Source organism: Mycobacterium syngnathidarum, assembly GCF_001942625.1.
GTDB classification, from domain to species: Bacteria; Actinomycetota; Actinomycetes; order Mycobacteriales; family Mycobacteriaceae; genus Mycobacterium; species Mycobacterium syngnathidarum.
This window is the reverse complement of record NZ_MLCL01000087.1, coordinates 1-41,573: the sequence shown is the minus strand read 5'-3', so window position 1 is coordinate 41,573 and position 41,573 is coordinate 1. Positions and strand designations below refer to the sequence as shown.

The 41,573-nt window shown below is 63.4% G+C and carries 45 protein-coding genes, 4 tRNA genes and 3 pseudogenes; 35 read left to right on the top strand and 17 right to left on the bottom strand.

The window, feature by feature from the left end; genetic code table 11:
- Positions 1-200 precede the first annotated feature (200 nt).
- The 6 genes from BKG60_RS25885 to lmeA form a co-directional block, all read right to left on the bottom strand.
- The gene (locus BKG60_RS25885) at positions 201-503 is read right to left on the bottom strand and encodes a DUF1416 domain-containing protein (RefSeq protein ID WP_029369850.1); all 303 of its coding nucleotides are present in this window, start codon (positions 501-503) and stop codon (positions 201-203) included.
- Position 504: 1 nt separating this feature from the next.
- The gene (locus BKG60_RS25880; RefSeq protein WP_070946897.1) at positions 505-1,341 is read right to left on the bottom strand and encodes a sulfurtransferase; all 837 of its coding nucleotides are present in this window, start codon (positions 1,339-1,341) and stop codon (positions 505-507) included.
- Positions 1,342-1,386: 45 nt separating this feature from the next.
- Positions 1,387-1,869, bottom strand: a complete 483-nt coding sequence (locus BKG60_RS25875; protein ID WP_070946898.1) for a DUF4395 domain-containing protein — start codon at positions 1,867-1,869, stop codon at positions 1,387-1,389.
- A gap of 90 nt (positions 1,870-1,959) precedes the next feature.
- Positions 1,960-2,049: an Ms5788A family Cys-rich leader peptide gene (locus BKG60_RS32865; RefSeq protein WP_350222965.1), complete on the bottom strand. Its 90-nt coding sequence runs from the start codon at positions 2,047-2,049 to the stop codon at positions 1,960-1,962.
- A gap of 29 nt (positions 2,050-2,078) precedes the next feature.
- Positions 2,079-2,501, bottom strand: coding sequence for a thioredoxin family protein (locus BKG60_RS25870; RefSeq protein ID WP_070946899.1), 423 nt, complete (start codon positions 2,499-2,501; stop codon positions 2,079-2,081).
- Complete coding sequence (gene lmeA / locus BKG60_RS25865; protein WP_070946900.1) at positions 2,498-3,313, bottom strand: mannan chain length control protein LmeA; 816 nt, start codon at positions 3,311-3,313, stop codon at positions 2,498-2,500. The genes BKG60_RS25870 and lmeA overlap by 4 nt, the downstream gene beginning before the upstream one ends.
- 160 nt (positions 3,314-3,473) lie before the next feature.
- On the opposite strand from lmeA, the gene BKG60_RS25860 reads away from it, so the two are divergent.
- The 6 genes from BKG60_RS25860 to pstB all read left to right on the top strand — a co-directional run bounded on the left by BKG60_RS25860 (position 3,474) and on the right by pstB (position 9,211).
- Positions 3,474-4,271, top strand: coding sequence for a winged helix-turn-helix transcriptional regulator (locus BKG60_RS25860; RefSeq protein ID WP_165617859.1), 798 nt, complete (start codon positions 3,474-3,476; stop codon positions 4,269-4,271).
- Positions 4,268-5,146 carry a mycothiol synthase gene (mshD, locus tag BKG60_RS25855; RefSeq protein WP_070946902.1) on the top strand — a complete coding sequence of 293 codons (879 nt, stop codon included), beginning with the start codon at positions 4,268-4,270 and terminating at the stop codon, positions 5,144-5,146. The genes BKG60_RS25860 and mshD overlap by 4 nt, the downstream gene beginning before the upstream one ends.
- A 121-nt stretch (positions 5,147-5,267) precedes the next feature.
- Entirely contained in the window at positions 5,268-6,404 is a 1,137-nt protein-coding gene (gene pstS / locus BKG60_RS25850) for a phosphate ABC transporter substrate-binding protein PstS (RefSeq protein WP_070946903.1), read from the top strand.
- A 54-nt stretch (positions 6,405-6,458) separates the two neighbouring features.
- Complete coding sequence (gene pstC, locus BKG60_RS25845; RefSeq protein ID WP_075910169.1) at positions 6,459-7,514, top strand: phosphate ABC transporter permease subunit PstC; 1,056 nt, start codon at positions 6,459-6,461, stop codon at positions 7,512-7,514.
- Entirely contained in the window at positions 7,511-8,425 is a 915-nt protein-coding gene (gene pstA, locus BKG60_RS25840; RefSeq protein ID WP_070946905.1) for a phosphate ABC transporter permease PstA, read from the top strand. Before pstC ends, pstA begins: the two co-directional genes overlap by 4 nt.
- Positions 8,426-8,434: 9 nt before the next feature.
- Positions 8,435-9,211, top strand: a complete 777-nt coding sequence (gene pstB, locus BKG60_RS25835; RefSeq protein WP_070946906.1) for a phosphate ABC transporter ATP-binding protein PstB — start codon at positions 8,435-8,437, stop codon at positions 9,209-9,211.
- A 16-nt stretch (positions 9,212-9,227) separates the two neighbouring features.
- Here the strand turns inward: pstB and BKG60_RS25830 are convergent, their stop codons facing one another.
- Positions 9,228-10,202 carry a quinone oxidoreductase family protein gene (locus BKG60_RS25830; protein WP_070946907.1) on the bottom strand — a complete coding sequence of 325 codons (975 nt, stop codon included), beginning with the start codon at positions 10,200-10,202 and terminating at the stop codon, positions 9,228-9,230.
- Positions 10,203-10,283: 81 nt separating this feature from the next.
- Between BKG60_RS25830 and BKG60_RS25825 the strand changes: the two genes are divergently transcribed.
- Positions 10,284-10,802 (top strand): MarR family winged helix-turn-helix transcriptional regulator, encoded by a 519-nt coding sequence (locus tag BKG60_RS25825; protein WP_070946930.1) that lies wholly within the window; start codon positions 10,284-10,286, stop codon positions 10,800-10,802.
- Position 10,803: 1 nt separating this feature from the next.
- On the opposite strand, the gene phoU is transcribed toward BKG60_RS25825, so the two are convergent.
- The 4 genes from phoU to BKG60_RS25805 form a co-directional block, all read right to left on the bottom strand.
- Positions 10,804-11,472, bottom strand: a complete 669-nt coding sequence (gene phoU / locus BKG60_RS25820) for a phosphate signaling complex protein PhoU (protein WP_070946908.1) — start codon at positions 11,470-11,472, stop codon at positions 10,804-10,806.
- Between the two features lie 84 nt (positions 11,473-11,556).
- The gene (locus BKG60_RS25815) at positions 11,557-13,953 is read right to left on the bottom strand and encodes an LCP family protein (RefSeq protein WP_075910168.1); all 2,397 of its coding nucleotides are present in this window, start codon (positions 13,951-13,953) and stop codon (positions 11,557-11,559) included.
- 236 nt (positions 13,954-14,189) lie between these two features.
- Positions 14,190-15,374 carry a tRNA dihydrouridine synthase DusB gene (gene dusB / locus BKG60_RS25810; protein ID WP_120765033.1) on the bottom strand — a complete coding sequence of 395 codons (1,185 nt, stop codon included), beginning with the start codon at positions 15,372-15,374 and terminating at the stop codon, positions 14,190-14,192.
- Positions 15,371-16,372, bottom strand: a complete 1,002-nt coding sequence (locus BKG60_RS25805) for an acyl-ACP desaturase (protein WP_070946910.1) — start codon at positions 16,370-16,372, stop codon at positions 15,371-15,373. Before BKG60_RS25805 ends, dusB begins: the two co-directional genes overlap by 4 nt.
- Positions 16,373-16,563: 191 nt before the next feature.
- Here BKG60_RS25805 and BKG60_RS25800 point away from each other — a divergent pair, with 191 nt between their 5' ends.
- The 3 genes from BKG60_RS25800 (at position 16,564) to BKG60_RS25790 (ending at position 18,173) form a co-directional block, all read left to right on the top strand.
- Entirely contained in the window at positions 16,564-17,016 is a 453-nt protein-coding gene (locus BKG60_RS25800; protein WP_070946911.1) for a hypothetical protein, read from the top strand.
- A 133-nt stretch (positions 17,017-17,149) separates the two neighbouring features.
- On the top strand, positions 17,150-17,578 hold the full coding sequence (locus tag BKG60_RS25795) for a hypothetical protein (protein WP_070946912.1): 429 nt from the start codon (positions 17,150-17,152) through the stop codon (positions 17,576-17,578).
- 154 nt (positions 17,579-17,732) lie between these two features.
- Positions 17,733-18,173 (top strand): hypothetical protein, encoded by a 441-nt coding sequence (locus tag BKG60_RS25790; RefSeq protein ID WP_070946913.1) that lies wholly within the window; start codon positions 17,733-17,735, stop codon positions 18,171-18,173.
- A gap of 9 nt (positions 18,174-18,182) precedes the next feature.
- On the opposite strand, the gene BKG60_RS25785 is transcribed toward BKG60_RS25790, so the two are convergent.
- Entirely contained in the window at positions 18,183-18,767 is a 585-nt protein-coding gene (locus BKG60_RS25785; RefSeq protein WP_070946914.1) for a TetR/AcrR family transcriptional regulator, read from the bottom strand.
- Positions 18,768-18,847: 80 nt separating this feature from the next.
- On the opposite strand from BKG60_RS25785, the gene BKG60_RS25780 reads away from it, so the two are divergent.
- The gene (locus BKG60_RS25780; RefSeq protein ID WP_070946915.1) at positions 18,848-19,855 is read left to right on the top strand and encodes an oxygenase MpaB family protein; all 1,008 of its coding nucleotides are present in this window, start codon (positions 18,848-18,850) and stop codon (positions 19,853-19,855) included.
- A gap of 31 nt (positions 19,856-19,886) precedes the next feature.
- Here BKG60_RS25780 and BKG60_RS25775 read toward each other — a convergent pair whose 3' ends face one another.
- On the bottom strand, positions 19,887-20,189 hold the full coding sequence (locus BKG60_RS25775) for a DUF732 domain-containing protein (RefSeq protein WP_239253208.1): 303 nt from the start codon (positions 20,187-20,189) through the stop codon (positions 19,887-19,889).
- Here BKG60_RS25775 and BKG60_RS32145 point away from each other — a divergent pair.
- Both BKG60_RS32145 and BKG60_RS25770 read left to right on the top strand, forming a co-directional pair.
- On the top strand, positions 20,188-20,358 hold the full coding sequence (locus BKG60_RS32145) for a hypothetical protein (RefSeq protein ID WP_165617854.1): 171 nt from the start codon (positions 20,188-20,190) through the stop codon (positions 20,356-20,358). The genes BKG60_RS25775 and BKG60_RS32145 overlap by 2 nt on opposite strands.
- Positions 20,359-20,473: 115 nt before the next feature.
- A complete protein-coding gene (locus BKG60_RS25770) occupies positions 20,474-20,839 on the top strand; it encodes a group I truncated hemoglobin (protein ID WP_070946916.1) in 366 nt (121 codons plus the stop codon).
- A 32-nt stretch (positions 20,840-20,871) separates the two neighbouring features.
- Here the strand turns inward: BKG60_RS25770 and BKG60_RS25765 are convergent.
- Positions 20,872-20,947 (bottom strand) — tRNA-Lys (locus BKG60_RS25765).
- Positions 20,948-21,082: 135 nt separating this feature from the next.
- On the opposite strand from BKG60_RS25765, the gene BKG60_RS25760 reads away from it, so the two are divergent.
- The 3 genes from BKG60_RS25760 (at position 21,083) to BKG60_RS25750 (ending at position 21,382) form a co-directional block, all read left to right on the top strand.
- A tRNA-Glu gene (locus tag BKG60_RS25760) sits at positions 21,083-21,155 on the top strand.
- A gap of 35 nt (positions 21,156-21,190) precedes the next feature.
- Positions 21,191-21,267, top strand: a tRNA-Asp gene (locus BKG60_RS25755).
- 41 nt (positions 21,268-21,308) lie between these two features.
- Positions 21,309-21,382 (top strand) — tRNA-Phe (locus tag BKG60_RS25750).
- A 145-nt stretch (positions 21,383-21,527) separates the two neighbouring features.
- Here BKG60_RS25750 and BKG60_RS25745 read toward each other — a convergent pair.
- A pseudogene (locus BKG60_RS25745) lies at positions 21,528-21,788 on the bottom strand (tyrosine-type recombinase/integrase); the annotation flags it as partial.
- 126 nt (positions 21,789-21,914) lie between these two features.
- The gene (locus BKG60_RS32140; protein WP_165617855.1) at positions 21,915-22,088 is read right to left on the bottom strand and encodes a hypothetical protein; all 174 of its coding nucleotides are present in this window, start codon (positions 22,086-22,088) and stop codon (positions 21,915-21,917) included.
- 196 nt (positions 22,089-22,284) lie between these two features.
- Between BKG60_RS32140 and BKG60_RS31215 the strand changes: the two genes are divergently transcribed.
- The 5 genes from BKG60_RS31215 to BKG60_RS25720 are packed head-to-tail and all read left to right on the top strand — an operon-like array spanning position 22,285 to position 24,407.
- Positions 22,285-22,641, top strand: a complete 357-nt coding sequence (locus tag BKG60_RS31215) for a hypothetical protein (protein ID WP_207549621.1) — start codon at positions 22,285-22,287, stop codon at positions 22,639-22,641.
- A 35-nt stretch (positions 22,642-22,676) separates the two neighbouring features.
- Positions 22,677-23,498 (top strand): hypothetical protein, encoded by an 822-nt coding sequence (locus BKG60_RS25735; protein ID WP_239253209.1) that lies wholly within the window; start codon positions 22,677-22,679, stop codon positions 23,496-23,498.
- A complete protein-coding gene (locus BKG60_RS25730; protein ID WP_070946919.1) occupies positions 23,498-23,824 on the top strand; it encodes a hypothetical protein in 327 nt (108 codons plus the stop codon). The genes BKG60_RS25735 and BKG60_RS25730 overlap by 1 nt, the downstream gene beginning before the upstream one ends.
- Positions 23,824-24,114 (top strand): hypothetical protein, encoded by a 291-nt coding sequence (locus BKG60_RS25725; RefSeq protein WP_070946920.1) that lies wholly within the window; start codon positions 23,824-23,826, stop codon positions 24,112-24,114. Before BKG60_RS25730 ends, BKG60_RS25725 begins: the two co-directional genes overlap by 1 nt.
- Positions 24,114-24,407: a hypothetical protein gene (locus BKG60_RS25720; RefSeq protein WP_070946921.1), complete on the top strand. Its 294-nt coding sequence runs from the start codon at positions 24,114-24,116 to the stop codon at positions 24,405-24,407. The genes BKG60_RS25725 and BKG60_RS25720 overlap by 1 nt, the downstream gene beginning before the upstream one ends.
- Positions 24,408-24,583: 176 nt before the next feature.
- On the opposite strand, the gene BKG60_RS25715 is transcribed toward BKG60_RS25720, so the two are convergent.
- A complete protein-coding gene (locus tag BKG60_RS25715) occupies positions 24,584-26,122 on the bottom strand; it encodes an acyl-CoA synthetase (RefSeq protein WP_070946934.1) in 1,539 nt (512 codons plus the stop codon).
- A gap of 319 nt (positions 26,123-26,441) precedes the next feature.
- Here BKG60_RS25715 and BKG60_RS25710 point away from each other — a divergent pair.
- From BKG60_RS25710 to BKG60_RS25640, 14 genes and pseudogenes are all read left to right on the top strand, one after another.
- Positions 26,442-28,058: pseudogene (locus BKG60_RS25710) on the top strand (acyclic terpene utilization AtuA family protein); the annotation flags it as partial.
- Positions 27,982-28,839 carry an IS3 family transposase gene (locus BKG60_RS25705; protein ID WP_165617856.1) on the top strand — a complete coding sequence of 286 codons (858 nt, stop codon included), beginning with the start codon at positions 27,982-27,984 and terminating at the stop codon, positions 28,837-28,839. The pseudogene BKG60_RS25710 and the gene BKG60_RS25705, both read left to right, overlap by 77 nt.
- A 303-nt stretch (positions 28,840-29,142) precedes the next feature.
- Entirely contained in the window at positions 29,143-30,009 is an 867-nt protein-coding gene (locus tag BKG60_RS25700) for an MlaE family ABC transporter permease (RefSeq protein ID WP_070946922.1), read from the top strand.
- A gap of 3 nt (positions 30,010-30,012) precedes the next feature.
- Positions 30,013-30,873 (top strand): ABC transporter permease, encoded by an 861-nt coding sequence (locus BKG60_RS25695; RefSeq protein ID WP_070946923.1) that lies wholly within the window; start codon positions 30,013-30,015, stop codon positions 30,871-30,873.
- Between the two features lie 145 nt (positions 30,874-31,018).
- Positions 31,019-32,413, top strand: a complete 1,395-nt coding sequence (locus BKG60_RS25690; protein ID WP_242671646.1) for an MlaD family protein — start codon at positions 31,019-31,021, stop codon at positions 32,411-32,413.
- A 4-nt stretch (positions 32,414-32,417) separates the two neighbouring features.
- Positions 32,418-33,461 (top strand): MCE family protein, encoded by a 1,044-nt coding sequence (locus BKG60_RS25685; RefSeq protein ID WP_070946924.1) that lies wholly within the window; start codon positions 32,418-32,420, stop codon positions 33,459-33,461.
- Positions 33,462-33,468: 7 nt separating this feature from the next.
- On the top strand, positions 33,469-34,515 hold the full coding sequence (locus BKG60_RS25680; RefSeq protein WP_070946925.1) for an MCE family protein: 1,047 nt from the start codon (positions 33,469-33,471) through the stop codon (positions 34,513-34,515).
- Positions 34,512-35,615 carry an MCE family protein gene (locus BKG60_RS25675; protein ID WP_070946926.1) on the top strand — a complete coding sequence of 368 codons (1,104 nt, stop codon included), beginning with the start codon at positions 34,512-34,514 and terminating at the stop codon, positions 35,613-35,615. The genes BKG60_RS25680 and BKG60_RS25675 overlap by 4 nt, the downstream gene beginning before the upstream one ends.
- Complete coding sequence (locus tag BKG60_RS25670) at positions 35,612-36,733, top strand: MCE family protein (protein ID WP_070946927.1); 1,122 nt, start codon at positions 35,612-35,614, stop codon at positions 36,731-36,733. Before BKG60_RS25675 ends, BKG60_RS25670 begins: the two co-directional genes overlap by 4 nt.
- The gene (locus tag BKG60_RS25665) at positions 36,730-38,004 is read left to right on the top strand and encodes an MlaD family protein (protein ID WP_083339421.1); all 1,275 of its coding nucleotides are present in this window, start codon (positions 36,730-36,732) and stop codon (positions 38,002-38,004) included. Before BKG60_RS25670 ends, BKG60_RS25665 begins: the two co-directional genes overlap by 4 nt.
- A gap of 17 nt (positions 38,005-38,021) precedes the next feature.
- Positions 38,022-38,720: a hypothetical protein gene (locus BKG60_RS32610; RefSeq protein ID WP_070946928.1), complete on the top strand. Its 699-nt coding sequence runs from the start codon at positions 38,022-38,024 to the stop codon at positions 38,718-38,720.
- Positions 38,721-38,724: 4 nt separating this feature from the next.
- Positions 38,725-39,519, top strand: coding sequence for an RsiV family protein (locus BKG60_RS31780; protein WP_070946929.1), 795 nt, complete (start codon positions 38,725-38,727; stop codon positions 39,517-39,519).
- Between the two features lie 59 nt (positions 39,520-39,578).
- Positions 39,579-40,164 (top strand): annotated as a pseudogene (locus BKG60_RS32605) (DDE-type integrase/transposase/recombinase); the annotation flags it as partial.
- 77 nt (positions 40,165-40,241) lie between these two features.
- Positions 40,242-41,386 (top strand): IS3 family transposase gene (locus BKG60_RS25640; protein WP_120765035.1). Its coding sequence is split into 2 segments (ribosomal slippage): positions 40,242-40,509 and positions 40,509-41,386, totalling 1,146 coding nucleotides; the frame shifts between segments, so codons are not numbered across the junction.
- The last annotated feature ends 187 nt before the right edge of the window (positions 41,387-41,573 follow it).

Below are 41,573 nucleotides of genomic sequence, written 5' to 3'. Positions count from 1 at the left end.
ACTGGAAGTGCCTTTCTTGTGCTGGTCGGATTGTTGCGTAGAGAACACCAATCTTTCCAGCTCAGAGGGCACTTTCCTCATTCCGACACCCCAACAACCAGCCCATTCATCGGTGGATCAAGGCTAATACACGCCGAACGTGAGCTTGTGTGTCAGATTCGTGCGAATCCTCGTACACAAGCTCACGTTCGGAAGCGAGATCAAGCAACCTTGACGTCGACCTCGTGGATACCCGCACCGGTCGGGGCCACGCTGGCGTCGCCGTTGCCCGCCGGGGACAGTGCGCGCAGGGTCCAGGTGCCCGGAGCGGCGAAGAAGCGGAAGTCACCGGTGGCCGAGGCCACGACCTCAGCGGTGAACTCGTCGCTGGAATCCAGCAGCCGCACGAAGGCGCCGCCGACCGCCTGGCCGGAGCCATCCACCACGCGGCCGGTGATCACGGTTTCCTTCTCCAGGTCGACGCCGGCCGGCAACGTCTGTCCTTGCTTGGGTGCAGAGCACATATCAATTTCCCAACTCGATCGGGGCGCCCACCAGGGAGCCGTATTCGGTCCAACTGCCGTCGTAGTTCTTCACGTTCTGGTGCCCCAGCAGCTCCTGCAGCACGAACCAGGTGTGCGAGGAACGCTCACCGATCCGGCAGTAGGCGATGGTCTCCTTCTCGCCGTCGAGGCCGGCCGCGGCGTACAGCTTGGCCAGCTCATCGTCGGACTTGAACGTGCCGTCCTCGTTGGCTGCCTTGCTCCACGGAACGTTGATGGCGCTCGGAATATGCCCGGGGCGCTGGCTCTGCTCCTGCGGCAGGTGCGCAGGCGCCAGGATCTTGCCGGAGAACTCGTCAGGTGAACGCACGTCGACCAGGTTCTTCGTACCGATCGCGGCGATGACCTCGTCGCGGTAGGCCCGGATGTTGTTGTCCAGGGGCTGGGCGGCGTAGGAGGTGGCGGCTCGGCTGACGGCGTCCTTGACCAGCGGACGTGCGTCGAGCTCCCAGCGCTTGCGGCCGCCGTCGAGCAGCTTGACGTCGGCGTGGCCGTACAGCTTGAAGTACCAGTAGGCGTAGGCAGCGAACCAGTTGTTGTTGCCGCCATACAGGACCACGGTGTCGTCGTTGCTGATGCCCTTGTCGGACAACAACTTCGAGAACTGCTGCTGATCGACGAAGTCACGCTTGACGGCGTCCTGCAGATCGTCTTTCCAGTCCAGTTTTACGGCGCCGGGGATGTGCCCCTCGTCGTCGTAGGCGCTGGTGTTCTCGTCGACCTCGACGAACACCACGCCAGGGGTATCGAGGTTGTTCCCGGCCCATTCGGTCGAGACCAGGACGTCGGAACGTGCCATGTACGAATTCCTTTCGGTTCCTTGCTGTTTCAGATGTATCGGTAATCATGCAGGACTTGGAAAGCGGCGCAACCGAGCCACCAGCGGGTAGACCTGGCAACCCAGGCAGATGCCGAAGGCGGCGTTGAGGAAGGCTGCCACCAACGCGAAGGCGGTGGCGGTCAGGCCGAGCACCGAGATGCCGAAGGCGAACCCCGCGGTGCCCACGGCCGCGAACACGAAGCCCACCAGTTGGGCGAATCTCAGCGGCGGCACCGGCTCGCGCTCGGTGGTGGGGCCGAGGCGCGGCGCGACGAGGCCGGCGAACAACCGACCGTAGGGATGGTTGCGGGGGCCGGCGAGGGCACCGATGGCAAACACCACGGCCTGAATACCCAACAGCACCCCAGCTGCCGGCGCACTCACGCCCGCGACCAGCAGCGTCGCGATCAGTGCCGCGGTGGTGACCCAGGCTGCGAACCGTGGCCCCCGCACGTCGACCTGGGTGGGCCGACCGTCAGCGATGGGCTGGGTAGATGTCGGTGACATGAAAACGCACTCCCGTTGTTGTAGAAGGTCTGATGGTGTGCAGGCCCAGGCCCAAGGCCTGAGCGGGCGCGCGAAAGCGCGCGGCTGCCCTCAACAGCAACAACAACAGCAGCAACCCGCGACGCGGCACAGATCCACTGCGCGGCGCTTGGTGAGCACGAGCTCAAGGCGGGCTGACACGAGCGACAGCTTACCCAATAACCGCGCGGTCAGGCCAACAGTGGTTCCAGCGCCGAGCGCAGGTCAGCGGCCTTGGGGACCCCGCTGGTGCGGTATCGGGGCCGCCCGTCGCGGTCGAAGATGATGGTCGTGGGCAACGACAGAACCGAAAGCCGCCTGGCGGCTTCGGGATTGGCGTCCATGTCGATCTCCACGTGAGCGACTTCGGGTAGTTCGTCACAGACCTGGTCGACCACGCGGCGCACTCCTGCGCAGGGGCCGCACCATTCGGCGGAGAAATGCAGGACCGTCGGGCCGGTGGGTGACAACCCGAGGCCACTGGTGTCGACGTTGGCGGCCTCCTCGCCCGCCCTGATCATGCCCGCGCGCAGCGTGATCAAACGGCCGATCACATAGGCGACGCCCAGCGCGGCGATCAGCACCACGATGACCAGCACCATCGAAGAGCTCATGATTGTCTGAACCCCGCCAGGTCGATCGTTACTCCCTCGGCGATGCCCTCGATGATCACGTCGGAGCCGCGGGCGCCCGCGGTGGTCGGGGCGATGCCGAACGGCAACTTCTGGCCGGTGATCGTGTCACTGAACTCCGACAGGACCGCGGGGGTCTTCTCCTCGGGCACCGGCTCGTCGGCGGTGCCCGGGCCGGTGAGGATGCCGGTCGCGGTCAGCACCAGGGTGGTGTCGTCGCCGTCGGCGAAGGACAGGTCGACCGCGACACTGACCCGTTTGTCCAGGCCGGATTCCTTGGGCGTGCCGGTGAAGACCAGCCCCTGACTGCTGGAAATCCCCGACTCCGTGGTGCCCCCGGTGGCGTCGTTGGTTTCCCGCGACGGAGCTTCCACCAGCAGGTCATCGATGCCCATGAACCTGCCGATGTGGGTGGAGTCGATGATGATGCGGCTCTCGGCCTTGTTGACCGGCAGTTTCGCGTCCGGGCGGATCAGCCATGACGAGTCGGTGAGGTCGATTCCGTGCAGTGTGGCCTCCAGCGAGGCCCTGCCCACCACCGGATGGTCGACGCCGGCCGCCCGAATCTCGATCTCCCGGTAGCGATGGTTGCGGACCTGGTTCAGGAACGGGAACCCCAGGATGGCCACCCACGGGTCCCACTGCAGGCCGGCCGCGGTACGTACGTTGCGGGCGAGGCGGTATTCGGCGTAGATCGCCGATCCGAAATCGGTGCCGACCACCCCGACGACGAGTGCGGTCACGGTCGCGGTGAGCCCGATCAGCAGTTTGCGCACCGGCACATTGTCGCCCACAGCGGTTGGATCGAAGCGCTCGGCGCGGCTGATCAGCAGGTGAGGCGTTATCGTTAGTTCACTAAAGGCCGGTAACGGCTACATGTCAGTCACGAATCCGACCGTGTGGACATCGGGGTCCGGGCGATCGTGGGAAGTGATTGCCGGCGCGCCGGAGGACCTGTTGGATCTGCTGCTACTGACCGTCGACCCGCATCCCGAGGCAGTCCTGCCCTCGTTGAGTCTGCTGGCCCACACCGTGCGTACGGCACCGACAGAAGTGTCCTCTCTGCTGGAAGCGGGCAGTGCCGACGTGGCGATCGTCGATGCCCGCACCGACCTGGCGGCCGCTCGTGGCCTGTGTCGTCTGCTGGGGACGACGGGTACCTCTGTCCCGGTTGTGGCAGTCGTCAACGAGGGTGGATTGGTCGCGGTCAACCACGAATGGGGTCTCGACGAGATCCTGCTGCCCGGTACCGGCCCGGCCGAGATCGACGCCCGGCTGCGCCTACTGGTCGGCCGGCGCGGAGGCGGCGCCAACCAAGAGAACGTCGGCAAGATCACACTCGGCGAACTCGCGATCGACGAAGGCACCTACACCGCCCGCCTGCGCGGACGCCCCCTCGACCTCACCTACAAGGAATTCGAGCTGCTCAAATACCTCGCCCAGCACGCCGGCCGGGTCTTCACCCGGGCACAGCTGCTGCAGGAGGTGTGGGGTTATGACTTCTTCGGCGGTACCCGCACGGTCGACGTGCACGTCCGTCGTCTGCGCGCCAAACTCGGCCCCGAATACGAATCGCTGATCGGCACCGTTCGCAACGTCGGATACAAGGCCGTGCGCCCCTCCCGTGGCCGCCCGCCGGCGGGCGACACGGCCACCGCCGAGGCGGCACCAGACGACGGTGACGACGACTACGACGAGCCGGCCACCGACGACGCAGACGGGCCGTTGGCGGGGCGGCTGTCCAGCCAGTGACCGAACTCGACTGGCGCACCGGGCTGTCAGACGCCGACCAGACCGCGATCCGCTCCCTCATCGCTGCCGCTGCCGCGGGCGACGGCGTCGCCCCGGTGGGTGATCAGGTTCTGCGCGAACTCGGCCACGACCGCACCCGACACCTCCTGGCCTTCAGCGACGCAGATCTCGTCGGGTACCTGAACCTGGCCCCGGCCGGCGACGAGGACCCGGCGATGGCCGAATTGGTCGTGCACCCGCAGGCCAGGCGGCGCGGTGTCGGCGCAGCGCTGGCTCGTGCCGGGCTGGCCGAGGGGTCGGAGGGCACGCGAATCTGGGCGCACGGCAACCTCGAGCCGGCCCGGGCGCTGGCGGCCGCACTCAAACTCAAGCCGGCCCGCGAGCTGCTGCAGATGCGCCGCCCGCTGGCCGATTTGCCGCCGCTGCGGACCGTGGACGGCGTGCGGATCGGCACCTACGCCGGCCCCGGCGACGATGCCGAGATCCTGCGGGTCAACAACGCCGCCTTCGCCTGGCACCCGGAACAGGGCGGCTGGACCGAACAGGACATCGAAGAGCGGCGTGGTGAGCCGTGGTTCGACCCCGAGGGGCTTTTCGAGGCATTCGACGAGCGCACCGGGGCGTTGCTGGGGTTTCACTGGACGAAAACCCACGAGGGCGGTCTCGGGGAGGTCTACGTCGTCGGTGTCGACCCGTCCGCACAGGGCCGCGGTCTGGGTTCGGTGCTCACGCTCGTGGGCCTGCACCACCTCGCCGAGCGGTTGCTACCGACCGTGCTGCTCTACGTCGAGGCCGATAACTCGGCGGCCGTGGCGACGTACCGAAACTTGGGTTTCGAGGTGTTCACCGTCGACGTGGCGTACGCCGCCGGTTAACCCGTTTAGCTGTGAACTTGCTGAACCTATTCACTGCTGATTTACCTGCTGTCCGCGCGCTGTCCACTGCGGCCTAATACGTTGCCGGAGAGTTCGAAGCCGTCAACCGAAAGTGGGACAAGTGAAGCTCATCAGCATTGGCAAGGGTGTAGGCAAGCCGTTCGGCGTCGCGCTGTCCGCGACCGCCATTGCGGCACTCACCCTGACTGCGTGCGGCAGCGACAACAACGCCGCCGGCACGAGCTCAGCCGCCGCGGGCGCGGGCTCAGCGTCGGCCGAGTGCGGTGGCAAGTCCTCGCTGACGGCCGAGGGCTCCACGGCGCAGCAGAACGCCATTGCCGAGTTCAACAAGGTGTGGGGCCAGGTGTGCCCCGGGAAGAACCTGTCCTACAACCCGACCGGTTCGGGCGCGGGCGTGGACCAGTTCATCGCCAAGCAGGTCGCCTTCGCCGGCTCCGACTCGGCGCTCAAGGAAGACCAGGTCGCCAAGGCCGCCGAGCGGTGTGGCGGCAATGAGGCGTGGAACCTGCCGCTGGTGTTCGGCCCCGTCGCGCTGGCCTACAACGTCGAGGGCGTCGACAAGCTCGTCGTCAGCCCGGATGTGCTCGCCAAGATCTTCCAGGGCCAGATCAACAAGTGGAACGATCCGGCCATCGCTGCGCTCAACGCCGGCACCGACCTGCCTGACGTGGACATCAAGCCGATCTACCGGTCGGATTCCTCGGGTACCACCGACAACTTCCAGAAGTACCTGGCCGCGGCCGCGCCGCAGACCTGGACCAAGGGTGCGGGCAAGGAGTTCAACGGTGGCGCCGGCGAGGGCGCGCAGAAGTCCTCCGGTGTGGTGCAGGCCGTGCAGGCCACCCCCGGCTCGATCGGCTACGTCGAGAAGAGCCCGGCCGCCGCGGCCGGCTTGCCCTACGCCCAGATCGACAGCGGAGCCGGCGCCGTCCCGCTCGACGACGCGTCCGCCACCAAGGCTGTCGGTGCCGCCAAGTTCGAGGGCGAGGGCAAGGACCTGGTCCTCGACCTGAACGCGCTGTACGCCACGAAGGAAGCCGGCGCATACCCGCTGGTGCTGGCCACCTACGAGATTGTTTGCTCGAAGGGGTACGACGCCGAAACCGCTGCGGCCGTCAAGTCCTTCCTGACCGTGGCCGCCAACGAGGGCCAGGCCAGTCTGTCGCAGGCCGGATACATCGCCCTGCCCGACGAGTTCAAGCAGCGCCTGCTGACCTCGGTCGAGGCCATCGCCTAGTAGCCGAACTGGCATCAGAGGACGGATTTGGGCGAGGATGGATTTACCGACCATATGACGACCAGGGGCCCCGACGGGACGACAGTGACAACGCCGAATCCAGCTGATTCGGGGTCGGGGGAGGCGCTCGCGTCCCCCCACCCCGAACCGGCACCCATTTCCACCGATCCGTCCAAGGGAGCCAAGGTCCGCCTCGGCGACCGAATCTTCCACGGGCTTGCCGAAGGCTCGGGCATCCTGATCGTCGCGCTCATAGCGGCGATCGGGGTGTTCCTGCTCTGGCGCGCAGTCCCGGCATTGACCCGCAACGAGGAGAACTTCTTCCTCTACGGCGGCAACTGGATCACCACCGACACCTCGGCGATGCACTTCGGCATCTTCGAGCTGCTTCAGGTGACCGTGTTCGTCTCCGTGTTCGCGCTCGTCCTGGCCATGCCGGTGGCGCTGGGCATCGCGATCTACCTCACGCAGTATTCATCGCGACGGTTGGCCGGTCCGCTGGCCTACCTGGTGGACCTGCTGGCAGCGGTGCCCTCGATCGTCTACGGCGTGTGGGGCCTGTATGTCCTGGCGCCGGCGATCAAACCCTTTGCGGTGTGGCTCAATACACACTTGGACTGGTTGTTCCTGTTCAAGACCGGCAACGCTTCGGTGGCCGGCGGCGGCACGATCTTCACCGCGGGCATCGTGCTGGCGGTGATGATCCTGCCGATCATCACCGCGGTCACCCGCGAGGTGTTCACCCAGACCCCGCGCGGCCAGATCGAGGCCGCGCTGGCGCTGGGCGCCACCCGCTGGGAAGTGGTGCGCACGACGGTGCTTCCGTTCGGATTGTCCGGATACATCAGCGGCGCCATGCTGGGACTCGGCCGCGCGCTCGGTGAGACCATTGCGCTGCTGATCATCCTGCGCGGCACCCAGACCGCGTTCGGTTGGACGCTGTTCGACGGCGGTTACACCTTCGCCAGCAAGATCGCCGCCACCGCAAGCGAATTCAACGACCAATACAAGGCGGGCGCCTACATTGCCGCCGGCCTGGTGCTGTTCATCCTCACCTTCGTGGTGAACTCGCTGGCTCGTGCCGCGGTGGCAGGAAGGGGACGGTCATGACTTCCACGCTTGAACGGCCGGTCAAGGCGCCCGCGTTTCAGGGCGTGAGCCTGCGCCGTAAGCTGACCAACCACTTCGCCACGGTGCTGGTGACCCTTTCGTTGTTGGTCGCTCTGATTCCGCTGGCGTGGGTGCTGTATTCGGTGATCACCCGGGGGTGGGCCGCATTGACCTCACCCACGTGGTTCACCAACTCTCAGGCCGGGATGACGACGTTTACCGCCGGCGGCGGCGCCTATCACGCGATCGTCGGCACCCTGCTGCAGGGCATCGTGTGCTCGCTGATCTCCATTCCGATCGGCGTGATGGTGGGCGTGTACCTGGTCGAGTACGGCAGCGGAACCCGATTGGGCAAGGTGACCACGTTCATGGTGGACATCCTCACCGGCGTGCCCTCGATCGTGGCGGCGCTTTTCATCTACGCGTTGTGGGTGGCCACGCTCGGGTTCGGCCGGTCCGGGTTCGCGGTGTCACTGTCGTTGGTGCTGTTGATGATTCCGGTGATCGTGCGGGCCACCGAGGAGATGCTGCGCATCGTGCCGATGGATCTGCGCGAAGCAAGTTACGCACTGGGCGTACCCAAATGGAAGACCATCGTCAGGATCGTGATCCCGACGGCGCTGTCGGGCATCGTCACCGGCATCATGCTGGCGCTGGCCCGCGTGATGGGTGAGACCGCACCGTTGCTGATCCTGGTCGGCTACGCCCAGGCGATGAACTTCGACATGTTCGGCGGTTTCATGGGATCTCTGCCGGGCATGATGTACGACCAGATCTCAGCAGGTGCAGGCGCCAACCCAGTGCCCACCGACCGGCTCTGGGGTGCGGCGCTGACGCTGATCCTGCTGGTCGCCCTGCTCAATGTCGGAGCGCGCACGGTCGCCAAATTCTTTTCCCCCAAGAAGGTGTAGGAGCTATCCATGGCCAAGCGGCTGGACCTCAAGGACGTCAACATCTATTACGGCGCATTCCACGCCGTCTCCGACGTTTCGCTGTCGGTGCACCCGCGCAGCGTGATGGCTTTCATCGGTCCGTCGGGCTGCGGTAAGTCGACCGTGCTGCGCACGCTCAACCGCATGCACGAGGTGATCCCCGGGGCCCGCGTGGAGGGCTCGGTGCTGCTCGACGGTGAGGACATCTACGGCGCCGGGGTGGATCCGGTGGGCGTGCGCAAGACCATCGGCATGGTGTTCCAGCGGCCGAATCCGTTCCCCACCATGTCGATTCGCGACAACGTGGTGGCCGGTCTGAAGCTGCAGGGCGTCCGCAACAAGAAGACCCTCGACGAGGTCGCGGAGCGTTCGCTGCGAGGCGCCAACCTCTGGAACGAGGTCAAGGATCGTCTGGACAAGCCCGGTGGTGGCCTGTCGGGTGGTCAGCAGCAACGCTTGTGTATCGCCCGCGCCATCGCCGTGCAGCCCGACGTGCTGTTGATGGATGAGCCCTGCTCGGCGCTCGACCCGATCTCGACGCTGGCCATCGAAGATCTGATCTCCACGCTCAAGCAGGATTTCACGATCGTCATCGTCACGCACAACATGCAGCAGGCCGCCCGGGTGAGCGATCAGACAGCGTTCTTCAATCTCGAGGCCACCGGTAAGCCCGGCAAGCTGATCGAGATCGATGACACCGAGAAGATTTTCTCCAACCCCACCCAGAAGGCGACCGAGGACTACATTTCGGGCCGCTTCGGCTGAGTTTCTCCTGCTCGCGCTATGGGGTGAGCACCACCCGGGTGCCAGAGGGTTCGCCGCCCGTCCATACCTCGGCGACATCGGCCAATGCCCTTGGCTGGGTGTGTAATTCGAGTTGGTCGGTGGCGACCATCTCGAACAACCTCGGCAATGCCTCGCTACGGGCGCGGCCCAGCACCTCGGGTGGAACGCTGCCGATGCCGACCCCGCGCAGCGTGATCCCGGTGCCGCGCAAGACTCCCGCATCCAGTGCCAGCGTCGGCCCGGCCATCGACCCGATCTGAACGAATCGGGTCGGGTGGTAGTGCGCGGCAGGGTGACTGGCGGCCAAGGCAGTGAGCACCTCGGCGGCCGGGTCGCCCCACAGGTAGTCGAGCACCGCGTCAAACGGTCGTTGGGCGTGCATCTCGGCGACCCGAGCGCCGAGATCCTGCTGCCCGAGGGGGATCGTGTCCTGAGTGCCGGCCGACCGTAACCACTCCAGCCGTTCGGTGTTGCGCCCGGCGGCCACCACCGTCTCGGCGCCGAACATGGTGCCGGCCAATTGCGCTGCCATGGAACCGGTTACGCCGGTGGCGCCCAAGATCAGCAAATGGTCGCCGGGCTTGACGGCCGCGGCGTGCGACAGCGCGGTCCAGGCCGAGATGCCGGGATTGGGCAGGGCGGCGGCGGTCACCGAGTCGACGTTCTCCGGGATCTCGACGACGCCGCGGGGCTCGACCAGGGCGCGTTCTGCCATCATGCCGGAGAATCCGAGGGCGCCGGTGTAGATGCGACGGCCGTCGGCGAGCCGTGCCACACCGTCGACGCCCGGAATGGCCGGCAGGGCAATCTCCTTGCTGGCGTAGTGCTTTCCGGACACCAGTGCCCGGGTGAGGTTGGTCAGCGCCGATGCTTCGACGGCGGCCACCTCGGCGCCGTCGCTCGGCTGGGGCTCGGGCACGTCGGTGTACACGGGGTTGTTGCCCCATGCGGTGACCAGTGCGGCCTTCATGGCTGCTCCTTTGGTTTCCAAGGATATGGTTTCTATGGAAACAATCTACTCAGGCGTTCCGCGGGTGGCAAGATGGTTTCCGTGAAAACCAAACTTGAGCTGATCGACGCCATCGCCGGGCTGTTGGCCGCGGTGGGGGACCGGCTCGGGAACGACGGCGAGGATGACGCGGAACGCGACTTCATGGCGGCCCGAATCCCGCCGCGATTACAACCGCTGGTGCGGACGCTACCGACCTCGTCGATGCACCTGCTGGCCGAGATCACCGAAGGCCCGGTCAGCGTGGTGGGGCTGGCGGCGCGCTCCGGCCGGCTCAAGGGCACGGTGTCCAAGCACGTGCAGCGGCTGGTCGAGGCCGGCCTCGTGGAGCGCACGCCGGTACCCGGCAACCGCAAGGAGATCGAGCTCGGCCTGACCGCGGACGGACAACTCGTCGCCGACGTGCACCGCACGATGCACGAGGAAATGGACCGTGGAACGCGTGACTTCCTGCTGCGCTACAGCGGGGCTGACCTACAGGTACTGGTCAAAGTACTTGGGGACCTGGCCGGGGCGCACAAGGACGGCGTCCGGCTGGTGCCGCCGGCCGACCGGCCCTGAATCACTGGTTGGAAGAAACCGATTCCCCGTCCGGGTAGGTGCCTGTGACCTGGAAGATGACCCGCCGTGCCACCTCGACGGCATGGTCGGCGAAGCGCTCGTAGAAGCGGCTCAGCAATGTCACGTCGACAGCAGCTGTCACCCCGTGCTTCCACTCCCGGTCCATCAGAACCGAGAACAGGTGACGATGCAGATCATCCATCGCATCGTCCTCCTCCTGGATCCTGGCGGCCTTCTCCGGATCCTGGGTCAGCAGCACCTCCCGCGCGGCATGGCCCAACTCGACGGCCACCCGCCCCATCTCGGCGAAATAGCCGTTCACTTCCTCGGGCAGAACGTGCTGGGGATGGCGCCGACGCGCGATCTTGGCCACATGCAGCGCCAGCGCACCCATGCGGTCCACATCGGCGACGATCTGGATCGAGCCCACCACAGCCCGCAGGTCACCGGCAACGGGCGCCTGCAGCGCGAGTAACACGAACGCAGACTCCTCGGCCTGGGTGCTCAGCGTGGTCATCTTGTCGTGGTCGCTGATCACCTGCTCGGCGAGCGCGAGATCGGCCTGCAAGAGGGCCTGGGTGGCCAGCTCCATTGCGGTACCCGCCAACTCACACATCTGCCCGAGTTGGTCCGTCAGCGAGTGCAGTTGCTCATGGTATTGGGTACGCATGCTTGCAAGATTATGCGGTCAGCAGGCCTGTAGTCACGATGCAACGATGAACGAACGGTGAATGCCGCGCGCCCGGTTCAGAAGCTATTCGCAGGTGGTGTCGGCCGCGTTGGTGACGTTCAGGTCCTCCGGGAGGTGCGTCGGGCTGCTGCTGGTGCCCTTCAGCACATGTACCTGCACCTCCGAACCGCTCGGTGACGGAGCATTCACCGTGTTGAAATCGGAGCCCAGAACCACCTGCACCACGTCGCCCATGCCTGACACCCGCTCGATGGTGGGGTTGGCGAAGGAACTGGCCACGGTCGCGGCCGCCTCCTCGTTACCGGGGGAGAAGAACACCGTCGTCGCCGGGAGCGTGCTCGGGTAGTCGTCAGGAGTGTTGACGTTGAAACCGTGTTCCTGCAGCTCGGTGGCCGCGGTCGAGGCCAGACCGCTCTGGCCGGTGGAGTTCGACACCTGCACCGTGACCTGCTGCGGTTCGGTGGTGACGGCATTGACCATCTCACCGCTGTCCGTCGTGTCCGGTGCGGGTGCCGGCGCGGTCGACTGAGGAGTCTCGGATGGAGCGGCCGCCTGCACCGTGGACGACTCCGGGGTGCCGGGCACCGGGGTGTTGTCCGGGTTCTTCTCCCCGGGCAGCGGATCGTCGTTGATGATCGCGTCGAAGAGTGCCCGCATGTCCTCGAGACGCGGGACCTCGTTACCGTACTCGTCGGCGTATCCGACGGTCGGCACGGTGACGAAGGTGATCCGTCCGGCGTTCACGCCTTGTACGGACTGCCCGAGGTCAACCAGGTCCTTGGTCCTGATGTTGTCGACGAAGCTGTCGCTGATGAACATGTTGACAACGTTGTTCAGCTTGTTCAGCGAGAAGAACGTGTCTCGAGAGATCAGCGCTCGCAGCAGCGAGGACAAGAACAGCTGCTGGCGTTTGATGCGCCCGTAGTCCCCGTTGTATTCGGTGGTCACCTGACGGGCCCGCACATAGTTCAAGGCGGTGTGCCCGTCGACCATCTGGCGTCCGGCGTGCGGTAGGACGGTGCCGAGCTCGTAGTCCTCGAGGGGGGTGGTGGTGCACACCTCGACCCCGCCCAGCGCGTCGACCATCTTGGAGAAACCGGAGAAGTCGACGGCCATGAACCGGTTGATGGACAACCCGGACAGCTTCTGGATCACCTTCACCAGGCACTTCGGGCCGCCGAAGGCAAAGGCCGAGTTCAGCTTGGTCTCGGTGTAGACCTCGTCCGGGCCGTAGGTCTCGGTCTCCGCGTCGTACAGCGGACCGTAGGCCGTCGTTTCCGGGTTCCATGGTTCGCACTTCATCGGATCGATCGACAGGTCACGCGGAAATGACACGGCGACAACACGTTCCCGGTTGGCCGGGATGTTGACCAGCATGATGGTGTCGGATCGCGCACCGCCGGCATCTTCGGTGTCGCCGGCGCCCATGCCCCCGTTCTCGCCGAACCGGCTGTCGGTTCCGATGATCAGAAAGTTCTCGTCGCCGAACTGGGCGTTCGGGTCGAGGATGTCGCGCGAGTTGAGATCCAGCGCGGCGACCTTGTTGAGGCTGGCGTTCTTCGAGGACTGCCACTGCCAGGCCCCACCGGTCAGCACCAGGGTCAGGACCGCGAGCATCGCGGCAGCGGCCCGTCCGGCCAGCATCACCCGGCGATTGATCGGCGGCCGCACCGCCTCGATCACAGTGGTTTCGTCGGGGTCGTGCTCGTCTGGCGGTATCGGGCGGACGCGCCACGGGGGGCGCTCCGCGGGAGCGTCATAGTCGTAGACCGCCAACGCCGGCAGGACGTCGGTGTTGGTGTTGTCGGTCTCCATCTCAGGGGCCGACGGGTCTTCGAGCGGTTCTTCGAACCGTGCCGGGAAATCCTCGGCGTCCTCCGATCCGTGGGGATCGTCGGCCTCCGGGTCGATTCGGACCGCGGCGATGACGTCGGTCGGATCGGGCACGTGCGGGCGGGCATAGGCCGGTGCATAGTCCGGCTCCAGCTCCAGTTCGGGCTCCGTTTCGGCCTCGGCTTCGGGCTCGAACTCTGGCTCGGGCTCCAGTTCGAACTCGGGTTCCCAGAAGTACGCGGGTCCAGCTTCCGGTTCGGGGTCGGGTTCCTGGAAGTAGGCCGGTTCGGGGTCGGGTTCCTGGAAGTAGGCCGGTTCCGGCTCGGGTTCAGGTTCAGCGTCGAGTTCTGGCTCTGCCTGATAGGCCTCGTCGGGCTCCAGCCGGTGGCGGCTCGGGGTGAAACCGGTACCGGCGACCTTGGCGATCAGATCGGCGACAGTTACCCCGTCGGCGTGGCTGCCGGTGGGCTCGTCGACGGATAAATCTTCGGGTGACGAGGCATCCTGGCGTTCCCACGGCGCGGCGCCTGGCAAAGGCTGCCGGGATCGGGTAATCCATTGGTTGTCCGACGAATCCTCCGGCGAGCGGTGCCGACGGCCGGGAGTGGCGTTATGAGCGTCACTCATGTCCTTACCGGCCTCCGACTCTTCGAACTCGCGCGTGCGCGTCGGTGCGCATCGTTCCCGCAGTGTGATCTGGGTGCTGCTGAGGTTTTCTCCTCATCTCTTCTAGCAGCACAGTGCCGGACTGGCTACCTGAGCCGGCCGCGACAGGGTTTTCATCGTACTGACGCATCCTGAGACTGAGCTAGACCCAACCCGGTGACAGAGCTGTCTCGATGTCATCTCGGCGCGAGCGCAGGTCAGCCTCCGGAATGCATCACATCGGCTCCGGCCGGGACCGCGCAGTCGTCGGGGTCGTCGAGCCACCCCTCGGGCAGGGACACCGAGGCGGCCGACCCCTGCCTGCCGCGGGGGCCGGTGGCCGCGGGCGGGAACGGTGCGTCCGCGTCCAGTTGGTCGAGCAGGCCGTCGAGCTCGGCGCGGGTCTTTACCAAGGCCAGCCCGCGGCGCAGATCAGCGCCGGCCGGGAACCCGTGCAGGTACCAGGCCACGTGCTTGCGGATGTCGCGCATGCCCTTGTCTTCGCCGAAATGCTGGCTGAGCAGCTCGCCGTGGCGGCGCACGATGTCGGCCACTTCGCCCAGGGTCGGCGGAGTGGCGGGCCGCCGGCCGGTGAAGGCCGCGGACAGCTCGGCGAACAGCCATGGCCGGCCCAGGCAGCCGCGGCCGATCACCACGCCGTCGCATCCTGTCGCGGCCATCATCGCCAGCGCGTCCTCGGCCTCGAAGATGTCGCCGTTGCCAAGCACCGGGATGGTGGTGACATGGGCTTTGAGCGCCGCGATCTGATCCCAGTCGGCGGTGCCCGAGTAGCGCTGAGCCGCGGTGCGGGCATGCAGGGCCACGGCTGCCGCGCCCTCCTCAGCGGCAATCCGTCCGGCGTCCAGGTGTGTGTGATGCGCGTCGTCGATGCCGATCCGGAATTTCACCGTCACCGGAATGTCGGTGCCCTCGACACCGCGCACCGCGGCGGCCACGATCTGGCCGAACAAGCGCCGCTTATAGGGCAGTGCCGATCCGCCGCCACGCTTGGTGACCTTGGGCACCGGGCAGCCGAAGTTCATGTCGATGTGGTCGGCCATGCCCTCGTCGGCGATCATCTTCGCCGCCAGGTAGGTGGTATGCGGGTCGACGGTGTAGAGCTGCAGCGACCGCGGCGATTCGTCCGGGCCGAAGGTCGTCATGTGCATAGTGACGGGATGGCGCTCGACCAGGGCCCGCGCGGTGACCATTTCACACACATAGAGGCCGCTGACGGTGCCGGCGCGGGCGATTTCGAGCTCGCGACACAGCGTCCGGAAAGCCACGTTGGTCACCCCGGCCATCGGGGCGAGGACGACGGGACTGGGCAACGCGAACGGCCCGATCCGCAGTTGGGATCGGGCCGACGCTGTCGTCGCAGGCGGCGATGCGGTCAGGGTCATGAAGACGAGGACGACACCAGCAGGTTCTTCATCGCCTTCTTCTCGGCCACCTTGCGCTCGCGCTCCATGCGGCGCTCCTTGGCGACCTCGAACTTGTCGCAGGCGTCTTCGAGTTCTTCGACGATGCGGCCGAGGTCGTCGCGCAGTCGTGCGCCCTCACCCGTGAAGTCCTCACGCTCGAAGATGCGCCACTTGCGCAGGACCGGCATCACCACGTCGTCCAGGTGGATGCGCGGGTCGTAGACACCGCCGACGGCGATGACGACAGCCTTGCGGCGGAAGTCGGGCACGGTGTATCCGGGCATCTTGAAGTTGTCGAGTACGCGGTGCAGCGACGCCATGCCCTGGTTGGGGGCGATGTCGAGGCCGGCTGCCGAAACATCCCGGTAGAAGATCATGTGCAGGTTCTCGTCGGCGGAGATGCGCTGCAACAGCTGGTCTGCGATCGGGTCGTCACAGGCCTTGCCGGTGTTGCGGTGGCTGACGCGGGTGGCGAGTTCCTGGAACGACACGTACATGACGGAGTCGAACAGGCTCTCGGCAAACAGGTCGCCCTGCTGGTTCTGGCCGGGGGAGAAGCCGCGGGTGACCTGCTCGACGCGCAGCTCTTCGAGCTCGACCGGGTCGACGGCGCGGGTCACCACGAGGTAGTCGCGCAGGGCGATGCCGTGGCGGTTCTCCTCGGCGGTCCAGCGGTTGACCCACTGGCCCCAGGCGCCGTCCATGCCCATGTTCATCGCGATCTCGCGGTGGTAGGAGGGCAGGTTGTCCTCGGTGAGCAGGTTCTGCACCATCGCGGTCTTGGCGACCTCGGACAGCTTGGACTGCTCGGGGTCCCAATCCTGGCCGCCGAGCGCGTAGTAGTTCTTGCCGTCCGACCACGGGATGAAGTCGTGCGGATTCCAGTCCTTACGCATCCGCATGTGGCGGTTGATGCTGGTTTCAACGACAGGCTCGAGTTCGTGTAGGAGCTGCAGGTCGGTGTATTCCTGCGACATATGCCCTCACCCTCTCGCGTCCGGAGACGCTTCAGTTATCTGTACCTGTTGGTTGCAGTCAATATATCTGTGTAACCCGGTGACATCAAGTTGCCCCGCGGGCGCGTTCATGAGTCCTGCGGAGCAACCGCGCCGACGGTAGGATCCGCACGAACACCTGTCGGATACCCACGCTCGGAGGTTGGGCACACGTGAAAAAGCTTGTCGTTGGTGCCGGAGCCGTGGTTGGCGCAGGTGCGGCCGTGTCCCTGCTGTTCGGCGCAGGAGTCGCGGCTGCCGCCCCTGACGTGGTCGGCCAAACCTACTCGGATGCTTCGAGCGCGATCGAGAATACCGGTGCCAGCGCCAAGGTGGCGGTCACCGTCGGCAGCAAGCTGTCCCAGGGCGATTGCATCGTCACCAATGCATGGGATGCGCCCTTCGTGCGGGACGGCAATCACGCCTCCGGCGAGGTGATGGTGGCCCTGAACTGTGAGGGCGGTCATGCCACCGCCAACCACCCGGGCGCCTCGGTGGCCAGCCCGGCCGGCCGTGAGGCCAAGGCTGCTGAGGACCTGGAAGAGGCACGGCAGGCGTACGCCGAACAGCAGGCTCAACTTGCTCAGCAGGCCGAGCTTGCCGAGGTCAGCACCCCCGACGAGTAGGCTCATGCGTTCGGCTGCGTGACGCATAGCGTTCACTCGCAATTCGCTTCTGCGCCATCGGTTTTCGCAATTCTCTCGGTAACTTCCCGGCTGAAATCTGCAGTCGGGGTTGCCGTGAGGAGTCGGGCCAGTGATGAAGAGAATTGCCGTTTCCGCAGCTGGGGTAGCGATCGGGGTAGGTGCCTGCGGCCTGTTCGGGGGCGCAGTGGCGGCTGCCGCGCCCGACGTGGTCGGTGAGACGTACGAGGATGCCGCGTCGGCGATAGAGGACGGCGGCGGCAAGGCCAAGGTGGCGGTCACCGTCGGCAGCAAGCTGTCCAAGGACGACTGCGTGGTAACCCAGGTCTGGGACGCCCCGTTCGTGCGCGACGCCGGCGACGAGTACACCCATGCCGAGGACGAGGTGATGGTCTCCCTCAACTGCGACGGCGGGTATGCCTCCTCGACGCACTCGGGTGCGTCGGTGGCCAGCCCGGCCGGGCGCGAGGCGAAGAAGGCCGCTGATGAGGCTGCCGCTGCTGAGCAGGAAGAACTCGCCGAGGCCAGCACGCCGGACGAGTAAAAAGTTACGGTCGGCCGACCTTTCCGAGGCTAGAATTTCAATTAGCTCCCAGAACTCGTGACGTGTCGCGAGCTGTGGGGCGTCACACGGCACTACACAAAGCGCTGCCGCCCCACCTCCGGGAGAGATCACCGGACGGGGAAGGTCGGCCTAGATGAAGATCGCGATCGGGTTCGGAAGTGTCATCGGTGTGTCCGCTGCGGGTTTTGCGCTGGCCGTGGCGGGCGCGGGGGCGGCTCAGGCCGCACCGGATGTGGTTGGGCAGACATACAGCGACGCGGCCAGTGCCATCGAGGACAGCGGCGGCAGCGTGCACGTTGCCGTCACCGTGGGTAGCCGGTTGTCGCGCGACGAGTGCATCGTCACCAGCGCCTGGACGGTCCGGCAGTTGGTGCCGCAGACATCCGACACCTACTACGAATACAAGGAAGACGTCACCCAGGTGGCGCTCAACTGCGATGGCGACCACGCCACCGAGACGCATCCGGGCGCGTCGGTCGGCAGCCCAGCGGGCCGTGAGGCCAAGGCTGCCGAAGACGAGGCTGCCGCGGCCGAACAAGAACCGATCGCCGAGGCGAGCACCCCGGACGAGTAGGTCCCTCGCTCAGAAACTGCCGACCCGTCCCAGCAGCAGGTCGACGCAGTAGTCGATGAATTGTTCGCGGCTGGCAGGCAGTCGCTCGTCGAGATATGCCGTGAACAATGCGGTCAGGGCGCCGATCAGGCTGGTGGCGGCCATGGCTTGACGTACCGGGTCGGCAATGCGGGTGAGTTTGCGCTGCAACAGGCCGATGAAGTCTGGCATCCACTCGGCGCCCGAGCGGGTCAACACCGGCTCCGACTCCGGGGCGAGTAGCAGCACTCGACCCCGGGTGGGGTCGTCGACCATGAGCGCGACGAATTGTTCGACGGCCTCGCGGGGTGTGACAGCAGTCGTCAGGGCAGACATGGCCCGGGCGCAGACATCGTCGTAAACCGCCCGGACGAACGTGTCGCGGTCGTCGAAGCTTTCGTAGAAGTACCGCTCGGTGAGCTGGGCTGCTCGGCACACGGCCCGAACAGTCAGTGCCGGACCGTCGGCTTTGCCCAGCAAGGTGACGCCTGCGGCGATCAGGTCGTCGCGTCGACGTGCCGCGCGTTCCTGGAGCGGAACGCCCGACCATCGGCCGCGTCGTTGACCGGATGGCACATCTACTCCTAAGCTCCGATGACAACATGTGTAGTCACATTTGAAAACAGGACACCGTCTTGCCGGCAGAAAGCGCACCTGTGACACAAGATACTTCTGAGACATGCCCCGTGACCAGCGGATCCGCTGCGGCGGCCGGTTGCCCGGCCGCCCCGGGCGGATACGAGGCGCCGCCGATCCCACTCGGACCGGATTCGCTGACGTGGAAGTACTTCGGCGATTGGCGGGGGATGCTCCAGGGACCGTGGGCCGGGTCGATGCAGAACATGCATCCGCAACTCGGCGCAGCGGTGATGGAGCACTCGATCTTCTTCCAGGAACGCTGGCCCCGCCTGTTGCGCTCGCTGTACCCCATCGGTGGCGTGGTGTTCGACGGCCCCCGCGCACCGCAGACCGGTGCCGAGGTGCGCGACTACCACGTCGACATCAAAGGGGTCGACGCGCAGGGGCGTCGTTATCACGCGTTGAACCCGGAAGTCTTCTACTGGGCGCACTCGACGTTCTTCGTCGGCACGATCATCGTGGCCGACCGGCTCGCGGGCGGGATCTCCGAAGCCGACAAGCGGCAGCTCTTCGAAGAACACAAGCAGTGGTACTCGATGTACGGGATGAGTATGCGTCCGGTGCCCGAAACCTGGGAAGACTTCCAGGTCTATTGGGAACACATGTGCCGCAACGTGTTGGAGAACAACCAGGCTGCCCGCGACGTATTGGATCTTAGTGAGCTGCCGAAGCCGCCGTTTGCCTCGAAGTTGCCCGATTGGATGTGGGCATTGCAGCGCAAGCATCTGGTGCATCCGCTGTTCGTATGGTTCACCGTCGGGCTGTACCACCCGGCGGTGCGCGAGCTGATGGGATACACCTGGTCGGACCGTGATGAGAAGCGGCATCGCCTGCTGGGCAAGGTGATTGGCCACATTTTCAAGCTGGTACCCCGACGCCGCCGCATGCATCCGCGGGCGCGCACTGCGTGGGACCGGGCCACGGGGCGGCTTCCGGCCGATGCGCCACTGGTGCACACCCCGGCCCGCAACCTGCCTCCGGTCGGGCACCGCGACAACGGGATGCATTACTGCCCAAAGGTGTAGCGGCTTGAGTGAAGGCCCCGATTGCGGGGCCTCAGCGCCCGACGAACGGGGCGTTTTGCGGGCAGTAGACCTTGACTGCCCCCCGGACCAGGTTCGCCGCCTGGTGCTTGTCGATGCCGGCCTGGCTCATCAACTGACTGATGACTCCCCGGACGGTACGAGCGGGTTCGATCTTGCCCTTCGTGAGGGCATCACAGACGCCGCGGCCAACCTGGCCGGCCTCCTCGGCCGAGTTGGTCGGGATGTTCAGCTCTTTGACGAAGGTGAAGAACTGGTCGTCCTGGGTGTCCGCGTGGGCCGGTGCGGCCCCGAATGCGACGCTGGCAGTCAGCATGGCAGCACCTACCGCGGTGGCCATGGCTCGAGTGCGCGGACGCCGGGAGAACATTCTGCTGACTCCTTCATTCGATCTGTCGATCCCGAACGTGAACATGATGGCGAGTTTTCTGGAGATTCTCGCGATCTTCTTCACGTTCGGTGTCACTTCCGACCCCCGGGCATAACGATAAACGGGACCGGCCGCCGGTGCGTACCGGTGTCCACACCTGTGAGGCGGCTGTAGCGGTCCGGCTACGCGGGCGAAATTGGGCGGCAACGACGTCGGGCGAGGCTGGCGTCATGACGACCATCTATGACCAGATCGGCGGGGCCGAGGCGCTTGAGGCCGTCGTCGAGGACTTCTACCGGCGGGTGCTCGCCGACGACGAGCTGGCCGGCTTCTTCAGCGGAACCAACATGGCCAGGCTCAAGGGCAGGCAGGCCGAGTTCTTCGCCGCGGCGCTGGGTGGGCCAGTCGAGTACAGCGGTGCACCCATGCGGCAGGTCCATCAAGGCCGCGGCATCACCATGCACCACTTCAACCTGGTGGCCGGCCACCTTTCGGACAGCCTGGCCGGTGCCGGTGTGCCGGAGCCGATCCTCGGACAGATCATCGCCGCGATCGCTCCGCTGGCCGACGAGATCGCGACCGCGCGGAGCGCGTGAACCGCACCATGACCCGCCTTGCGGCGGGCGTGTGGTGCCCCCACCAGGGCTCGAACCTGGGACCTGCGGATTAAAAGTCCGTAGCTCTACCAACTGAGCTATAGGGGCGCGAGAAGACAGGGTACAAGATGACGCAAATTGGTGTTGCGACCACACGGTTTGAGGATTTGGGCATCTGTACCCTAAGCTATCGAAGCTCCCAACGAACGAAGTTGATGAGTACCCCGGAGAGATTCGGATCAGGCCCCCATCGTCTAGTGGCCTAGGACGCCGCCCTTTCACGGCGGTAGCACGGGTTCGAATCCCGTTGGGGGTACGCACCACGGAAACGTGGAGCATGCTGGAAAGTAAGGCCCTGTGGCGCAGTTGGTTAGCGCGCCGCCCTGTCACGGCGGAGGTCGCGGGTTCGAGTCCCGTCAGGGTCGCCATCACGGCGAGGCAGTTCGGTTTGCAAGAGCCGGTGCCTTCCGGCCAGGTAGCTCAGTTGGTACGAGCGTCCGCCTGAAAAGCGGAAGGTCGCCGGTTCGATCCCGGCCCTGGCCACTGAGAGAACCCACTGGTGACGGTGGGTTTTTCTGTATCTGGGGCACGTTGCTCGGAAGCCCGAATCTGACACATGTGACACATCGGCTTCCTTATTCCTCCGCGTCGGCCTACGAGGTGACACGAGATGTGTCATGTCTCCGGCCTACTGTGCGTCCATCTTCTTCCCGGTGGTGATCGAGCCGAGCATCGCCGCCGCGTCGGCGAGCGCATCGTGATTCGAGTGCGCGTACGTGCGCAACGTGAAGCCCGGATCCTGGTGCCCCAACCACGCGGCGATCACCACGGTGGGCACCCCGTTCAGATGCATCAGGGTCGCGCATGAGTGCCGCGCATCATGCAGCCGGACATGGGGGAGACCGGCGTTGGCGAGCGCCTTACGCCACGCCGCTGTGAGCGTATCCGGGGTGCGGGTCGGGGCAGGCGCAACGTTCGGTACGGGCGACCTCAAACATGCGGGGGAGCGTACGCCGGGACACTGACACGCACGAACGAGTTTCAGGGGCACGACCACCTTCGCCGTCGCAACCGATCACGCTGCCGCGACGATCATCACGAGGTGGTGTCCGGCCGGCGCCGGTACCACGTCGCGCGCGGAAGCAATCGTCAGCGGAGCGTCGAAGAGGGCGGACAGGAACTCGGCGAGTCGGGCTATGTCCGTGGTGCTGGCGCGGATCACAGGACGGGTTGCGGCGGTGTTGCTCATCCAACGAAGACTGCCACGGCGATGTGGCAGAGGTTATCTGGAACATCAAGGAGTGCAGACTAGTTCGGTGATCCTGCATCGCGCCTAGACGCCGTTGCAGGTCTTGGCTGTGTTGCTGGTTCCGCTGCACCTGCACCGGTTCCTGCATCGAGGAAATCGGTCGCGACGTGTCGGCCCGGCCGGTCAGACTGGCTCCATGCCCACCGCTGAATCCCGTGACGGCCGCGCCGCAGACCTCCGCGGGCGTGCCGCTCTCGTTCGCACGAACGGCTGGGAGCCGTACGAGAACGTGTGGAGCTCCGGAGAGGTCGCCGGAGTCCGTGCGGTGCTCGGCGAACCCGGCGCACTCGACGCCGCCGTCGAGGCGTGGGCTCCAACACTGTGGGGCGCCGCCGCGTCCGAGGCCGACGCACGCACCGGCTACTCGTCGACGCGGAGATGGTTCCTCACACTGCAGGGCGTCGCCGCTCTCGACGTGCTCCACGCCGCGGCGGGGAAGGTGGCCTCCTGCAGCAGGTTCCACAGTCTGGACGAGGCGCGACCGCAGCCGTAGAGCGCGACCGCAGCCGTAGAGAAGGGGTGGAGTAGGTGAACGACGACGACTTGGAGATGACGCCCGAGGAGAAGGCATCGCTCGCGGCCTCGCGCGCGGCGGTCGACGACCTGGCGACGGCGATCGTCCAGGGCGCTGACCCGGAGGAGGCCGCGGCTGCACTCGCCGCGGCGAGGCAGGCGACCGCGCGGATGGATCGGGAGGCTTTACTCAACAAGATCCACATGCCCGACACCGCAGCGGGATTCGAGGACGACTTGCGTCGGATCATGATGCGCATCCCGCCGAACTGGGGTCGTTGGATCGGTTGCAGCCGCGGCTGGTACCCGATCATCATCGAGCTCGACCAGGCGCTTGCCGCGCTCGACCCGGGGTACGAACTGCACCAGTGCAAGGAGAAGTTGGGGGCACTCCGCTACTACTTCGGCACCTCCGAGTCGATCGCAGAGGCGGATCGGCAGCGGATGGATGAGCTCGTAGACGAGGCCGAGGTGCGTTGCGAGGCCACGTGCGAGCTCTGCGGTGAGCCCGGCGTGCGGCACGTGACGCCGCACGGCTGGTACCGCACGCTGTGCGAGGCGTGCGCGACCGCGGAGCAGAATGGCTACGAACCCGTCGGCGAGCTGGTCAACGTCCTCACCGCCGACATGGACGGGTTATGGCGCGTCGGATGCTACGGCGATGCCCCCGAGAGCTTCTGGGATCTGAACCGGGGCGAGGTCACCGTGAACGGTGTCCGGTACAGCGACTACGAGGTGCTGGCGATGCCCGGAGTGCTGAGGACGTGGCGGCTGCGGCCCGCCGACGGAACCGTGGTCGAGTCTGGAGTCGTCGCAGCGATCGAGAGGGTGCGCTGATGATCGCCGAGATCCGGCTGCTCACGAACTCCATCGAGATCAGCGAGCGCTTCTGGCGCGCGATCTACCCCACGGCCGACGCGGAGCGCGGTGCAGATCGCTGGGGTCGGCAGTCGGTACGGATCACCCCGCAGACCGGTCCGGACCTGCTGATCGGTGAGGCAGCAGCATGGAACTTGATCACGACGGTGGACATGGTCGTACAGACCGATGCCGGTGCAGCGCAACGGCTTCGGGACGCGGGGTTCGAGGTCGCGCATGACGGGACGCAGGCGGTCGATGTCAACGCAACCGATGCGACGGTCTTCTTGGTGGCGCAGCCGTGATGACAGTCGGCGAACTGATGGGGAAGCTCGCCGCGCTGCCGCCTGACACCCCTGTCCTCGTCACAGGTTATGAAGCGGGCTTCGCGCCGTGCACTCTGTCGGTGGAGCAGGTGCAGGAACTGGATCGAACGTCCGACGGCGAGTATCTCGGCCGGTACGTCATGCCCGCCGAGGCCGCAGAGGAGCTCGACGGGTGCGGTTCGGACTGGCTGTACATGGTCGGGCGCGAGCTGCCTAGGCGCGTCGGTGAGCCGTTCCGGGCTGTGCTGCTGAGACGGGAGGGACGCTGATGACCAGGGACAATGCGTACTGGGAGGGGACGAGCCGCGTGGTCGAAGCGGGCGAGTACCAGGTGGTCGGGCCCCTCGAACTGGGCCCGGCGGCAGCAGCCTGGCTGCGGCTGTCCAGGATCACGCTCTACACGCCGGCGCAGGTCATGCAGCATGTCGCTGCGGCCTACGCGGCGGTGCTGAACGCCGGACCCGTGGTGAGGATGAGCGGGATGCGCTCCTGCCAACCCCGGGACCGCAACCGCCGCGCTACGAAGTTTGCCGGCGAGCAGGGAGTGGCGGCGGGCGAGTAGCCCAAGCGCGACGGAGCCCCGGCCGACGAATCGGCCGAGGCTTCGTTTGTGCGGGGCGTCAGCAGACGGTGGGCTGCCTGCGAGTCTCGGGGTTCAGGCATGTCGGGATCAAAGCCCAGAATTTGGAGTCGTTCCCGCCCGTTGCCCAGCCAACGTAGGCAAATCCGTACGATAATTCAGCGTATAACAGCGGTTTCAGAGACGCCAAACATCTTCCGTAGCTCACGTTTGAGAATCTTCCCGGTCGCGTTTCTTGGCAGCTCGATGACCGATTCGACCCGGCGGGGACATTTGTAGCCGGCGATACGTTCGCGACAAAATTGGATTACCTCTTGTTCAGTGATATTTGTTTGCCCTACTGGCACGACAACCGCCAGCACGGTTTCACCCCACCGATCGTGCGGTATACCTATCACTGCAACATCCGAAATAAACGGATGCTGATTGAGGATCTGTTCCACCTCAATTGGGTACACATTCTCGCCACCTGAAATAATCATGTCATGCTTGCGGTCGACAAGTGTGATGAATCCGTCGTCGCCTTCGAAGGCGAGATCGCCACTGTGAAACCAACCGCCGCATATCACTTCTGCTGTAGCGTCCGGGAGACCCCAGTATCCGGCGCATACATTGGGTCCGCGAAAAATGAGCTCGCCCACGTCACCTTGACGCACGTCACGGTCGAAGTCGTCGACGATTCGAGTCTCTACGTGGAGGAACGGGCGTCCCACGGAGCCGGCCTTGGTCAAGACGAATTCTTCCTCCAATATCAGGGCGGCCGGAGACAATTCGGTCATACCGTAGCCCTCCGACAACAGCAGACCTTTCGCTCCATAAGTTTCGATCAGCGGAAGCGGGCAGGGCGCGCCCCCGCTGAGGAGCCAACGGAGGTTTTCAAGGTTATGTGATCCGAAGTCGGGCAGCGCCGCCAGATCCGCCCACATTGTCGGAACCATGAACTGTACGGTGACGCCTTTTTGTGCCAAAAGTTCTAGGACTCGTGGGGCGTCGAACTGCTCCTCCACGATCACCGTTCCACCCGCGTACAGAAGCGGAAGAGTGAATAGCCCCAACGCGCCTATATGAAACAGCGGGGCAACGGTTACCGTGACGTCGGTACCGGTTATGCCTTTGCCCGCGGTTAGCATATTCACCGCATTCCATTCTAAGTTGCCGTGAGTGAGCATGGCACCCTTGGGCCTGCCCGTCGTGCCCGAGGTGTACATGATTACAGCAAGATCATGCGGATTCGCAGGCTCACTACCCCCAGAACAACTGGCGTCAACCGATACGTCAACTCGTAGGGAGATTTCACTGGCATCGACTATTGTCGGAGCCGATGTCTGCATCTCCGCGGCCGCCTCGCGGGCCAGGCGTTCTCGCAAAGAGTCATGGAAGAGAATCGACGCCTGGGAATTATCAAGGATGTACGCGACCTCACCCTCCGACAAACGGAAGTTGATGGGAACGGTCACGGCGCCAAGCTTCGCCGCGGCAAAAAGCAGCTCAAGAAACGTTGTCGAGTTGCCCATCAGGAGCGCTACTCGATCACCTCGCCGAACCCCCGAGGCACGGAGCATCTCGGCCAGGATCCCCGAACGCCGGTCGAGGTCTGCGTATGTGAACTCGGTTCCCTCCCTTCCATCGACGAGGGCGATCCGATTAGGCGTGCGCGATGCACGTCTCGTTATCCACTCACCGATCCCGAGCGCCATGCCAACTCCTTCATCCATGCCTTGAGTTATCGATACTAACCGTTTGTACGGTCATGATGCGCAGTACGAGCGTCCGCAGCTCTGCGCACATCATCACCCCGCAGCACCGACTGGTTAACGTCTGAGGTATCGATGCTGACGATGTCCTCAAATCTCCTTGCCCTACGGGGTCATTCGCCACAGCCAGAATAGGGTCAGGCGCGGGCCGATCGAGATGAATCACCGATCAGCGCCGAGATGCAGATGGAGCGCTATTGACCGTACGCGCGGTCAGTGTAATACTCGGACACCGTTGAATCCCCGTTGAGGAGTTGATTGGATGGCGAATCGGCCGGTGCATCAGAAAGACGACGCCCTGCCCCGATTGCGAGCCCCCGGTGTGGTTCGAATCGGCAACTGCTCGGGCTTCTACGGTGATCGACTGTCCGCGATGCGCGAGATGCTCACCGGCGGTGAGCTCGACTACCTCACCGGGGACTACCTCGCCGAACTGACCATGCTCATTCTAGCTCGCGACCGGGCGCGAAACCCCGGCGGCGGTTATGCGAAGACTTTTCTGCGGCAAATGGAAGACTGCCTAGGGCTGGCTCAAGACAACAACGTCCGTATCGTCACAAACGCTGGCGGACTCAATCCCGCGGGTCTAGCCACCGCAATACGCACGCTCAGCGATGATCTCGGCATTCCGGTGGCAGTCGCGCACGTAGAGGGTGACGATCTACTGCCACGCGCAGCCGAGCTCGGGTTGGGTTCTCCACTCGCGGCCAATGCCTACCTTGGCGCTTGGGGCATCGTAGAGTGCTTGAACTCCGGAGCAGACATCGTGGTAACGGGGCGAGTTACCGACGCCTCACTCACGGTGGGGCCTGCTGCCGCGCACTTTGACTGGGGTAAAACGGATTACGACAAACTTGCTGGGGCAGTCGTTGCCGGGCACGTCATCGAATGTGGTGCACAAGCAACCGGCGGCAACTACGCATTCTTCGGCAGTATCGACGACATGGGGCACCCCGGCTTTCCCATAGCGGAGATTCATGACGACGGCTCCTCGGTGATCACGAAACATCCTGGCACGGGAGGTGAGGTCAGTGTCGGAACGGTGACGAGCCAGCTGGTTTACGAGATCACCGGCGGCCGTTACGCCAATCCCGACGCGACCGCGCGAATAGACAGTGTGACTCTCGCTCCAGACGGTCCAGACCGGGTGGCGATCTCGGCAGCGAAAGGGGAACCGCCGCCGCCGACATTGAAGGTGTCTGTCAATGACATCGCCGGATACCGCAATGCGGTGACGTTCGTGCTCACCGGACTGAACATCGAGGCAAAGGGCCAATTGGTCCGTCGGCAACTTGAAGCTGCGCTTCCGATCAAACCAGCAGAACTCGAGTGGACGTTAGCCCGAACCGACCATCTGAACGCGGACACCGAGGAGACAGCGAGCGCCCTGCTGCACTGCATTGTTCGAGATTCCGATCCTGCCAACGTGGGACGCGCATTCACAGGCACCGCAATAGAACTCGGTCTCGCGAGCTACCCAGGGTTTCATGTCACCGCACCCCCAAGCGACAGCCAAGCATACGGTAGGTTCACCGCCGCCTCCGTGAAGGCGAGTTTGGTCCGACATTCCGCCGTGCACGCCAACGGGAACCGCGTTGATATCGCCCCTGCTAGTCACACTCGCGAGCTTATTGCGACCGAACAGCCACCGCTTCCAGACCGATTGGTGCACGGGCCGACATTGCGCCTCCCACTCGGCACCATCGCCGGTGCCCGTAGTGGAGACAAGGGCCACAGCGCCAACGTCGGCGTATGGGTCCGTACAGATGAACAATGGCGCTGGTTAGTCCACACCATATCTGTTGCAATGCTCAAAGAACTACTGCCGGAGACCGCCGACCTCCCAGTCCACCGACACCTGCTACCCAACCTACGCGCAGCTGGCCCGTTCCACCTGCCGCCGGCTGCCGCTGGCCCAGACGCCACAGGATCCCGACGCTGAAATGAGGGCCTGGCTGCGCGCCTATGCCACGAAACACCCGTGTCATGGGTTTCGGCGTGCCTGGGCGGCGTTGCGCTACGACGAGCACCGTGAGGTCAACAAGAAGAAGGTCCACCGGCTGTGGCGCGAGGAGGGCTTGCAGGTGCGGGTGCACAGCCCGCGCAAGCGGGCCGGGGTGTCGTCGATCCCGGCGATCGTCGCCGATGCGCCGAATGTGGTGTGGGCGATTGATTTCCAGTACGACTCGACCGTCGACGGCAAGGCGATCAAGATCGCGTCGATGATCGACGAGCACACCCGGGTTTCGCTGCTGAACCTGGTGGAGCGCTCGATCACCGCCGACCGGCTCGTCGATGAGCTCCAAGCCGTGTTCGCCGCGACCGGTGGCCCGCCGAGAGTGCTGCGGATGGACAATGGGCCGGAGTTTATTTCCCAAGCGCTGCAACAGTTCTGTGAGAACAAGGTGGGCATGGTCTATATCCCGCCCGGCACTCCGTGGAACAACGGATACATCGAATCGTTCAATAACCGACTGCGAAAGGAGTGCCTGAACCGCAACCACTGGAACACCCTGCTCGAAGCCCGGGTGGTCATCGGCGACTTCAAGCACGACCACAACCACCGCCACCGGCACTCAGCCCTGGGCTACCGAACCCCGGCCGAGTACGCTGCGGCATGCAGGCACACCCACACCCCGATGGCCTGCCAGATCAACTGAATCCGGATCAAACAAACCCGACTCTAGAACCGGGTGGACTCAGTAACGGGGACTCGCCAAGAGGTCGACAGCATTCACCCCCGCCGAGGCGGATCAAAGTCGCGGCGGTTCCAGCATGTAGATATTTGCCGTAACGCTTGCATGCCCAACAGCACCTGTGCATACTAACCGTACGCACGGTCGGTACTCGGGCAATTGGTCTCGCGGACGTCCCCGACGCGCAGGCATTGATGCCCCGCGTAGCAATCAGGAGGATCCAACAATGTTCACTTCCACCCCGTTTGGTCTACGCTGCGGCTTCCGATGACAATCTCCGAATCCGGCTCCGCGACAACGGGAACCCGCGATGCCATAGGCGAGGTTGCGGATGGGGCGCGCAGGTACATTGCGTCCCACCCGTTGATGTCGCTGGGGACATTGGGCGGACAGGCCGTACTAGCGGTGCGCACTGTTCAGTGCTTGTTCACCGATGCACTCGCTCGCCGCTTCCAGTTCCGAGAGTTCATACAGCAGGCCGCATTCATGGCCTCAACAGCCTTTGTCCCAACAATATTCGTGACGATTCCGATCGGTGTAACACTGGCGATCCAGTTCAGCTTGTTGGCAGGACAAGTGGGCGCAACGTCGCTGGCGGGAGCTGCCACAGGGCTCGCAGTCATCCGCCAAGGTGCGCCACTCGTTGCAGCTGTCTTGTTGGCAGCCGCGGTAGGTTCGGCAGTCTGCGCAGACCTGGGATCCCGAACGATGCGTGAAGAGATCGACGCGATGACGGTGATGGGAGTTTCGCCGATCCACCGCCTGGTAGTTCCGCGTTTTGCGGCTGTGATCATTGTGGGAATAGCACTGACTGGCTTAACCAGCTTTGTAGGCTTCCTCGCCGGCTACACATTCAACGTCTACATGCAAAACGGCACGCCGGGATCTTTTGTCGCGACGTTCTCCTCGTTCGCAACGATCGGCGACCTGCTGTTGGCGCTCGCCAAGGCCGTGGTCTTCGGCGCCATTGTGGCGATCGTGAGTTGCCACAAAGGCTTGAGCACTCGCGGTGGGCCCGCCGGAGTCGCCAACTCGGTGAACGCAGCAGTCGTCGAGTCGATACTGCTACTGATGACTGTCAACGTGGTCATGACCCAGCTGTATATCATCGTTTTCCCCAAAGCGAGTTTCTAGCCCATGACGGCACCCACCCGGTTCCGCCCGCCAGGGACGCAGATGGTGGCAAGCTCCGCGCTCGTCGCAGGACTGGTCGTGGCAAAAGCTGGCCACATCAGCTACTTCTTCCGCAACATCCTGTTATCGATCCCCCTTGTCGTGCGCCGCTATCGAAAAGAGTTCACGCGGGTACTGGTCGATATCAGCTGGGGCAACGGCTCGATTGTGGTCGGTGGCGGGACCATAGGCGTTGCGATCGTGTTGGGCGCCACAGCGGGCGCGCTGATCAGCGTAGAGGGATTCAACGCCTTGAATCTGCTTGGGCTGGGCCCAGCCACCGGGCTGATTTCCTCGTTTGTCGGTACCCGAGAGCTGGCGCCTGTGATGATCGCGTTGGCATTCGCGACCCAGGCAGGCTGTCGATTTACCGCACAATTAGGCGCAATGCGCATCAACGAGGAGATCGATGCCCTTGACACCCTTGGCATCAACTCAGTTGCATACCTGGTAACAACCCGAGTGGCCGCGGCTGTCACAGCCGCCGTTCCGCTATTTCTCGTATGTCTTGCGGCGGCTTACCTTTCGGCTGAAATGGTTGCGGCGGCGGTAAGCGACCACTCTGTCGGTACCTATATGCACTACTTCAATCTGGTTGCAAGCGGACGCGACGTCTTCTTTGCCGTGATCAAGGCCGTGGTGTTTGTCTTCGCAGCATCCACGATGCAGTGCTACTACGGCTACTACGCGAGCGGTGGCCCAGCCGGCGTCGGTGTCGCCGCCGGGAGGGCGATGCGCGCCAGCATCACTGTCGTGATCATCGTGAACATGCTTCTCACTATGGCGCTTTGGAGCGTCGACTCTGGCGCCAGGTTCGGAGGGTAGCGTGACAAACTCCTTCGACACTGACTCCCGCGGCCCATCCAATCGGCGTCTGTTCGTCGCGGGAGTTTGCTTTCTCACCGTCATCACTAGCGTCATCGCGTTGTGTCTCATGAAGTCTCAAGGCAGGCTTGACAACATAGTTCGTGTGACCGCTGAGCTGATGAACGTGGGCGACGGTCTTCCTGCGAAGTCAGATGTCAAGTTTCGAGGCGTACTTGTAGGCGAAGTTAGCGACGTCGAGCTTTCCGGCGTAGGACGACCGTACATTGTTCGAATCAACCTCAAACCCAATCATGCATCCAGCATCCCCGACACGGTCACGGCGCGAGTTGTTCCGTCCAACGTCTTCGCGGTTTCGTCGGTGCAATTGGTCTCGAACGGGCTGGACCTGTCTCCGCTGCGCTCTGGCTCAGTGATACGCGAGGATCACACCCTACCCACGGTTTTGTTCCAGTCTTTGTTAACCAAAGTTCGCGAATTACTCAAGTCAGTGAGCCGAGATGACAACGACAACACCATCGGTGTGCTCGCAGCTCTCAGCGGCGCGGCCGAAAGCCGCGGCAGTAGCATCCGTGCGGCGGGCAGCGACCTCCACCACATTGTTACGCAGCTGAATAATGTTGTCGGCGATAACAATGACCCCACCACCATATCGGCACTCGCGACTGCGGCCAATGCGCTACGACAAGCTGAGCCAGTTCTGAGCGACGCTCTCGACGAGGCGATCGCACCCATGCGTGCACTGACCGAAACGCGATCTCAGCTGACTAACTTGATCTCGGCAGGCACCAATACGACTACAACACTTGGTGAGGCGTTCGATAACCACACCGACCGCCTTATTGCCATTACCACCCAGTTGACCCCTGTTATCGGCACGCTCGCCGACAACTCCGATGAATTCACACCGATCGCAACCAGGATGACGAGAATGGCCGAACGCGTCGAGGCCAATTACGACACCGAAAGACACAACTACGTCATCAAGGTAATCGTCAGTCTGGCGCCTTTCCGACAATACGTCCGCGCTGATTGCCCCCGTTACGGAGAACTCGAGGGGCCAAGTTGTCAAACAGCGCCAGAGGTACCGACTGCGCCCGATCTGTTGCCGGCATTAGGATCAATGGGAATCCCACCACCGAATGGGATCACGGAGAATCGACCGAATCTTGCTCCACCGCGTGATTCGGTTCGGCACGCCGGCGACGTACCTGGCGGGATTCCTCCGAGCGCTCACCCCACCCCTGGCCCGCCAATCTCAGATCCCGGCAGTTCGCTCGCGCCCACGGAAGCATCGGCCCCAGAAACAGTGATTACGACTCCTTCTGATAAGCCCGAGGAGGCCTCGTCCGAAACGTTCGGGCTGCCACAGAATTACGAACAGGAGTACGGAGGGAGTGTCGGCCCGGTCGGCAGCGTCGCCGAGAACTCCCAGTTGAGCCAAGTAGTAGGCCGCGAGGCCGATTCGGCAGTTCAACTTCTACTCGGACCGGTGTTGCGGGGCGCGGCGGTACACATCACTCCGGACACAGGAAGGTAGAAGATTGAGCATCCGAAAGTCATCGATCGGTCTTGTCATCTTTCTGGTTTTGTGCATATCGGCCACGTGGCTCGTATCTGTGACGTTGCTGCGCCAGGTCAGCGGGCCAGTCGCTACCTATTCGGCGATATTCACGAATGTCGCAGGCCTACATCCTGGAGATGACGTTCGAGTCGCGGGTGTACGCGTCGGCCGTGTAGATGAAATCTCACTGGAGGAAGATGCCCTGGCAAAAGTAACGTTCCGCGTCCAGCGGGAGCAAACCCTTTACACCGACACCGTTGCATCCGTCACCTACCAAAATATCGTCGGACAGCGTTATATGGGCCTGTCTCCTGGCCAGGACAATAGTCGGCGCATCCTCGGTAATCATGGTCAGATACCCGTCGAGAAAACCGAGCCATCATTTGACATTACTCACCTATTGCGTGGATTTGAACCGCTCTTCGCACTGCTCGATCCGAGTCAAGTAGAAAATCTCACCAACGGAATTATTCAAGCTTTGCAAGGGGATAGTGGCTCGGTCCTTACATTGATCACGCAGACATCCGCTCTGGCTGAGCTGTTCGCTGGCCCCGATCAGCTCCTGGGCGAGGTCATCGCCAATCTGAATAACACGATGACCATGCTGGCGAACCAAAACGCCAATCTTCAATCGATCATCACCCATACCCGCGAGTTGATGGTAGGGCTGGGGAACCGGCGCGCAGATTTGGCTGCAGCGGTCGGTTCTATCGCCACAACTGTGAACAGACTTGGGGCGATATCGGCCAGCATACAGCCAGACCTCAGCGCAATGATGGCACGAGAGCCCGGCCTCTCCGCACACCTCACCGCCGACGCTCGTGAGCGGTTCTCATACTTCGGCGCAAATTTGCCAGCCATGCTGAAAGGTGTCGCTCGCTCTATGCAATCCGGTGCCTACGCCGACGTGTATGCGTGCGACATAAATATAACGATCTTCGATTTCCTCGGTCGGCTCGTCCCTCGAATCGTGCGAGCTGCGACCCCCGGCAACACCATCAAGAACACCCCGATCTGCAGGTAGGTCCAGAATGATCATCAGACGAGCACTCGGGCGCCTAAGCCTCACGCGCCCCATTGAGGACTACAACAAGATTGCCATCGGCACGGTCGCACTGGTCGTCATGGTTGCGGTAGTGGGCGCAGTTGCCTTAACGGGCGCACTGAATCTCGGCAAGACGATATATCGTGCCGAATTCGCTCAAGCAGCCTCTGTACGCGAGGACGACCAGGTAACCATCGCCGGTATCTCCGTCGGCCATGTCGATGCCCTCACGTTGGCCGGCGATCGGGTTGAGATGAGATTGTCGATCGACAAGGGCGTCTACCTGGGCAGCGATACGAAGGCGGCTATCAAACTCACTACCCTACTGGGGTCCCGCTACATCGAGTTGACTCCCGGACGTTCGGGCAGCCTCCAAGGCCACACGATCCCTCTCTCCAATACGTCGGCGCCTTATGACCTACAGACTGCCTTAGCTGATGCCACAACGACTTTCGATCAGGTTGATGCCGATCAAATCGCCAACTCAATGACCACTGTGTCGCGCAGCCTTGACGGTCTTCCTCAAGCGTTGCCTGACGCACTGCGGAATCTAAAGTCGCTATCCCGCATCATCTCCGATCGGCGGGGTCAGATTGGCACACTACTCTCCAGCACCGACAAGCTCGCCGCAACAATCAGGGACCAGAAGGCCAATCTGGGGATGCTCGTCCTGCAAGGTCGAGACCTGATCGGCGAGATCACGACTCGTCGCGCGGCCATTGAACGACTGTTCGAAGGCACGACTGCCTTGGCGCACACGTTATCTCGAATCCTGACGGACGAGCACGCTCTCAACGAAATGCTAGACAGTGTGCGCGACTTCACGCGAATGATCGCCGAGCATGACGCGCTGTTCCGCAATACACTGCAGGCCCTCCCGATCGCCATGCGTAACATCGCCAACGCTACGGGCAGTGGCACCGGAATCGATGGAACATTTTCATCCGGCCCACTCATCGACTCATGGATGTGCGCAATCAGCGGCCGTGCCGAGCAATTCGGATTGGTCGAGTATTTCGAGGATTGCGCATGAGTAGAAGGACATTGGTCTGGCTCACTGCCGTGATTGCCGCCGCCCTCGCCGTTGCTACGACTTTGATAACCAACCGCGCTGGCACCCAACCAATCACGGTGACCGCTCATTTCGAGGACGCGATCGGGCTTTACGAAGGCAACACCGTTGCTGTGCTAGGTATGCAGGTCGGACATGTTGACCGCATCACGACGAAGGGTGATTCCGTCGAAGTCACGCTCGTGCTCGACGACGGGATCGACATACCCGCTGATGTTCAGGCAGTCACTGTGTCCACGTCGATTCTCACAGACCGACATGTTGAACTTACGCCCCCCTATCGCGGAGGTCCGAAGCTAGGCGACGGAGACGTCATCGGCCTCGGGCGTACCCGTACTCCCGTGGAATTCGACAGGACACTTGCCATGATCGACCGGCTAGCAGTCGCCCTCCGCGGAAACGGCGAGGGCTCTGGGCCGTTGGCCGATCTGGTGAATGTCGGCGCGCAGATCGCGACGGACAACGGTGAGGATCTCAAGAGCACGCTGAGCGAACTGTCATCAGCCCTACGGCTCGAGACCGATCACGGGGCCCGCACCAAAGAGAACATTAATACGATTGCCACCAGCCTCGACATGCTCACGCAATCCGCCGTAGAGAACGAGCAGACGATCCGAGAGTTCGGATCAAACGTGCACCAGCTCAGCGACATACTGGCCGACGAAAGCCTAGGCACTGGCACGACGGGCTCCAAGATCAACCAAATTCTGATGCAAGTTGCATCGGTACTGGAATCCAGACGTGACGGACTGAAGACGACTGCCGCCGACTCAAGGGCCATCACCCAAGCACTGGTCGACTACCAACGTGAGGTCGCAGAGTTCTTCAACCTCGCGCCAATGACACTCGACAACGTCTGGAATGCCATCGACGCCGACAATGGCGCCGTCCGACTGCACGCCCTCGCCGACAAGATTCTCTTTGACAGCCAGCTCAGCAAAGAAATGTGTAATCTCATCGGCCTCAAACAGCTCGGCTGCGCCACAGGCACACTCCGCGACTACGGACCGGATTTCGGCCTCACCGGAATGCTGGAACTCATGGCGGGAGTGGAGAAATGACGTCTCTGCTGGGCACCCACGTAACTCGCCGCTATCGCAACGTACTGTCTATCGGGGTGATCGCGGTCTTGTCCGGTTGTTCGTCCGGACTAGAAAGCCTCCCGCTGAGTTCTCCTTCAGTAGGTGGCGAGACCTACACGTTGACTGCGGTTTTCACTAATGCACTAAACTTGCCGGCTCATGCGAAGGTGAAGGTCGGTGGCGCTGACATCGGCGAGGTTGAGAAGATTCAAGCCAAGGAGTTCACCGCGCAGGTAACTATGCGCATACGTGAGGACGTCTCGATCTACGACGGCGCAACCGTTGAGCTTAGGTCGGCCACGCCCCTCGGCGATCTCTTCGTCGCAGTCCAGCCTCATCCGGACCAACGGTCGGCTAGCACACCGTTGGCCGACGGAGACATCATTCCCTTGGCTGCAACATCGGCTGGTGCCACCGTCGAGGAGTTGCTCAGTTCAGCTGCTGTGCTTGTCAATGGCGGGGTGATCCGCAGCTTAACCCACATCCTCAACGGCGCCGGCTCGGCCGTCGGAGACAGTGGCACGAAGATCGCCGACCTGCTCCATCAGTCGAACAGATTGATTGCACAACTCAACGCACGCTCAGATGAGATCACAGAGGCCCTGCACCGCACATCCGAACTGGCGTCTAGCTTGTCCGCACGTCAGCACACGATCAATGCTGCGCTCGCAGCTGCAGATCCAGCGATCGCAGTCATCGCCGATAACCGCGATCAGATCGTGACTTTGATCGGTTCTGTCGCCCGCACTACGCGGCAACTATCGCGATTTCCGGCGTTACAAGGCACTGATTCCCGCAGCCTCATTGCCGACTTGAATAGGCTGAGTGACGCATTCAACGACGCAAGCATCGACCCCAACACGTCGCTGACGACCTTCAATCGAATCGTCCCAAGGCTTCTCAAGCTGACCTCCGGCGCCAACCTCCATGCCGCAGGGGACGTAGAACAGATCGCACTTGGCGCTCTACCAGATATGAACTATCCAGGCGATCCGATGACGCACGGTCCGGACGGCACCGACTGGCACGCGATGATCGGTAGTTTGCGGTATCAATGGAATCTCTTGCTGAATAGAATTTACGGGCCTCAGCGATGAGCGTGCCCAATATCTTCCAGCGATGCGCCGGTGCCGCCGTCGACTCAGTGCAAGCCATACGCGCCCGCCGTACAGCGGTCGCTCTTGCGGGCCTGTTCCTCACTCTCACTGCTGCTTTCGGCTACATATCGTTGGGTACGTTCGGATACAATCCGGTCCGCGCGACAGTTGGTCTCCGCATTCAGCTGTCAGAGTCAGGCGGGCTCCTCGCCAGTCAAGATGTGACACTGCGGGGCGTCCAGATTGGCAAAGTCCTTGCTGTACAAGTCGATGGCGATGGAGTGGTAGCCGAGATCGAGATCGACCCAGACCTCCAGATTCCCAAGGACGCGGCATTCCGGGTCTCCGGCCTTTCTCCCGCCGGCGAGCAGTACCTAGACATCCGGCCCGCAAACGGTACCGGGCCGTTCCTTCGTGACGGCGACACGGTCAGCGCAACTCAGACTGACATCCCCGTGCAGTTTCATCGTCTGGTGACAGACGCTGAAGGCCTTCTTGCACAGCTTGATCCAGCGAAGCTCTCAGCAATGACGAAGGAGATGGGCGTAGGGGCGGCAGGACCGGAGAAGCTTTCGGCCATCTTCGATGGCGGAATTTTCCTCATTTCGACACTGGATTCTGTCCTCCCAGAAACCATTCGGGTCATTCGCAATAGCCGTACGATTTTCACGATGGTGACCGACGCCGATTCCGAGCTGCTCGAAACGGCGACGGACGTCCGTGAAATCGTAGCGGGAGCCAACCGGATGGAGGGGGGCTACCGTCAATTGGTCGATACGGGAAGTCGGCCACTCACCGCGCTGGACGCTGTCATTGCGGACAACTCCGAAACCATGGTCCAGTTGCTCGGCAACCTGACCACCGTCGCGCAGTTGTCCTATGTGAGGGTACCTGCGCTCAAAGCTCTGTTCCCGCCACTGGAGCAACGGGGTTCGGTGATCGATGCGGTAGCGTCGACTTTCCGCGATGGAGGAGTCTGGGAGATCGTCGACCCCTACCCACGCTATTCCTGCGACTACAACCTGCCGCGACGTCCCCCATCACAGGCGGACTTTCCCGAGCCGTACAGGTATACGTACTGCAATAATCCTGATCCCGCGGTACTTATTCGGGGCGCGCGCAATGCGCCGCGGCCTCCCGGCGACGACACTGATCGGCCACCGCCAGGCCACGATCCCCTCGCAACCACCGACCCAGCACCCGTGGGGCCCAACACTATCCCGACACCCTATGGTGGGCCGCCCAAGAACCTGGCGCCACCGCCGAAGTAAGACGCATAGGAGGCACGATGTTCAGCCGGACCAGAACCAAGGATGTGTTCGATCAGATCAACGGGAGCAACGACTGTGAGGAGAATGAGCATAGTTCCGGCGACAAGGACGTCGATCAATCACCCGAGAACCACGATGCAGATGAGGTGACAGGCGTTGATCCCACGGACGATCCCGACGATCAACACCAATCTGTCGACCTAGACGACCCTGCTACCGAGAGTCGGCTTGGTCGGGGTTCCCGGACGACCCTCATCGGCGCCGTGTTGCTAGTGGCGCTGCTCCTCGCAGTGGGCACGGCGGCTTTCTTTGGGTGGCAGGTCAAACGCCAACACGATCTAGTCGCGACGGGTCGTGAAGCACTCGCAGTTGCCAATGATTATGGGGTTACCCTGACGAGTATCGACAGCGCCAAGGTCGATGAGAACTACGCGAAGGTACTCCAGGGTGCAACTGGCGAGTTCAAGGATCTTTACACCCAGTCGGCTGCCCAACTTCGGCAGTTGCTTATCGACAACAAAGCTGTAAGCCACGGCGTGGTCGTGGATTCAGCGGTCAAGTCAGTCACCCCTGACAAGGTGGAAGTGCTCCTCTTCATAGATCAATCAATAAGCAATGCAGTCAACCCAGAGCCGCGGATCGACCGCAGCCGGGTTACGATCGTTCTCGAACGCATCGATAACCGCTGGCTCGCAAGCAAAGTGGATATCAAGTAGCGCAATGGGTACAACTGGCTTACGGATCGCGCTCGCTATTGCATGCGTCACTGCGCTTGCCGGCGCATCATCAGCTCACGCCGACACCCTGTGCAACGCGGTGTTCGGAGGCCAATGGGAAGCGCAGGACGACAACTGTACGACCTTCATTCGTTCGCAACGGGAAGCTGTCCTCGCTCTGAAAGTTGTGGTTCCACAAGACCTGGTCGGCCATCCGCACATGGGGCCACCAATCGTAGCGTATTTGCGTGATCGCGTCTTGTCCTGGCGCACAGCGGGTTCGAGCATGGTTCGTGCTAGCGATGTCTCAATAGACTACAGCGCGCACTCCCATCGAGCTCTGCGGTCCGTCGTATTTCGCGAGACTCAGCAGACCGTAGGCAACAACGCAAACAATGCTGTCAGGAGTTTCGTTTTTGACCTCGGCGCCGGCAATCAACTATCGCTTGCCGACCTGTTCAAGCCCGGAATCGACCCGCTCACGGCCTTACCGCCCCTGGCCCGGCCGTTTCTCGAAGAATCGCTCGCCACGGCACGGCCGCCACACGTTGTCGGCGCATACCCTTTCATCGTCGACCGGTTCGAACCGCAGGTTGATGGCTCAGGCTACTCAGAGAATTACCGAGCATTTGCGTTGACATCGAGTGAACTGATTCTTTTCATGCCTGATCGACCGATGTCGCGCGAGAACCCGATGCCACACAACCAGTTGGTGTGGTCGATGGACGGCGGGGCCGTTCAAACCCATATCCCTCTCGAGGCACTCTCGTCGATCCTCCGCCAAGATTTGACGATCTGAATCTCGACGGAGGAAGTTTCGGCAGCGTGGTGTGGAGTTTTTCCCAGAGGCCTTCATCCCGCTGGGTGGCCCAGTACGGCGGCATGAAGGCCAACGAGCGCAGCGCCGTGACGGTGTTGTGTGAGCGATTCGGGATCTCGGAGCGTCGAGCCTGTGCGGTGGTGGGCCTGCATCGGTCCACGATGCGCCTCGCGCCGCCGCCGACCACTGATGAGGAAGCCCGGCTGTGGGCCTGGCTGCGGAAATCCTCCACCGATCGGCCCCGCTGGGGCTATGGCGACGAGCAGCGATTGCAGCGCGCGTCCGCCAGCTGTGGCGCGACGAGGGCCTGCGGGTCCCGCAGCGCCGCAAGAAGGAACGCCTGACCGGACCGTGGTCGGGGCGATGTCCCCGAACCGTCCGAATCTGATCCGGGCGATGGACTTCCGGTTCGGCACCACCGCCGGCGGGCGCACCATCACGATGCTCAACGTCATCGACGGGTTCGCCCGCGAAGCCCTGGCGATCCACGTCGACCGCGCCATCAACGCCGACGGAGTCGTCGACATCCTCGACCAATTGGTCGAAACACATGGGGCGCCGTACGTGCGCATCGACAACGGGCCTGCGTTAGTCGCCCACGCGGACAACGACTGGTGCCGGTGGCGTGTTCCCACTGAGTGAGTCCAGCTTGTTTTAGAGTCCTGTGGCCCGAGGTCGGGCCGGAAAGGACGATGAAACACATGGCTGGTCGCAAGCGGCATTCCGCGGAGGACATCGTGCGCAAGTTGCGCCGCGCGGATGAGCTGGCTGCCGAGGGCAAGACCGGTGAGCAGATCGCCGCCGAGCTGGAGGTGTCGCCGGCCACGCTGTACAACTGGCGGCGCACCTACGGCGGGATGGACACCGACGCCGCCAAGGAGCTCAAGGAGCTGCGCGAGCAAAACGCCAGGCTCAAGAAGCTGCTGGCCGATGCCGAACTGGAAAAGGACGCGCTGCGGGAGGTCGCGAAGGGAAAATTCTGAGCCCAGCTGCCAAGCGCCGCGCCGTGGACATGCTCAAGGACGTGTTGGGTATGTCGGAGCGGTTGGCGTGCAAGGCCGTTGGGCTGGCCCGTTCCACCTGCCGCCGGCTGCCGCTGGCCCAGACGCCACAGGATCCCGACGCTGAAATGAGGGCCTGGCTGCGCGCCTATGCCACGAAACACCCGTGTCATGGGTTTCGGCGTGCCTGGGCGGCGTTGCGCTACGACGAGCACCGTGAGGTCAACAAGAAGAAGGTCCACCGGCTGTGGCGCGAGGAGGGCTTGCAGGTGCGGGTGCACAGCCCGCGCAAGCGGGCCGGGGTGTCGTCGATCCCGGCGATCGTCGCCGATGCGCCGAATGTGGTGTGGGCGATTGATTTCCAGTACGACTCGACCGTCGACGGCAAGGCGATCAAGATCGCGTCGATGATCGACGAGCACACCCGGGTTTCGCTGCTGAACCTGGTGGAGCGCTCGATCACCGCCGACCGGCTCGTCGATGAGCTCCAAGCCGTGTTCGCCGCGACCGGTGGCCCGCCGAGAGTGCTGCGGATGGACAATGGGCCGGAGTTTATTTCCCAAGCGCTGCAACAGTTCTGTGAGAACAAGGTGGGCATGGTCTATATCCCGCCCGGCACTCCGTGGAACAACGGATACATCGAATCGTTCAATAACCGACTGCGAAAGGAGTGCCTGAACCGCAACCACTGGAACACCCTGCTCGAAGCCCGGGTGGTCATCGGCGACTTCAAGCACGACCACAACCACCGCCACCGGCACTCAGCCCTGGGCTACCGAACCCCGGCCGAGTACGCTGCGGCATGCAGGCACACCCACACCCCGATGGCCTGCCAGATCAACTGAATCCGGATCAAACAAACCCGACTCTAGAACCGGGTGGACTCAGTAACGGGGACTCGCCACCTGAACCACCCCGGGTTTGATGCACACCTTCTTTCGAGGGAAGGTTGTTCGCATCATGCCGAAGAAGTACGACGAGGAGTTCAAGGCCCGGGCGGTGCGGTTGGTCACCGACCATCTCGAGGAGTAC

Excerpts from the sequence above, each read along its gene's own strand:
- BKG60_RS25885 (WP_029369850.1), bottom strand. The coding sequence starts at position 503 with ATGTGCTCTGCACCCAAGCAAGGACAGACGTTGCCGGCCGGCGTCGAC.
- BKG60_RS25880 (WP_070946897.1), bottom strand. The coding sequence starts at position 1,341 with ATGGCACGTTCCGACGTCCTGGTCTCGACCGAATGGGCCGGGAACAAC.
- BKG60_RS25875 (WP_070946898.1), bottom strand. The coding sequence starts at position 1,869 with ATGTCACCGACATCTACCCAGCCCATCGCTGACGGTCGGCCCACCCAG.
- BKG60_RS25870 (WP_070946899.1), bottom strand. The coding sequence starts at position 2,501 with ATGAGCTCTTCGATGGTGCTGGTCATCGTGGTGCTGATCGCCGCGCTG.
- pstC (WP_075910169.1), top strand. The coding sequence starts at position 6,459 with ATGACGACCAGGGGCCCCGACGGGACGACAGTGACAACGCCGAATCCA.
- pstA (WP_070946905.1), top strand. The coding sequence starts at position 7,511 with ATGACTTCCACGCTTGAACGGCCGGTCAAGGCGCCCGCGTTTCAGGGC.
- pstB (WP_070946906.1), top strand. The coding sequence starts at position 8,435 with ATGGCCAAGCGGCTGGACCTCAAGGACGTCAACATCTATTACGGCGCA.
- BKG60_RS25830 (WP_070946907.1), bottom strand. The coding sequence starts at position 10,202 with ATGAAGGCCGCACTGGTCACCGCATGGGGCAACAACCCCGTGTACACC.
- phoU (WP_070946908.1), bottom strand. The coding sequence starts at position 11,472 with ATGCGTACCCAATACCATGAGCAACTGCACTCGCTGACGGACCAACTC.
- BKG60_RS25815 (WP_075910168.1), bottom strand. The coding sequence starts at position 13,953 with ATGAGTGACGCTCATAACGCCACTCCCGGCCGTCGGCACCGCTCGCCG.
- dusB (WP_120765033.1), bottom strand. The coding sequence starts at position 15,374 with ATGACCCTGACCGCATCGCCGCCTGCGACGACAGCGTCGGCCCGATCC.
- BKG60_RS25805 (WP_070946910.1), bottom strand. The coding sequence starts at position 16,372 with ATGTCGCAGGAATACACCGACCTGCAGCTCCTACACGAACTCGAGCCT.
- BKG60_RS25795 (WP_070946912.1), top strand. The coding sequence starts at position 17,150 with ATGAAGAGAATTGCCGTTTCCGCAGCTGGGGTAGCGATCGGGGTAGGT.
- BKG60_RS25790 (WP_070946913.1), top strand. The coding sequence starts at position 17,733 with ATGAAGATCGCGATCGGGTTCGGAAGTGTCATCGGTGTGTCCGCTGCG.
- BKG60_RS32145 (WP_165617854.1), top strand. The coding sequence starts at position 20,188 with ATGGCAGCACCTACCGCGGTGGCCATGGCTCGAGTGCGCGGACGCCGG.
- BKG60_RS25775 (WP_239253208.1), bottom strand. The coding sequence starts at position 20,189 with ATGCTGACTGCCAGCGTCGCATTCGGGGCCGCACCGGCCCACGCGGAC.
- BKG60_RS25770 (WP_070946916.1), top strand. The coding sequence starts at position 20,474 with ATGACGACCATCTATGACCAGATCGGCGGGGCCGAGGCGCTTGAGGCC.
- BKG60_RS32140 (WP_165617855.1), bottom strand. The coding sequence starts at position 22,088 with ATGAGCAACACCGCCGCAACCCGTCCTGTGATCCGCGCCAGCACCACG.
- BKG60_RS31215 (WP_207549621.1), top strand. The coding sequence starts at position 22,285 with ATGCCCACCGCTGAATCCCGTGACGGCCGCGCCGCAGACCTCCGCGGG.
- BKG60_RS25730 (WP_070946919.1), top strand. The coding sequence starts at position 23,498 with ATGATCGCCGAGATCCGGCTGCTCACGAACTCCATCGAGATCAGCGAG.
- BKG60_RS25725 (WP_070946920.1), top strand. The coding sequence starts at position 23,824 with ATGACAGTCGGCGAACTGATGGGGAAGCTCGCCGCGCTGCCGCCTGAC.
- BKG60_RS25720 (WP_070946921.1), top strand. The coding sequence starts at position 24,114 with ATGACCAGGGACAATGCGTACTGGGAGGGGACGAGCCGCGTGGTCGAA.
- BKG60_RS25715 (WP_070946934.1), bottom strand. The coding sequence starts at position 26,122 with ATGGCGCTCGGGATCGGTGAGTGGATAACGAGACGTGCATCGCGCACG.
- BKG60_RS25700 (WP_070946922.1), top strand. The coding sequence starts at position 29,143 with ATGACAATCTCCGAATCCGGCTCCGCGACAACGGGAACCCGCGATGCC.
- BKG60_RS25695 (WP_070946923.1), top strand. The coding sequence starts at position 30,013 with ATGACGGCACCCACCCGGTTCCGCCCGCCAGGGACGCAGATGGTGGCA.
- BKG60_RS25680 (WP_070946925.1), top strand. The coding sequence starts at position 33,469 with ATGATCATCAGACGAGCACTCGGGCGCCTAAGCCTCACGCGCCCCATT.
- BKG60_RS25675 (WP_070946926.1), top strand. The coding sequence starts at position 34,512 with ATGAGTAGAAGGACATTGGTCTGGCTCACTGCCGTGATTGCCGCCGCC.
- BKG60_RS25670 (WP_070946927.1), top strand. The coding sequence starts at position 35,612 with ATGACGTCTCTGCTGGGCACCCACGTAACTCGCCGCTATCGCAACGTA.
- BKG60_RS25665 (WP_083339421.1), top strand. The coding sequence starts at position 36,730 with ATGAGCGTGCCCAATATCTTCCAGCGATGCGCCGGTGCCGCCGTCGAC.
- BKG60_RS32610 (WP_070946928.1), top strand. The coding sequence starts at position 38,022 with ATGTTCAGCCGGACCAGAACCAAGGATGTGTTCGATCAGATCAACGGG.
- BKG60_RS31780 (WP_070946929.1), top strand. The coding sequence starts at position 38,725 with ATGGGTACAACTGGCTTACGGATCGCGCTCGCTATTGCATGCGTCACT.